This is a genomic window from Parasedimentitalea huanghaiensis, assembly GCF_009753675.1.
GTDB lineage: Bacteria > Pseudomonadota > Alphaproteobacteria > Rhodobacterales > Rhodobacteraceae > Parasedimentitalea > Parasedimentitalea huanghaiensis.
In genome coordinates this window covers 1-54,352 of sequence record NZ_WQLV01000013.1, presented here as the reverse complement: position 1 = coordinate 54,352, position 54,352 = coordinate 1, and the positions used below count along the sequence as shown (strand labels likewise).

64 protein-coding genes (1 of these 64 cut by a window edge) are annotated in these 54,352 nt (G+C 55.5%); 39 read left to right on the top strand and 25 right to left on the bottom strand.

Going from position 1 to position 54,352, the window contains the following annotated elements; translation table 11 throughout:
* Positions 1–605, bottom strand: partial view of a FadR/GntR family transcriptional regulator gene (locus tag GO984_RS17970; RefSeq protein ID WP_157023979.1) — the 5' portion only. The gene continues 166 nt to the left of window position 1, outside the view; 605 of the gene's 771 nt are visible here — the first part of the coding sequence; it begins with the start codon at positions 603–605; the stop codon falls past the left edge of the window.
* A gap of 167 nt (positions 606–772) precedes the next feature.
* Between GO984_RS17970 and GO984_RS17965 the strand changes: the two genes are divergently transcribed.
* The 4 genes from GO984_RS17965 to GO984_RS17950 all read left to right on the top strand — a co-directional run bounded on the left by GO984_RS17965 (position 773) and on the right by GO984_RS17950 (position 6,566).
* Positions 773–1,981, top strand: coding sequence for an aminotransferase-like domain-containing protein (locus tag GO984_RS17965; RefSeq protein ID WP_157023978.1), 1,209 nt, complete (start codon positions 773–775; stop codon positions 1,979–1,981).
* Positions 1,982–2,046: 65 nt separating this feature from the next.
* Positions 2,047–2,454, top strand: a complete 408-nt coding sequence (locus GO984_RS17960; protein ID WP_245231166.1) for a hypothetical protein — start codon at positions 2,047–2,049, stop codon at positions 2,452–2,454.
* A 117-nt stretch (positions 2,455–2,571) separates the two neighbouring features.
* Positions 2,572–6,027, top strand: a complete 3,456-nt coding sequence (locus GO984_RS17955) for a chromosome segregation SMC family protein (protein ID WP_157023977.1) — start codon at positions 2,572–2,574, stop codon at positions 6,025–6,027.
* A 71-nt stretch (positions 6,028–6,098) separates the two neighbouring features.
* Positions 6,099–6,566, top strand: a complete 468-nt coding sequence (locus GO984_RS17950; RefSeq protein ID WP_157023976.1) for a YbjN domain-containing protein — start codon at positions 6,099–6,101, stop codon at positions 6,564–6,566.
* Between the two features lie 41 nt (positions 6,567–6,607).
* On the opposite strand, the gene GO984_RS17945 is transcribed toward GO984_RS17950, so the two are convergent.
* From GO984_RS17945 to GO984_RS17935, 3 genes are read right to left on the bottom strand one after another with little or no spacing between them, the layout of a single operon-like run.
* Positions 6,608–7,777 carry a lytic murein transglycosylase gene (locus GO984_RS17945; protein WP_157023975.1) on the bottom strand — a complete coding sequence of 390 codons (1,170 nt, stop codon included), beginning with the start codon at positions 7,775–7,777 and terminating at the stop codon, positions 6,608–6,610.
* Between the two features lie 39 nt (positions 7,778–7,816).
* Positions 7,817–8,728: an adenosylcobinamide-phosphate synthase CbiB gene (gene cbiB / locus GO984_RS17940; protein WP_167740406.1), complete on the bottom strand. Its 912-nt coding sequence runs from the start codon at positions 8,726–8,728 to the stop codon at positions 7,817–7,819.
* Positions 8,725–9,687 carry a threonine-phosphate decarboxylase gene (locus tag GO984_RS17935; RefSeq protein ID WP_157023974.1) on the bottom strand — a complete coding sequence of 321 codons (963 nt, stop codon included), beginning with the start codon at positions 9,685–9,687 and terminating at the stop codon, positions 8,725–8,727. The genes cbiB and GO984_RS17935 overlap by 4 nt, the downstream gene beginning before the upstream one ends.
* Before the next feature lie 181 nt (positions 9,688–9,868).
* Here GO984_RS17935 and GO984_RS17930 point away from each other — a divergent pair, with 181 nt between their 5' ends.
* Positions 9,869–10,231 (top strand): response regulator transcription factor, encoded by a 363-nt coding sequence (locus GO984_RS17930; RefSeq protein ID WP_138163846.1) that lies wholly within the window; start codon positions 9,869–9,871, stop codon positions 10,229–10,231.
* Positions 10,232–10,246: 15 nt separating this feature from the next.
* On the opposite strand, the gene GO984_RS17925 is transcribed toward GO984_RS17930, so the two are convergent.
* Positions 10,247–11,221, bottom strand: a complete 975-nt coding sequence (locus tag GO984_RS17925) for a glutathione S-transferase family protein (protein WP_157023973.1) — start codon at positions 11,219–11,221, stop codon at positions 10,247–10,249.
* A 220-nt stretch (positions 11,222–11,441) separates the two neighbouring features.
* Here GO984_RS17925 and GO984_RS17920 point away from each other — a divergent pair, with 220 nt between their 5' ends.
* A complete protein-coding gene (locus GO984_RS17920) occupies positions 11,442–11,798 on the top strand; it encodes a hypothetical protein (RefSeq protein WP_138163848.1) in 357 nt (118 codons plus the stop codon).
* 71 nt (positions 11,799–11,869) lie between these two features.
* Here GO984_RS17920 and GO984_RS17915 read toward each other — a convergent pair whose 3' ends face one another.
* Entirely contained in the window at positions 11,870–13,042 is a 1,173-nt protein-coding gene (locus tag GO984_RS17915) for a MalY/PatB family protein (RefSeq protein WP_157023972.1), read from the bottom strand.
* A gap of 96 nt (positions 13,043–13,138) precedes the next feature.
* Between GO984_RS17915 and def (GO984_RS17910) the strand changes: the two genes are divergently transcribed.
* From def (GO984_RS17910) to GO984_RS17885, 6 genes are read left to right on the top strand one after another with little or no spacing between them, the layout of a single operon-like run.
* Entirely contained in the window at positions 13,139–13,657 is a 519-nt protein-coding gene (gene def, locus GO984_RS17910; RefSeq protein WP_157023971.1) for a peptide deformylase, read from the top strand.
* Positions 13,654–14,151, top strand: coding sequence for a peptide deformylase (def, locus tag GO984_RS17905; protein WP_167740405.1), 498 nt, complete (start codon positions 13,654–13,656; stop codon positions 14,149–14,151). The genes def (GO984_RS17910) and def (GO984_RS17905) overlap by 4 nt, the downstream gene beginning before the upstream one ends.
* Positions 14,148–14,645, top strand: coding sequence for a peptide deformylase (def, locus tag GO984_RS17900; RefSeq protein WP_157023970.1), 498 nt, complete (start codon positions 14,148–14,150; stop codon positions 14,643–14,645). Before def (GO984_RS17905) ends, def (GO984_RS17900) begins: the two co-directional genes overlap by 4 nt.
* Positions 14,646–14,699: 54 nt before the next feature.
* Positions 14,700–15,605: a methionyl-tRNA formyltransferase gene (fmt, locus tag GO984_RS17895; protein ID WP_157023969.1), complete on the top strand. Its 906-nt coding sequence runs from the start codon at positions 14,700–14,702 to the stop codon at positions 15,603–15,605.
* A gap of 13 nt (positions 15,606–15,618) precedes the next feature.
* On the top strand, positions 15,619–15,855 hold the full coding sequence (locus GO984_RS17890) for a hypothetical protein (protein ID WP_138163854.1): 237 nt from the start codon (positions 15,619–15,621) through the stop codon (positions 15,853–15,855).
* A gap of 5 nt (positions 15,856–15,860) precedes the next feature.
* Positions 15,861–16,100: a GlsB/YeaQ/YmgE family stress response membrane protein gene (locus GO984_RS17885; RefSeq protein WP_157023968.1), complete on the top strand. Its 240-nt coding sequence runs from the start codon at positions 15,861–15,863 to the stop codon at positions 16,098–16,100.
* A gap of 51 nt (positions 16,101–16,151) precedes the next feature.
* Here GO984_RS17885 and GO984_RS17880 read toward each other — a convergent pair whose 3' ends face one another.
* From GO984_RS17880 to ispH, 5 genes are all read right to left on the bottom strand, one after another.
* Positions 16,152–16,778, bottom strand: coding sequence for a trimeric intracellular cation channel family protein (locus GO984_RS17880; RefSeq protein WP_157023967.1), 627 nt, complete (start codon positions 16,776–16,778; stop codon positions 16,152–16,154).
* Between the two features lie 29 nt (positions 16,779–16,807).
* Complete coding sequence (rnhA, locus tag GO984_RS17875; protein WP_138163857.1) at positions 16,808–17,278, bottom strand: ribonuclease HI; 471 nt, start codon at positions 17,276–17,278, stop codon at positions 16,808–16,810.
* Entirely contained in the window at positions 17,271–17,870 is a 600-nt protein-coding gene (locus GO984_RS17870) for a class I SAM-dependent DNA methyltransferase (protein WP_157023966.1), read from the bottom strand. Before GO984_RS17870 ends, rnhA begins: the two co-directional genes overlap by 8 nt.
* A 23-nt stretch (positions 17,871–17,893) precedes the next feature.
* Positions 17,894–18,508 (bottom strand): LysE family translocator, encoded by a 615-nt coding sequence (locus tag GO984_RS17865; protein WP_157023965.1) that lies wholly within the window; start codon positions 18,506–18,508, stop codon positions 17,894–17,896.
* 90 nt (positions 18,509–18,598) lie between these two features.
* Complete coding sequence (ispH, locus tag GO984_RS17860) at positions 18,599–19,549, bottom strand: 4-hydroxy-3-methylbut-2-enyl diphosphate reductase (RefSeq protein WP_157023964.1); 951 nt, start codon at positions 19,547–19,549, stop codon at positions 18,599–18,601.
* A gap of 117 nt (positions 19,550–19,666) precedes the next feature.
* Here ispH and GO984_RS17855 point away from each other — a divergent pair, with 117 nt between their 5' ends.
* Positions 19,667–20,146: a c-type cytochrome gene (locus tag GO984_RS17855; RefSeq protein WP_342448106.1), complete on the top strand. Its 480-nt coding sequence runs from the start codon at positions 19,667–19,669 to the stop codon at positions 20,144–20,146.
* A gap of 132 nt (positions 20,147–20,278) precedes the next feature.
* Here GO984_RS17855 and GO984_RS17850 read toward each other — a convergent pair whose 3' ends face one another.
* Entirely contained in the window at positions 20,279–20,851 is a 573-nt protein-coding gene (locus GO984_RS17850; protein ID WP_157023963.1) for a LabA-like NYN domain-containing protein, read from the bottom strand.
* Between the two features lie 137 nt (positions 20,852–20,988).
* Between GO984_RS17850 and folK the strand changes: the two genes are divergently transcribed.
* The 11 genes from folK to GO984_RS17795 all read left to right on the top strand — a co-directional run bounded on the left by folK (position 20,989) and on the right by GO984_RS17795 (position 29,647).
* Positions 20,989–21,558, top strand: coding sequence for a 2-amino-4-hydroxy-6-hydroxymethyldihydropteridine diphosphokinase (gene folK / locus GO984_RS17845; RefSeq protein ID WP_157023962.1), 570 nt, complete (start codon positions 20,989–20,991; stop codon positions 21,556–21,558).
* 93 nt (positions 21,559–21,651) lie between these two features.
* Positions 21,652–22,005, top strand: coding sequence for a DNA-directed RNA polymerase subunit omega (gene rpoZ, locus GO984_RS17840; protein WP_138163864.1), 354 nt, complete (start codon positions 21,652–21,654; stop codon positions 22,003–22,005).
* 32 nt (positions 22,006–22,037) lie between these two features.
* The gene (locus GO984_RS17835) at positions 22,038–24,170 is read left to right on the top strand and encodes a RelA/SpoT family protein (RefSeq protein ID WP_157023961.1); all 2,133 of its coding nucleotides are present in this window, start codon (positions 22,038–22,040) and stop codon (positions 24,168–24,170) included.
* Between the two features lie 52 nt (positions 24,171–24,222).
* Positions 24,223–24,909 (top strand): DUF2062 domain-containing protein, encoded by a 687-nt coding sequence (locus GO984_RS17830; protein WP_157023960.1) that lies wholly within the window; start codon positions 24,223–24,225, stop codon positions 24,907–24,909.
* Positions 24,910–24,980: 71 nt separating this feature from the next.
* Positions 24,981–25,727 carry a pyridoxine 5'-phosphate synthase gene (locus tag GO984_RS17825; RefSeq protein WP_157023959.1) on the top strand — a complete coding sequence of 249 codons (747 nt, stop codon included), beginning with the start codon at positions 24,981–24,983 and terminating at the stop codon, positions 25,725–25,727.
* Positions 25,728–25,850: 123 nt separating this feature from the next.
* Positions 25,851–26,315: an ABZJ_00895 family protein gene (locus GO984_RS17820; protein WP_157023958.1), complete on the top strand. Its 465-nt coding sequence runs from the start codon at positions 25,851–25,853 to the stop codon at positions 26,313–26,315.
* A gap of 9 nt (positions 26,316–26,324) precedes the next feature.
* Positions 26,325–26,741, top strand: a complete 417-nt coding sequence (acpS, locus tag GO984_RS17815; RefSeq protein WP_138163869.1) for a holo-ACP synthase — start codon at positions 26,325–26,327, stop codon at positions 26,739–26,741.
* Between the two features lie 72 nt (positions 26,742–26,813).
* Entirely contained in the window at positions 26,814–27,653 is an 840-nt protein-coding gene (gene lepB, locus GO984_RS17810) for a signal peptidase I (RefSeq protein WP_157023957.1), read from the top strand.
* Positions 27,650–28,336, top strand: a complete 687-nt coding sequence (rnc, locus tag GO984_RS17805; protein WP_167740404.1) for a ribonuclease III — start codon at positions 27,650–27,652, stop codon at positions 28,334–28,336. The genes lepB and rnc overlap by 4 nt, the downstream gene beginning before the upstream one ends.
* Positions 28,333–29,241, top strand: coding sequence for a GTPase Era (gene era / locus GO984_RS17800; RefSeq protein WP_157023956.1), 909 nt, complete (start codon positions 28,333–28,335; stop codon positions 29,239–29,241). Before rnc ends, era begins: the two co-directional genes overlap by 4 nt.
* A 76-nt stretch (positions 29,242–29,317) precedes the next feature.
* The gene (locus tag GO984_RS17795) at positions 29,318–29,647 is read left to right on the top strand and encodes a DUF1491 family protein (protein ID WP_157023955.1); all 330 of its coding nucleotides are present in this window, start codon (positions 29,318–29,320) and stop codon (positions 29,645–29,647) included.
* On the opposite strand, the gene GO984_RS17790 is transcribed toward GO984_RS17795, so the two are convergent.
* Positions 29,648–29,953 carry a putative quinol monooxygenase gene (locus GO984_RS17790; protein WP_157023954.1) on the bottom strand — a complete coding sequence of 102 codons (306 nt, stop codon included), beginning with the start codon at positions 29,951–29,953 and terminating at the stop codon, positions 29,648–29,650. It lies immediately after the preceding gene.
* Between the two features lie 135 nt (positions 29,954–30,088).
* On the opposite strand from GO984_RS17790, the gene recO reads away from it, so the two are divergent.
* Positions 30,089–30,814 (top strand): DNA repair protein RecO, encoded by a 726-nt coding sequence (recO, locus tag GO984_RS17785; protein ID WP_167740403.1) that lies wholly within the window; start codon positions 30,089–30,091, stop codon positions 30,812–30,814.
* Here the strand turns inward: recO and GO984_RS17780 are convergent.
* Positions 30,798–31,202, bottom strand: a complete 405-nt coding sequence (locus GO984_RS17780) for an META domain-containing protein (RefSeq protein ID WP_157023953.1) — start codon at positions 31,200–31,202, stop codon at positions 30,798–30,800. The two genes, recO and GO984_RS17780, sit on opposite strands and share 17 nt — an antisense overlap.
* Positions 31,203–31,232: 30 nt before the next feature.
* Entirely contained in the window at positions 31,233–31,793 is a 561-nt protein-coding gene (locus GO984_RS17775; RefSeq protein ID WP_157023952.1) for a TetR/AcrR family transcriptional regulator, read from the bottom strand.
* 80 nt (positions 31,794–31,873) lie between these two features.
* Here GO984_RS17775 and GO984_RS17770 point away from each other — a divergent pair, with 80 nt between their 5' ends.
* A complete protein-coding gene (locus GO984_RS17770) occupies positions 31,874–32,260 on the top strand; it encodes a hypothetical protein (protein WP_157023951.1) in 387 nt (128 codons plus the stop codon).
* Positions 32,261–32,270: 10 nt separating this feature from the next.
* On the opposite strand, the gene GO984_RS17765 is transcribed toward GO984_RS17770, so the two are convergent.
* Positions 32,271–32,966 carry an SGNH/GDSL hydrolase family protein gene (locus tag GO984_RS17765; protein ID WP_157023950.1) on the bottom strand — a complete coding sequence of 232 codons (696 nt, stop codon included), beginning with the start codon at positions 32,964–32,966 and terminating at the stop codon, positions 32,271–32,273.
* A gap of 147 nt (positions 32,967–33,113) precedes the next feature.
* Positions 33,114–34,799, bottom strand: coding sequence for an acyl-CoA dehydrogenase family protein (locus tag GO984_RS17760; protein WP_167740411.1), 1,686 nt, complete (start codon positions 34,797–34,799; stop codon positions 33,114–33,116).
* A 144-nt stretch (positions 34,800–34,943) separates the two neighbouring features.
* Here GO984_RS17760 and GO984_RS17755 point away from each other — a divergent pair, with 144 nt between their 5' ends.
* The 3 genes from GO984_RS17755 (at position 34,944) to GO984_RS17745 (ending at position 37,132) form a co-directional block, all read left to right on the top strand.
* A complete protein-coding gene (locus GO984_RS17755; protein ID WP_157023948.1) occupies positions 34,944–35,711 on the top strand; it encodes a sulfite exporter TauE/SafE family protein in 768 nt (255 codons plus the stop codon).
* 10 nt (positions 35,712–35,721) lie between these two features.
* Positions 35,722–36,618: a cation diffusion facilitator family transporter gene (locus GO984_RS17750; protein ID WP_157024048.1), complete on the top strand. Its 897-nt coding sequence runs from the start codon at positions 35,722–35,724 to the stop codon at positions 36,616–36,618.
* Between the two features lie 85 nt (positions 36,619–36,703).
* Positions 36,704–37,132 carry a GFA family protein gene (locus GO984_RS17745; protein ID WP_157023947.1) on the top strand — a complete coding sequence of 143 codons (429 nt, stop codon included), beginning with the start codon at positions 36,704–36,706 and terminating at the stop codon, positions 37,130–37,132.
* 63 nt (positions 37,133–37,195) lie between these two features.
* On the opposite strand, the gene GO984_RS17740 is transcribed toward GO984_RS17745, so the two are convergent.
* Positions 37,196–38,794 (bottom strand): phosphoenolpyruvate carboxykinase, encoded by a 1,599-nt coding sequence (locus tag GO984_RS17740; RefSeq protein WP_138163882.1) that lies wholly within the window; start codon positions 38,792–38,794, stop codon positions 37,196–37,198.
* Between the two features lie 336 nt (positions 38,795–39,130).
* On the opposite strand from GO984_RS17740, the gene GO984_RS17735 reads away from it, so the two are divergent.
* Genes GO984_RS17735 through GO984_RS17705 form a run of 7 tightly spaced genes read left to right on the top strand, consistent with a single transcriptional unit; the run spans position 39,131 to position 44,520 of the window.
* The gene (locus GO984_RS17735) at positions 39,131–39,838 is read left to right on the top strand and encodes a response regulator transcription factor (RefSeq protein WP_138163883.1); all 708 of its coding nucleotides are present in this window, start codon (positions 39,131–39,133) and stop codon (positions 39,836–39,838) included.
* 33 nt (positions 39,839–39,871) lie between these two features.
* Positions 39,872–41,584, top strand: a complete 1,713-nt coding sequence (locus tag GO984_RS17730; protein ID WP_157023946.1) for a sensor histidine kinase — start codon at positions 39,872–39,874, stop codon at positions 41,582–41,584.
* A gap of 9 nt (positions 41,585–41,593) precedes the next feature.
* On the top strand, positions 41,594–42,037 hold the full coding sequence (locus GO984_RS17725; RefSeq protein WP_167740402.1) for an HPr kinase/phosphatase C-terminal domain-containing protein: 444 nt from the start codon (positions 41,594–41,596) through the stop codon (positions 42,035–42,037).
* Between the two features lie 10 nt (positions 42,038–42,047).
* On the top strand, positions 42,048–42,896 hold the full coding sequence (gene rapZ, locus GO984_RS17720) for an RNase adapter RapZ (protein ID WP_425339661.1): 849 nt from the start codon (positions 42,048–42,050) through the stop codon (positions 42,894–42,896).
* A gap of 15 nt (positions 42,897–42,911) precedes the next feature.
* Positions 42,912–43,319, top strand: coding sequence for a PTS sugar transporter subunit IIA (locus GO984_RS17715; RefSeq protein ID WP_138163887.1), 408 nt, complete (start codon positions 42,912–42,914; stop codon positions 43,317–43,319).
* Positions 43,320–43,589 (top strand): HPr family phosphocarrier protein, encoded by a 270-nt coding sequence (locus tag GO984_RS17710; RefSeq protein ID WP_138163888.1) that lies wholly within the window; start codon positions 43,320–43,322, stop codon positions 43,587–43,589.
* Positions 43,590–43,608: 19 nt separating this feature from the next.
* On the top strand, positions 43,609–44,520 hold the full coding sequence (locus GO984_RS17705) for a lysophospholipid acyltransferase family protein (protein WP_157023944.1): 912 nt from the start codon (positions 43,609–43,611) through the stop codon (positions 44,518–44,520).
* Positions 44,521–44,634: 114 nt separating this feature from the next.
* Here the strand turns inward: GO984_RS17705 and GO984_RS17700 are convergent, their stop codons facing one another.
* On the bottom strand, positions 44,635–45,510 hold the full coding sequence (locus GO984_RS17700; RefSeq protein WP_157023943.1) for a 3-hydroxybutyryl-CoA dehydrogenase: 876 nt from the start codon (positions 45,508–45,510) through the stop codon (positions 44,635–44,637).
* Between the two features lie 156 nt (positions 45,511–45,666).
* Between GO984_RS17700 and GO984_RS17695 the strand changes: the two genes are divergently transcribed.
* Entirely contained in the window at positions 45,667–46,503 is an 837-nt protein-coding gene (locus GO984_RS17695; RefSeq protein WP_157023942.1) for a DUF6473 family protein, read from the top strand.
* A gap of 101 nt (positions 46,504–46,604) precedes the next feature.
* Here the strand turns inward: GO984_RS17695 and GO984_RS17690 are convergent, their stop codons facing one another.
* The 6 genes from GO984_RS17690 to GO984_RS17665 all read right to left on the bottom strand — a co-directional run bounded on the left by GO984_RS17690 (position 46,605) and on the right by GO984_RS17665 (position 50,863).
* Positions 46,605–47,534: an electron transfer flavoprotein subunit alpha/FixB family protein gene (locus GO984_RS17690; protein ID WP_138163892.1), complete on the bottom strand. Its 930-nt coding sequence runs from the start codon at positions 47,532–47,534 to the stop codon at positions 46,605–46,607.
* Complete coding sequence (locus GO984_RS17685) at positions 47,534–48,292, bottom strand: electron transfer flavoprotein subunit beta/FixA family protein (protein ID WP_157023941.1); 759 nt, start codon at positions 48,290–48,292, stop codon at positions 47,534–47,536. The genes GO984_RS17690 and GO984_RS17685 overlap by 1 nt, the downstream gene beginning before the upstream one ends.
* Before the next feature lie 197 nt (positions 48,293–48,489).
* Positions 48,490–49,062: a cob(I)yrinic acid a,c-diamide adenosyltransferase gene (locus tag GO984_RS17680; RefSeq protein WP_157023940.1), complete on the bottom strand. Its 573-nt coding sequence runs from the start codon at positions 49,060–49,062 to the stop codon at positions 48,490–48,492.
* Positions 49,063–49,064: 2 nt separating this feature from the next.
* Positions 49,065–49,271 (bottom strand): twin transmembrane helix small protein, encoded by a 207-nt coding sequence (locus GO984_RS17675; RefSeq protein ID WP_138163895.1) that lies wholly within the window; start codon positions 49,269–49,271, stop codon positions 49,065–49,067.
* Between the two features lie 71 nt (positions 49,272–49,342).
* The gene (locus GO984_RS17670; RefSeq protein ID WP_157023939.1) at positions 49,343–50,176 is read right to left on the bottom strand and encodes an SDR family NAD(P)-dependent oxidoreductase; all 834 of its coding nucleotides are present in this window, start codon (positions 50,174–50,176) and stop codon (positions 49,343–49,345) included.
* Between the two features lie 51 nt (positions 50,177–50,227).
* Positions 50,228–50,863 carry an SH3 domain-containing protein gene (locus tag GO984_RS17665; RefSeq protein WP_157023938.1) on the bottom strand — a complete coding sequence of 212 codons (636 nt, stop codon included), beginning with the start codon at positions 50,861–50,863 and terminating at the stop codon, positions 50,228–50,230.
* 236 nt (positions 50,864–51,099) lie between these two features.
* Here GO984_RS17665 and parC point away from each other — a divergent pair, with 236 nt between their 5' ends.
* Together parC and GO984_RS17655 are read left to right on the top strand one after the other, a co-directional pair.
* Positions 51,100–53,448, top strand: coding sequence for a DNA topoisomerase IV subunit A (parC, locus tag GO984_RS17660; RefSeq protein ID WP_157023937.1), 2,349 nt, complete (start codon positions 51,100–51,102; stop codon positions 53,446–53,448).
* Positions 53,449–53,568: 120 nt separating this feature from the next.
* Positions 53,569–54,144 (top strand): hypothetical protein, encoded by a 576-nt coding sequence (locus GO984_RS17655; protein ID WP_157023936.1) that lies wholly within the window; start codon positions 53,569–53,571, stop codon positions 54,142–54,144.
* Positions 54,145–54,352 lie beyond the last annotated feature (208 nt).

Below are 54,352 nucleotides of genomic sequence, written 5' to 3'. Positions count from 1 at the left end.
TGTTGCCCCAGCAGGGCGTCATAGGTGATGTGTTGGCTGAACATGATGCGGCGGTTGTAGAACACGCCTTGGTGCAACAGGTCGAACATCGACCGCATCATATGTAGCATGATCACGTTGTGGCTGGCGTCCATGATGGCGGAATGGAACTGGGCGTCCAGACTTGCCGCCTCGTCTGACAGGGATGGATCACCTGCCGCCACCATCTTGTCGAATATGGTCTGAATAAGCACCAGATCCGCATCCGAGCCAAAGCGCGCGGCCCTCTCAGCGGCCAGGCCTTCCATATCACGGCGAAAGGACAGGTAGTCGAACACGGCCTCGTCATGGGTGGCAAACAGTTCAACCAGTGCTGGGGAAAAAGCCGAACCAAGGACGTCGGCAACAAAGATGCCGGACCCGGCCTTGGCGGCCAGCAGTCCTTTGTTTTGAAGATCCGCAATGGCGTCGCGTAGTGAGGGACGGGAAACACCCAGGCGTTCGGCCAATTCGCGTTCCGAGGGCAGCCGTTCACCTGGTGTCAGGATGCCGCGCAGGATCAGCTTTTCAATCTGACGCACAACGGATGCAGAGAGCTTTTCGGGTTGGACTTTTTGGAACGGCATTTTGACTCTCGGGTAAATTGGTTAGATCATTTGACCACGCCCGGTGAGTTGCCGCAAGTGGCGGGAAAATTCGTTTTGATCACGATCATTGAAACATTAGGTCAGCATTGTTGACTCTATTTGCAAGATCCTTAGCTTCAACTCAAATCTTGCCTATAGGAGCCAGCATGACCTTGTCTCAGATCTTTGCCAGCCGTGCGTCGCGCATGCAGGCGTCGGAAATTCGTGAGTTGTTGAAACTGCTGGACCGGCCCGGGCTAATTTCTTTTGCCGGAGGTATTCCAGATCCGGCACTTTTTCCTGCTTCAGAGTTCGCAACCGCCTTTGCCAACGGGCTTAGCCCTGACACCCAAGCGCAGGCGCTGCAGTACTCGGTCAGCGAGGGATATCTGCCGCTGCGGCAGTGGATTGTGGGCGAAATGGCGAAAATTGGAGTACCTTGTTCAGCGGACAACATCCTCATCACCTCTGGTTCGCAACAAGCGCTGGACTATCTGGGTAAAGTGTTTCTTTCCCCCGGTGACACCGCACTGGTGGGGTGGCCAACTTACCTCGGGGCGCTGGCCGCGTTCAATGCCTATGAGCCACGATATGACCAGCTAACGGCGAATGGGAATCGAAAAGCCGAGAGCTATGCCGAGGAAGCCGAAAATGCGGGTGGCCAGGTGAAGTTCGCCTATCTGTCGGCCGATTTCGCAAACCCAACAGGTGAGACATTGGATCAGCGTGGACGTGAATCGCTGCTGGATCTGACTGAAAGTCTGGGCTGTGCTTTGATTGAGGATGCTGCCTATCAATCACTGCGCTATGACGGCGAGCAGGTGCCGCCGTTGTTGTCGCTTGAGATCGCCCGCAAGGGCGACATCGAAGCATGCCGGACGATTTATTGCGGGACGTTCTCTAAAACCTTGTCACCGGGATTGCGTGTTGGTTGGGTTGTGGCGGCAAAGCCGGTGATATCTAAACTGGTGTTGTTGAAGCAGGCTGCGGATCTGCACTCACCGACGCTGAACCAGATGGCGATGCATGAGGTGGCCGAGGAGATCTTTGACGGTCACGTTGAAACGCTTCGTGATGCCTATCGACAGCGAAGGGATGCCATGTTGGCGGCGCTTGATCAGTATATGCCAGCAAATGTCAGCTGGACACGTCCCGAAGGTGGCATGTTTATTTGGGTGACGCTGCCAACTGAAATGGATGGGGCAGAGTTGCTAGCGCAGTCTCTGGAAAGTATTGGGGTTGCCTTTGTTCCGGGGCGGGCGTTTTTTGCCGATGGATCGGGCGGTAATACGATCCGGCTTAGTTTTTCTTGCTCTGACGAGAGCGAAATCAGAACAGGGATTGAGAAGCTGGGCGGTTTGTTGCGCGAGGTATGAGACCTGTTGCGCAGCAAGGTTTTATTAACCGTATTGCGCAACCCTAAAGCGACAGGAGGGCGATCATGCGGGCAACTGTAATAGTGTCGATCTTGTTGCTGCAGGCGTGCTCGACGGAAACCCGCCACTTTCGCGGTGTGGAACCGGTTCAAATACATGTCGACGGAAGTGTGTTTGACGTGCGGGTCAGGGGAAACCTGGCGGAGGCGATCCGCACAAACCCGCAGTATGCACCACGACTGGGGCCCTTGCGGGCACAGGCTGGTTTTGCAATGGCGCGGGTTAGTGGATGCGTGGTTACCGGTGTGTTGGGCGATCAGGCCGTGCTGACAGGAGTGCTGGATTGTGAGGTCCGGGCCAAGGCGCCAGTTTCCAAAAATTATGCATGTGTAGAGGTGTCCGAATGGGTGCGGGCGCAAACTGTGATTGCATATCCAAGATATGATTGCCCAAAAACTGCGACTTTGCAGTGATATCCGCAACATACGGCGAAGAAGCCGGGACGCATTGGCCGATTTTGGGCTGCGGCGTTGACTTGGTCGCCCGGAACCGTTCAGGTTTGGTTCTAACTGAATCGAACAGGGGCAAATTTGCGTTTTTCCAAGCTCAGACTGACCGGCTTTAAAAGTTTTGTAGACCCGACCGATCTGGTTATCTCGGATGGTCTAACTGGCGTTGTCGGTCCAAATGGCTGTGGGAAATCGAACTTGCTGGAAGCACTGCGTTGGGTGATGGGGGAGAACCGCCCCAAATCAATGCGTGGCGGCGGTATGGAAGACGTCATTTTCGCTGGTGCAAATTCCCGTGGCGCCCGAAACTTTGCCGAAGTCAGCCTGCAGATTGATAACACTGAACGCTTAGCTCCTTCGGGGTTTAACGAAAGTGACAATCTAGAGATTGTCCGCCGTATCACCCGCGATGTTGGCAGTGCCTATAAAGCCAATACCAAAGATGTTCGGGCCCGCGATGTTCAGATGCTGTTTGCGGATGCCTCGACCGGGGCGCATAGTCCTGCTCTGGTCAGTCAGGGACAGATCGCGGTTTTGATCAGCGCCAAGCCCAAGGCAAGGCGCCGGATCCTGGAGGAGGCGGCAGGGATCTCGGGATTGTATCAGCGCCGCCATGAGGCCGAGCTGAAGCTGAAAGGCACCGAGGCAAATTTACTGCGGGTTGATGATGTGATCGAGCAGCTGGCTGCTCAGCTGGCGCAATTGGCGCGTCAGGCGCGCCAAGCTCAGAGATATCGCACAATCGGCGAGCAGTTGCGTCGCGCCGAAGGCATGTTGTTGTACCGCCGTTGGCGTGAGGCCGACGATGCACGTTTGGCCTCCGAAGAAGTAGAGCGTTTGCGCGTCAGTGAAGCCGCCAAGGGGGAGGCGATGGCGCGTCTCTCGTCCGAACAGCGCGGCAAGGCTGAGGAACAGCTGCCGCCACTGCGCGAAGAAGAGGCCGTGGCGGCAGCGATCCTGCAGCGGTTGGTTGTGCAACGCGATGCATTGGGCGCGCAAGAAGCGCAGGCCCGGCAGGCGATTGAGACCCTGACCAACAGAGTTCTGCAGCTAGGCCGTGATATCGACCGGGAAAGCGGTTTGAACCGGGATGCTGGTGAAACGATTGAGCAGCTCGAGTGGGAAGCCCGGGAGTTGTCAAAAGCGGGCGAAGGCCACGATGATCGGCTGAGTAAGGCCGCCGACCTGTCACGAGATGCGGCAGGTATTTTGCAGGGGCACGAGGACCATCTTGCCCAGCTGACAGAAGATGTCGCGCGACTGGCTGCGCGGCATCAATCCGCACAGCGCTTGGTCGAAGATCACAACCGTACACTGATGCGGGCCATGGGGGAGGGCGATCAGGCACGTAGTGCTGTGAACGAGGCAAAAGTGGCTCTAACACAGGCGGAAACGGTGTTTGAGAGTGCCATTGAGGCCGAAGAAGAAACACGGGAGGCAGCAGAGCTCGCCGAAGAAGCACTGGCTGTTGCGGATGAGATGCGCAACGACACGCAGGCCCGCGAATCCGATGCCAGGGCAGGGCGGTCAGAGGCCGAAGGGGAGTTGGGCGCGCTAAGGGCTGAGGTCACAGCGTTGGCCAAGCTGGTCGAACGGGACACTGCTGAGGGTGGTCAGGTCCTGGACGAGTTGCAGGTAGAACCGGGGTATGAAAAGGCGCTGGGTGCGGCCTTGGCAGACGACCTGCGGGTGCCACGGGTTGCGGCGGACGGGCCATCGGGCTGGGTGGATTTGCCGGCTTACGAGCGTGACGTTCCGATGCCCGAAGGAGCAATGCCTTTGGCGCGGCATGTCTCTGGACCTGACGCACTGGGTCGGCGGATTGCACAGATTGGACTGGTGGACGGTGATACCGGACCACGGCTGCAGGGGCAGTTGCAGCCCGGACAACGGTTGGTGTCATTGGAAGGCGACCTGTGGCGGTGGGATGGATTCCGGGCCTGGGCTGAGGATGCCCCAAGCGCAGCAGCGCTGCGGTTGGAGCAATTGAACCGGCTGGAGGCGCTGAAGCAAGAGATGGAACGGGTTGGCGCCCGGGCCGAGGGCGCGCGAGCGGCACATGAGGTGTTGATGCGCAAGCTGGAACAGGTGACCCAGGCTGATCAGGATGCCCGTCAGGCCCGCCGCGCGGCTGACCAGCGGGTTGCAGATAGTGCAAGGCTGCTTAGCCGGGCAGAGGCCAACCGAAATCTGGCTGAAGGTAAGTTGGAAACCCTGGGGATCGCAGTCACACGCCACGACGAGGATGCCACCACCGCGCAGGCACAATTGTCGGAAGCCGAGACAGCCTTGGCTGCGCTGGGTGATCTGGAAACCGCGCGGAGTGGTGTTGAGGATATCAAACAATCGGTTGAAGCGGCGCGCGTCACCATGCTGTCGCATCGCTCAACCCATGATGAGCTGCGCCGAGAGGGTGAAGCGCGCACCAAACGGGCGCAACAGGTGACCAAAGAGGTCAGCGGCTGGAAACATCGGTTGGACAGTGCAGAACGGCGGATCACAGAATTGGCCGAACGTCGGGAGGCCTCTCAGGAAGAGCTGGAAGAGGCCAACGCGGTCCCGTTTGAAATTGCCGAGACGCGTGAAGAGTTGAACGAGTCGATCGAAGAGGCGGAGGTCCGTAAAAGCGACGCGAGCGATGCATTGATTGCTGCAGAGGCTGTGTTGCGCGAGGCGGTGCACACGGAACGTGAGGCCGAGAGACTGGCGTCAGAAGCGCGTGAGGCTCGTGCCCGTGCAGAGGCCTTGTGTGAGGCCGCCCGTGAAACTGTTGCCCACGCGAGTGAGCGCATTGCAGAAGATCAACAGCTGACACCCCATCAATTGCTGAACCAGCTGGAAGCAGACCCCGAGACGATGCCAGAAGCCGAAGTTCTGGAGGTTGAGGTAAACCGCCACAAACGCCAGCGCGATGCACTTGGCGCGGTTAACCTGCGTGCCGAAGAAGATGCCCGCGACGTAGAAGAAGAGCATAACACGCTTGTCAGCGAAAAATCGGATCTGGAAGAGGCGGTAAAGACTCTACGCAACGGGATTGCCAGCCTGAACCGCGAAGGTCGCGAACGGCTGCTGACCGCCTTTGAGCAAGTCAACGGTAGCTTCTCATCATTGTTCAGGCACCTGTTTGGTGGGGGAGAGGCCAGTCTGGTCATGGTCGAAAGTGACGATCCGCTGGACGCGGGGCTAGAGATCATGTGTCAGCCCCCAGGCAAGAAATTGTCGACCCTGTCACTGCTGTCTGGTGGCGAGCAGACCCTCACGGCACTGGCGCTGATCTTTGCTGTGTTTCTGGCCAACCCGGCGCCTATTTGCGTGCTGGACGAAGTTGATGCGCCATTGGATGACGCCAACGTCACGCGATTCTGTGATCTTCTGGATGAGATGTGTCGCCAGACCGACACCCGGTTTTTGATCATCACCCACCACGCGGTGACAATGGCCCGTATGGACCGGCTGTTTGGTGTCACGATGCAGGAACAAGGCGTCAGCCAGCTGGTCTCGGTTGATTTGAAAAAGGCCGAGGCTATGGTGGCCTGAGCTGCATCGGCTCTTGTGGTGCAGGCGCCAACTATTTTAATATGAATGTCTAAGGAAAAAAGGGAATACCAATGAATTTTATTGCCAAGATTACGGCCGCAGCCGTTCTATCGCTGCCGTCATTGGCATCAGCACAGATGCTGGTGGCGTCAGATCCTGACAGCCTGGTGCAGTTTTTTGTTGAAGAAGGTGCAGACGTTGAAAGCACGGTGGATAACACTGGCGATCCGATGCTGGAAGTCGATTACTACGGTACCGACTTCACATTGTACTTTTACGGATGCAGCAACAATTCCGATTGCAAATCGATCCAGTTCTTTTCGGGTTACCAAACCGAAGGCAGCGTACGCAAAGCCAAGATCAACGAGTGGAACGCCAATAACCGTTTTGCCCGTGGTTATATTTCCGAAGGTGGGTCGGCCCGGATTGAGCATGATCTCTACTTAGGAAACACCGGTGTGACTGCAGATGATTTTGCGGCATTGACCAGCAAATGGTCAAAAGCCCAGGGTGAATTTGAAGAGTTCATCGACTGGTGATCAATGTGAGCGGGGGGGAGCCCCCCCGCCGCACTTTCGTTCTAAAGCTTGCCCAAGAGCGCCGGGGTTGGCCAGGCGTCAGCAGGCAGCCCAAGACGGAGCTGTTCTGCTTGCACGGCAATGCGTGTTTTAGAGCCTAATATTCCGTCAACTTTCCCCACATCATGCCCACGCGCCTGCAGCTTCTGTTGAAGCTGTTTCATCTGCTTGCCACTGAGTCCCTGATCTGCGTTGCCCGCGTTATAGACATTGGCACCTTCCAGTCGGGTGGCGAAATAGGCGGCTGTCAGCACGTAGGTGAAGCTTTGGTTCCATTCGAAATAGACGTCGAAGTTTGGGTAGGCCAAAAAGGCGGGTCCTTTGTGCCCTTGAGGCAATAACAAAGAGGCCTGCATCGACCCGCTTGCAAGAGATCCAGAACGGGGTTTGACGCCCATATTGGCCCAATTAGAGACTGAATACTTCTGTGACGGGCCCGTTTTCGAAAGATCCAGCCCTTTGGGAATTGTAACTTCCTGTAGCCATGGCTGACCCGGCTTCCAGCCTAGGTTTGACAGCATTTTTGCGCCTGACATTAGCGCATCCTGAGGCGATGTTTTCAGGCTGACCTTGCCATCGCCGTCTCCGTCTACACCGTTTTCAAGGATGTCGCGTGGCAACATCTGCACCATGCCAATCTCACCTGCCCAGGCACCAGTGGTGCGTTTGGGATCGAAATTGCCCGTTTCGTACAGTTCAAGCGCGGCAAAGATCTGCGGGCGGAACAACTCGGGCCGCCGACAGTCATGGGCCAGTGTCACCAGCGAGTTCAGGGTGTTAAAATCGCCCTGAAAGGAACCGTAATCCGTTTCAAAGGCCCAGAATGCCAGCAGCACGCCGCGGTTGATACCATAGGTGGCCTCGATACGATCAAAAGTGGCGTCGTGCTTCTTGGCCATAGAGCGGCCGCGATCAACACGGTTCTGCGAAATTAAATGACGGGTGAATTCGATAAAGGGCTTTTGAAATACACCCTGAGCACGGTCGGCCCGCAGCACCTTGGGATCGTGCTTCACACCGTTAAAGAATGCCTTGGCGGTGGCACTGCTGTGGCCCGCTGCAACGGCCTCTCTTTTTAGGTCTTTGACAAACCCGGAAAAACTGCCGCCACATTGTGCAAAGACTGTGGCGGGTAAAAGGCTGGCAACAAGGGCAAGGGGTAATAAGCGCATGATAGGACAATCCACAATGAAACTGATGGCCCTTGTTAGCTAGAACATAAGGGCAAGGGCAACCGTCATGGCCAGTGCAAGCCCCCAAACCTGCCAGAGTTTGCCGGTGCAGGCGTCGATATCATGAGAACCAATACCCTTTTGCGCTGTGCCATTCACCCAGGGGAAGTCCTGCATCTGCCCATCGTAAGAACGCGGACCAGCCAGCGACAAACCCAGAGCGCGGGACATGGCTGCTTCGGGCCAACCTGCATTGGGGGAGCGGTGCCGCCCGGCGTCGGTCACGATGGGGCGCCAATTGCGCAGCTGGCCACTGCACAGGGCGATCAGCAGACATGTCAGTCGGGCGGGGATCAGGTTGAGCAGATCATCAAGCCGCGCGGCAGCCTTGCCGAACTCTTCGTAGCGGTCGTTGCGATAGCCAATCATGCTGTCGGCAGTGTTGACCGTCTTGTAGACCAGCAATCCCGGCAGCCCAGCAATCAGAAACCAAAATGCGGGGGCGATGACACCGTCCGAGAAATTTTCAGCACCACTTTCGATGGCAGAGCGCGCCACCTGAGGGCCCGTCATGCCTGCGGTATCGCGGCTGACAATCATTGCTACAGCAGTGCGACCACCGTCTAGGGATTGACGCAGGCCCGTCGCAACAGCCCCTACGTGTTCCACCAAGGATCGCTGAGCAATCAAAATGGCGGCAATGACAATCTCAACAATGGGGCCAAATTGCGAAAGCACGGAACCTAGGGCGAGGGCTAGTGTGAGCAGTAGCAAAACTGCCACAACACCTTTCACACGACGGTGATTGCCCTTATTTAGGCTCTGATCAAGGGCTTTTACCAGTTTTCCCATCAAAACCGCGGGGTGAGGCACACGCGACCAAAGCCACTTTGGCTCACCAAGCACCGCATCCAGCAGCAGGGCTGCGACAAGCAGAGTTGCAGTATTCACAACGCGGCCTCAACCCGGTCCCAGCCACCTGCTGGCGGCAGACCAAGACGTAGGAAGGTTTTCGAATAGGGGAAGATGCGGCTAAGGATATGAGCGCGACCAAGCTTTGCATGCCAGGCGATGGCATCATCGACCTCGTATAGCCGGAACAGGGAGGTGCCGCCGACCAGATGGCCACCACGGGCCAAGACCAGCGCATCCAGCCGGGCGCTATCCCGTGCCAGCCGGGCGCGGGTTGCAGTGGCCCAGTCCTGATCCTGTAAGGCCTGGGCACCAATTTCCAAGGCGGGTCCCGAGACGGCCCAGGGGCCCAGCCAAGTCGACAAGCGAGAGATCAGATCAGGGTGACCAATTGCAAATCCAAGTCGTAAGCCGGCCAATCCCCAAAACTTGCCAAAGCTTTTCAGCACCACAACGCCAGGACGGTCCGCTAGCGATATTAGGCTCTGTTCCGGGCAAATATCGCAAAAACTCTCGTCGATAACTGTCAGTGGCGCGGTGACGTCCTGCTCTGTCCAGAGACGACCATCGGGATTGTTGGGGTGGACCAACACCCGAGCTTGGGCCGAACCTTGGTCCGCAACCTGCCATCCATGCGCGCGAAATCCGGCCGCATGTTCGTTATATGTTGGGGGGGTGATCTGAACGGTCTGTGGCGCTGCCAGCGCTGGCGCTGTTGCGATCAGGGCGGATGCTCCGGGGGCGGGAAGGATTGCTGCGTTTTTGGGAACCTTCCAGAAAGATCGCGCTGATTCGATCAGTTTCTGGTTGGCGTTGTGATCAGGCAGGCAGGCCCAAGCCTCGGGTTGCAAAGCAGCTATGGGGAAAATTTCGGGATTGATCCCCGTAGATAGATCCAACCAGTCAGAACGGCTACCACCGAACTGCGTCATAGCAGCATCTAACCCCCCGCCGTGATCGCGTTGTGAGGAAGATATTTCATTAAGAGTGAGGGGCATTCAGCACCTATTGAATAAGGATGTAGGTCCAGACATCACAAGAATGGCTAGATGCATATGAAGTAAGACTATTGTCTAAGCAACAGTGCTTGGTGATACGCGAGAAATTTGCTAAGGAGTTCCGGGAAATTCAGTGGCGTTGGGGAGTGGCACCGTTTTTGTAAGAGTGCCCGGTTTGTGTATGAATGTTTTGATTGTTGAAAGCAGCCCAGACTTGGGGTTGCTCTGGAAGAAGCATCTGGAAAGACAAGGGGCCGAGGTTGCTTTGGTAGACAGCCAGGAGGCGGCCATTCTGGCGCTTTATGCTGGTGGTTTTGATATCATTGTGCTGGATCTTGTCATCGAAGAAGGTAGTGCTTTGGCCATTGCGGATTTTGCCAGCTACCGCCGCCCGGATGCGAAGGTGATTTTTGTCACCAACACCAGTTTTTTCTCAGATGGCTCCATTTTTGCCCATAGCCCCAACGCCTGTGCTTACGTGCAAAGTGAGACGCCGCCAGAAGATCTGGCGGCGATGGTCGAGCATTATGCGGCCATGCGATAGCTCGCAGGCCGTATACTAGCCTCTCCTGTGTGGTGCGTACCAATCCAGAACAGGATTGGTGGGAATGATCCGGGACGGATTGATGCTGTCGTGACTGTAGTGGTAGTGGCGGACGATGTGCTGCATACCCACCGTCTCTGCTACGCCGGGCCATTGGTATAGCTCGCGGGTATAGGCCCAGAGGTTCGGGTAATCGATCAAACGTTTCCGGTTACATTTGAAGTGCAGGTGATAGACGGAATCGAACCGCGCCAAGGTGGTGAACAGCCGCCAGTCTGCCTCGGTCACTTTTTCCCCGAGCAGATATCGATGTTGCGATAAAAGATCCTCTAGCCACTCTAACGTGTCAAAAAGTGGCTCTATTGCGGCGTCATAGGCTTCTTGCGTGGTGGCAAACCCACATTTGTAAACGCCGTTGTTCAGGCTGCTGTAGATCCGTGCATTCACCGCCTCGATGGGTTCACGCATTTCCTGTGGCCAATAGTCATCGGTATTGCCGGTTAGGTCATTAAAGGCCGAGTTGAACATACGGATGATTTCAGAGCTTTCGTTCGACACAATAGTCTTGCGCTGTTTATCCCACAGGATTGGAACGGTGACGCGGCCGGTGAAATCTGGAACGGCTTGAGTGTAGATCTGGTGGGCGTGGGTCAGACCGAATAGATCGTCACCGGTCGCGCCATGTTCGTCCGTTTCAAACGTCCAGCCTTCGTTCAACATATCAGGGTGGACCACCGAAACACTGATGTGATCCTGCAGTGATTTGAGTGCGCGAAAAATTAGGGTTCGGTGGGCCCAGGGGCAGGCCAGAGAGACATAAAGATGGTACCGGCCGCTTTCGGCTTTGAACCCATCCTGGCCGGATATGCCGGCGCTGCCGTCAGCGGTGATCCAATTGCGGAACTTTGCGTCGGCACGTTTGAATGCTCCGCCGGTGGAATCTGTATCATACCATTGGTCGTGCCATTTTCCGTCAATCAACAGGCCCATTTGGCTGCTCCTAAAAAGTTTCTGTAGCAAAGATAGGGGGTATTTTTCAGCTCGCCTATTGGCAGCCACGCGCAACTCCTCTGCGCCGGTGCACAGGCGCTGTTGCATTGTTGGGCCAGCTTTTGGATTCGGATCTGGCAAGCGGTATTTCAAAAAAAGTTCACTTGATTTTATCTTTTGTAGAGGCACCCTTAGAGTCAACAAAGCAGAGGTTAGCCAGATGTCGACATACCTACCCAAAGAAGTTCAGGATGGATTGGATGCGGCGCGATTGGCCGCTTTGAAAAAGTCGAGCCGCCTACGGGTTTTGGTCGATGATGAGGTCTATCGCGTGTTACGCATGTGGAAGGACGGGTTTGCCGTCGAGGAGGGAATCACGCCCAAGCTGCGCGGGCTCGTTGATCTATATGATGGTACAAATCACCTGTATCAATGCCTGATTATCGCAGCTGAGGCCGAGGCGGGTGAGATGTGTTATGAGTTCAAGCGCTCAACCGTCGCAGCGGATAAGGCTCCGCTGGATTTCTACCGTGCGCCAGACGCGCCGGTGGCGCTGTTGGCAAGCGACGCGATGTAGTCAGATCGCTGTCTTGCACAAAAAAAGGCCCCAAGTGAGGGGCCTTTTCTATTTGTGGGGGGCTCTGCGAATTATTGCAGATCCGAAAATGCGTGGCGCATACGCTCGCAGGCTTCGACCACGCGGCTGCGTTGGGTGGCCAGATTGAAGCGTTGGAAGGTTTCGCCACCCGTGCCAAAGCTGGGGCCTTGGGACACGGCGATCTTGGCGACGTCGCGGATGCGGGCTGCAACTTCGTCGTGGGTCATGCCGGTACCGGAAAAATCTACCCAAGCCAGATAGGTGGATTGCAGAGGCAGCGATTTCAGGCCGGGAATGGCATTGATGGCCTGATCAAAGATCTGTCGGTTGCCTTCGAGATGGGCAAGCTGCTCATCCACCCATTCCGCACCTTCCGGAGAATATGCGGCGGTGATCATGTTGATCGCCAGGCTGCCAGCACCATAGTCCAGCGTATTCAATCGGTGTTTCATCGCGGCGCGCAGGGTATCATCGGGAATGATCATGTTGCCTGTGCGCTGGCCTGCAATGTTGAACGTCTTGGAGGATGCGGTGAGGGTGACGGTGCGGTCGCGGGCCTCTGGTGCGGCGATATCCATCGGCACGAAGGTGTTGCCAGCGTAAACCAGATCGTGGTGGATTTCGTCAGCAACCAGAATCAGATCATTGCGTTTTGCAAAGTCGGCAACCGAGCGCAGTTCTTCGGGTGTCCAGACACGACCCGAAGGGTTCTGCGGTGAACACCACAGCAACAGTTTTTCATTGCCCGTCAAACGGCTTTGCGCATCGTCGAGATCCAGGAAATAGGTATCACCCTCGCGTTTGAGAGGACACTCTGTCAGCTTACGTCCGGTCTTGGCGATCTTGTGCGCAAACTCATGGTAGACGGGTGTAAATGTCACCACGCCATCATCTGGTTCGCTCCAGACATCCAGGCTCAGGGCAATGGCGTTGCCCAGTCCTTGCGAAGTGAGGATCCAGTCTTGCTCGATCTCCCAGTTGTGGCGGTTTTTCATCCACCACTGCACGGCGGCCAGATAATCAGGGTGATCCCAGGAATAACCAAAGACCCCGTGATCTGCGGCTTTGTGGATCGCCTCGATCACGCAGGGGGCGGTGGCGTAGTCCGAATCTGCCGTCCACATGGCCAGACCGTCGTCAGGGGAAACACCATATAGCATTTCCATCTTGTCCCATTTGGTGCTGTTGGTGCCGCGGCGGTCGATAGGGTCGTCAAAACTCATTCAGGTCACTCCTTTGCTTGGCGTGAAGCTACTGCTAATTTCGATAGGTGCAAGGGGGGCGTTGCGGTGGCTGGGGCAATGGCCTAAATCGGGGGCATGAAACGTAACATTCTGATCCATCCCGACCCTCGCCTGAAGAAGGTTTGTGCCCCAGTGAGTGATATCACTGATGATCTGCGCAAGCTGGCTGATGACATGCTGGAAACCATGTATGACGCGCCGGGCATTGGTCTGGCGGCGCCGCAGATCGGTATCATGGACCGGATAATCGCTCTGGATTGTGTCAAAGAAGAGGGTGAAACACCGCGTCCGCTGGTGATGTTCAACCCGGTTATCGTGGCTTCGTCGGATGAAACCAATGTGTACGAGGAGGGCTGCCTGTCGATTCCCGAGCAATACGGTGAGGTGACCCGACCCAAGTTGGTGGATGTCGAATGGATGGACCGCGATGGCAACGCGCAGCGCGAGACGTTTGATGATCTGTGGGCGACCTGTGTGCAGCACGAGATAGATCACCTTCAGGGCAAACTGTTCATTGATTATCTAAAGCCTCTGCGCCGCCAGATGATCACCCGAAAAATGCAAAAGCTGAAACGCGAGCTGGCCCGCAAGTGAGCGTATTGCCGATTCTGATCTGGCCGGACGCCCGCCTGTCGCAGCGCTGTGAGACTGTGCAGGGTGAGGATCTGGATGATCTGATTGCTGACATGTTCGAGACCATGTATGCGGCGCAGGGGCGTGGGCTGGCCGCACCTCAAATCGGGGTGATGAAGCGGCTGTTTGTGATGGACTGCACCTGGAAAGAAGGCACGAAGTCCCCCATGGCGATGATCAACCCGACAATCATGGCCGCCGAACGTATTCCTGTCGTGATGGAAGAGGGCTGCCTGTCTATTCCTGGTATTTTGGTGTCTGTTGAGCGCCCCAAGGCCGTAACAGTGCAGTGGACTGCGCCCGAGGGGGATATTCACATGGCCGACTTTGACGGATTCGAAGCTCGCTGCATTCAGCATGAATTTGATCACCTGAATGGCATGGTAACATTTGACCATTTGACGGCGGCAGAGCGGACCAAGGCCGAGACCGACTTTCTGGAGAGACACATATGACAACCCGTACCTGCCTGCCGTGGCCAGACAAGCGCCTGCGCACTGTTGCGGACGAAGTGACTGAAATTACCGATGAGATCCGCGCGATCTGGGTGGACATGGTGGATACCATGGAAGCGATGCCCGGGGTCGGGCTGGGAGCGCCTCAGATCGGTGTGATGCTGCGGCTGGCGGTGGTTGATGGCTCACGCGAGCGGGGCAAGGCGGTGAAGATGGCCAATCCCGAAGTGTTGCATGCGTCGATTGAATTGCGTGAGCACGACGAGGCCAGCCCCAACCTGCCGGGGGTGTCAGCCAAGATCAAACGCCCGCGTGCGGTGACGGTGCGATTTATGAATGAAGCCGGGCAGATAGATCGGCGCGATTTTGTCGGTGTCGAGGCAACCAGCGTGCAGCATCAAATCGATCATCTGAACGGCAAGATGTATTTTGATCATCTGAGCAAGGTCAAACGTGACATGTTGTTGCGCAAGGCCAAGAAACTGAACGGCTGAGTGCTGGCAAAGCATGGTGCGTGCCAGCACGCACCCTACACAAGGGGCAAAACGATGCGCGTCATATTCATGGGTACGCCTGATTTTTCGGTTCCGGTGCTGGAGGCTCTGGTGGATGCTGGGCACGAGATTGCAGCCGTCTATTGCCAGCCGCCGCGTCCGGCGGGACGGGGCAAGAAGGACCGGCCAACGCCAGTGCATGCCCGTGCGGTTAAGTTGGGGCTAGAGGTACGTCACCCTGTATCCTTGAAAACGCCCGAGGCGCAGGAAGAGTTTGCGGCGCTGGGCGCTGATGTCGCGGTGGTTGTGGCCTATGGGCTGATCCTGCCGCAGGTCATTCTGGATGCACCTGCCAAGGGGTGCCTGAACATTCACGCCAGCCTGTTGCCACGTTGGCGTGGTGCTGCACCTATCCACCGGGCGATCATGGCCGGGGATGAAGAAACCGGGATTTGCATCATGCAGATGGAGGCCGGGCTCGACACTGGGCCCGTGCTGCTGCGTGAAGGCACTGCCATTGGCGAAGAGGAAACCACCGCGCAGCTGCATGACCGGTTGTCAGAGATGGGGGCGTCGTTGATCGTGACTGCGTTACGGCATCTCGATGGCCTCTCTCCGGATGTGCAGCCTGATGAGGGCGTCACCTATGCCAGTAAGATCGACAAGGCTGAGGCGCGCATTGACTGGAGCCGCCCAGCGGTTGAAGTGGATCGGCAGATCCGTGGGCTGTCACCATTTCCCGGTGCCTGGAGTGAGCTGAACGGTCAGCGGGTCAAACTGCTGGCGTCAAGGCTGGCCGAAGGGCAGGGTGAACCCGGTGAAGTGTTGGCAGAAAACCTCACCATTGCCTGTGGTTCGGGGGCAGTTGAACTGCTGCGCTTGCAACGGGCGGGCAAGGGCGCGCAGGATCGCGAGATATTCCTGCGCGGTTTTGCAATGAAGCCGGGCGATAGTTTCTAAGCGGAGAGCCTGCATGTATTTGACCTTGATGGGCACCGTGGTGATTGCCGGGATCGTTGGCTATGTTGCCGAACGATCTGGGTTCACCAGCAACGGGTATATCCCGTCGATCATCATCTGTGTTGGCGGCGCGTTCTTGTTTTACTTCGTACGACTGATGTTTGGCATTGGTTTTCATGCGGCAGGCTGGAATGCCATTGTGTCGTCTATTGGGGCGCTGATTATCGTGCCCTTTCACTGGAAGAGGTGACGGATATGCCCATTATTGCCCTGATTATCATTGGAGCCGCTGCCGGATTTCTGGCAACGCGGTTGATGCGGATTGACGCAAATATAGTGACAACCGTGGCGATCGGCATGGCTGGCGCACTGATTGGTGGTTTGGTTCTGCGGTTTCTATTGACGGTTATGGGGATGATGGCCGGGTTTGTCGGTGCGGTTCTGGGGGCGTTACTGCTGATCTGGCTGTGGCAGACCTATCTTCAGAAAAAGTAATTTAGGGCACGCCTTCCCGCCGGGAAATAGGTGGTTGTTTTAGAGTTTATCCTAGCTGCGGGGTGGGCGGCTTTTATAGGCTGTGAGATGCCAGCCAAATAGAATGGAGCCCGCCCTGAGTGTCCAGCAGACTACAGCACAGGCTACCAGAGCGCTGAAGTCGGGCCAGCCAAAAAATTCAGAAAAGCCGATGGCGGTAATGGCGCCAGCCATTGTGCAGGTCACGTAAAGCTCACCCTGCTTCAACACCAGGGGGACTTCGTTGCAGACCACATCACGCATCAAGCCGCCTAGCGACCCTGTTGCCATTCCCATCATCACTACTATCACCGGCGACTTGTCGAGCGAAATTGCTGCGCCAGTACCTGCGGAAACTGCGATAGCAAGTGCAAAACTATCCAGCCAGATCAACCATTTTTGTCGGCTTTCCATCCGGTGGGCGGTGAAAAACACAATCACTGCCGCCCCAACAGCCAAGAGGATGTAGGTTGGTTCTTCTACCCAAAACACAGGGTGTCGGTCCAACAACAGATCCCGGATGGTGCCGCCGCCGACGGCCGTCAGGCAGGCGACAAAGGCAAAGCCGACGATATCCAGCTGGGCGCGACTGGCGACCAGTGCCCCTGTCAGGGCAAAGACCAGAACCGAGGCGTAATCCAATAGGGTCAGGAAACTCATATGTTACCCCTATCAGAACCGGGTGACTGTCACGACCGGGATTTCTTGGGTTTGAACGGCTCCATGCCAGCGCGGGCCAGCTCATCCGCGCGTTCGTTTTCTTCGTGACCGGCGTGACCCTTGATCCACTTCCATGTCACCTGATGGCGTACCTGCGCCTCGTCAATGCGCTGCCAGAGGTCGACGTTTTTAACGGGCTTTCTGGCCGAGGTTTTCCAGCCGTTCTTTTTCCAGCCAAAAATCCACTGGGTGACGCCATTTTTTACGTAGGCAGAGTCGGTTACCACGGTCAGGGTCGAGGGGCGGCTGAGGCTTTCCAGCGCGTTGATTGCCGCCAGAAGTTCCATCCGGTTGTTGGTGGTGTCAGACTCGCCGCCTTTCAGCTCTCGCTCTTTGACAATCTTGCCGTCATCATCAAGGGCGCGCAACAGAACGCCCCAGCCTCCGGGACCGGGATTACCGGAGCAGGCTCCGTCGGTATATGCATATAGTTCAGACATGTGCGGTCATTACTACGAAGGTATCGTCACTGCCAGCCAATCCTTTGCCATTTCCAATGCGAGAGCGGGTAACATTGAAACCGGCCTCTGTAAGGAGTGCGCGCAACTCATCCTCGCTGTAATAGGCATAAAATCGACCAAGGTGATCGCGGTTCTCACCGGAGCCAATTTTCATACCGATAGACAGGCAGCCGCCGGGGCGCAAAGCACGTTGGATGCGTTTTAAATGGCGCGGAAAATCAGCGCGAGGCGCGTGCAACAGGCTGAAGTTGGCCCATACTCCATCGTAGTGAACTTCGTCAGCCAGGTCCTCGAAGGTGGCGAGTTTTGCATCTAATCCGTAATTGGCCTTGGCGAGGTCTACCATTTCAGGTGAGGCGTCAGTGGCTTCTACTGTCAGGCCCTCGTCGCGTAGGCGGGCGGCCCATTGACCGGGGCCACATCCAAGGTCAAGGACATGACCGCCATTGGGAACATCAGACAGAAAGGCGAACAGGTCTGCATCCTGATCCGCATTTTTGGTCAGAGCGAAGCGGTCTGCATATTCATCTGCCGCTTCGGCATAGACCGCCATAGTTTCCTGATCGGTCATGTCTACTCCAGTTAGAGGGGGTCTCAGGCGCGTTCAACGGCAAGGCGTGCGGCCAGACCGGCAAAGATGGCGGCAAAGCCACGGTTGAGCCAGGTCAGCACCCGTTCCGACCCAAGCACATAATCGCGGGCGGTGGCGGCGAAAAGACCGTAGAGTACGAAGACTACAAACGTCAGCCCCATGAAGACCGAACCTAGCAGGGTCATCTCCAGAGTGGCGGATGTGGGGTTTCCACTAAGAAAGGGCGGCAGCAGGGCCAGGAAGAAAATCGACAGTTTGGGGTTCAGGATATTGATCAGGGCGCCGCGCTGGGCGATTTTCAGGCCGGGTTGGGTGGTGGTCTTTGATGTGATCGCCAGTGCACCACCGGATTTCATCGCCTGCCAGGCAAGATAGAGCAGGTAAAGCACGCCTGCAATTTTGACGATCTGAAACATCAGAGCCGAACTGTGCAAGACGGCTGCAAGACCAAGAGTGGCAGCGGCCAGATGCGGAAGGATACCAACCGTACAGCCCAATGCGGCCCAGAATGCGGCTTGGCGCCCCTGACCCAGCCCAAGTGCAAGAGTGTAAATCACGCCGGTTCCGGGGGCGAGTACAACAACAAAAGCAGTTAGTAGGAAATGTAGAGAAATCATCAAGCGGCTCCGGGTATCAGAAATGGGTGAGCCAAGGCCTAGCACGGCATTGGCATTCTGTCACAGGCTTGAAAGTGGGCGGGGGTGAACCTACGCTGGCTGGCGCAACACGCGAGGGACTTTGAATTCGATATCCTCGACAGCCGTTTCCACCACTTCGACTGTCACGTCATAGCGACTGCGGAAAGCGTCGATAACTTCGTTCACCAGCAGTTCCGGGGCTGACGCGCCGGCGGTGATGGCGACACTGCGGATGCCCTCGAGGGCGCGCCAGTCGATATTTGTGGCACGTTGCACCAGCTGCGCGTATTTGCAGCCAGCCTTCGCGCCAACCTCGACCAGACGGCGCGAGTTCGAGGAATTGGGCGCGCCAACAACCAGCAGGGCGTCGCTTTTAGGAGCCACCGATTTTACCGCGTGCTGGCGGTTGGTGGTGGCATAACAGATGTCTTCTTTGTGGGGGCCGATGATGGCTGGAAACCGGTCGTGTAAGGCAGCCACGATGTCCTTGGTGTCGTCGACCGACAGGGTGGTCTGGGTGACATAGGCCAATTGGGCCGGATCGCGTACGGCAACTGTGGCCACGTCTTCGACGGTTTCCACCAAGAGTACCTCGCCGTTGGGCAGTTGCCCCATGGTTCCAATGGTTTCGGGATGGCCCTTGTGACCGATCATGATCATTTGCAAACCGGCATCTGCGTGGCGCTGGGCTTCGATGTGAACCTTGGAAACCAACGGGCAGGTGGCATCGACATAGACCATCTGACGGCGGCTGGCTTCGGCGGGAACCGACTTGGGTACACCATGAGCCGAAAAGATCACGGGCCGGTCATCTGGGCAGTCTTCTAGCTCTTCGACAAATACCGCGCCTTTTTCACGCAGCCCATCAACAACAAATTTGTTGTGAACGATTTCGTGACGCACATAGACGGGCGCCCCCCATTTCTGGATCGCCATTTCAACGATCTTGATCGCACGGTCGACCCCGGCGCAGAAACCGCGCGGTGCGGCCAGATACAAAGTTAGTGGGGGCATTGTCATTGGCGTCTCCTTGCTGTGCAGAGGTAAGGCTTTCGTGCGCTCAGGTCCATAGGGGCTGATGCTCACGGTGATGTGACTAGAGCTTCCTGTGGGGGAAGGCTGCAAAGGAGGTGAAAAGTGACCGGAGGATCGTCGATGAAGTTTTTTGGTAGCAGTGTGGCCCTAGGCGTGGCCGTGCTGGGAACAGTGTTGTGGAGCCAGGGCACCGCAGGCAATGCTGCGGGGGTGTTTCCGTATCAGGATGATGCGGCCGTAGCGCAAGGAAAGGTGATTTATCAGGACAATTGCGCCAGTTGCCATGGTGATCAGTTGCAGGGAGAGGCCAATTGGCGCGAGCGAGATGAAGAGGGATACCTACCGGCCCCTCCACATAACGCCAGCGGTCACACATGGCACCATGCGGACCAGCAGCTGCTGACCATTACCAGAAAAGGCACGGCTGCCCTGGTTGGAAATGGGTATCGCAGCCGGATGGAAGGGTACGAGGATGTGTTGAGCGAGTCGGATTTGCTGGCCGTTTTTGCCTATATCAAGAGCACCTGGCCTGCTGAGGTTATCGCTCGTCACAATGAGATCAACGAGCAGGCGGAAAACTGAGTTTTAGCGGCGCCCATAAGGTGCATAGAATGGCATCCATTTAACGTTGTCTGCCTACCCCAAACAAAAAAACAGGCGCCGGATAAATGTCCGGCGCCTGTCGAAATCTTAAATCGGGTTAATAGGCCCGTATCATTTGCCTGCGAAGGCCACGTTGCGCGCTTCATCCGGGTCTTCACGCGGCGGGCGACCAATTACATCTTTGAGCTCTTCGAGTTCAATGAAGTTGTCGGCCTGGCGGCGCAAGTCGTCCGAAATCATTGGTGGCTGGCTACGGATAGTCGAGACAACTGATACGCGGACACCCTGTCGCTGCAAGCTGGCAACCAGCGGCCGGAAATCCCCATCCCCGGAAAACAGCACAATGTGATCCACGCGCGGTGCCAGTTCCATAGCGTCTACAGCGAGTTCGATATCCATGTTGCCCTTAACCTTACGGCGGCCCATGCTATCGGTGTATTCCTTGGCGGGTTTTGTCACCATGGTAAAGCCATTGTAGTGGAGCCAGTCCACCAGAGGCCGAATGGGCGAGTATTCATCGTTCTCAAGCAGCGCCGTATAGTAGAACGCACGCAGCATTTTTCCGCGGCGCATGAATTCCTGACGCAATAACTTATAGTCGATATCAAACCCCAGCGCCTTGGCAGCAGCATAAAGATTTGAACCATCGATGAACAGCGCAAGCCGTTCGTCCTTATAAAACATAATATGTCCTTCCGGTATATTCTGCCCGCGCGGTGTGTTCCGTGAGTGAATGCTAAAATTGCGCGAAACAGGTAGATCTAATGTAAGTTATTTGTCATGTCCTGCAAGTGTATCAAATATATGAAATGGGGTCAAAAATGACCGAATTCCGGTCAAATGCGCTTATTGCTTTAGGGGGGAACCTTCCAACCTGCGCTGGAATGCCGCATCAGACATTGGTCGCAGCTGTTTGCGCGCTTTCAAAGTACGACCTGAGGTTGCGAGCGGTGTCACGATTCTTTCACACGCCGTGTTTTCCGGCGGGGGCGGGGCCTGATTATGTCAACGCACTGATAGAGATCAGCAGCGAGCTGTCTGCCGAAGGGTTGTTAGCCGTTTTGCATGAGGTGGAGGCGCAATTCGCACGCGTGCGAGATCAGCGTTGGGGCATGCGAACGCTGGATTTGGATCTTATTGCCTTTGCTGGCCAGATTATGCCGGACCGTGAAACCTACGCACGGTGGCTGGAGCTGCCGTTAGCCGAGCAGATGCGTGAATCTCCTGATCAACTGATACTGCCGCACCCGAGGCTCCAAGACAGAGGCTTTGTGCTGGTCCCCCTGTGCGATATCGCCCCGGATTGGGTGCATCCGGTGCTTGGTCTGTCAGCGCGCGAAATGCTCGCGGATCTACCCGACGAGGCAGTTGTAGAGGTACAGCCACTCTGATGTGGCAAAAGAGACGCATTCAGCGCTTGTCAAGACAAAGATTCGGGCTTACACACCATCGTTCTGGATCCTTACTCATTTGGAGAGTTGCTGATGGCCCGCGTAACGGTTGAAGACTGTGTTGATAAAGTTCCCAACCGCTTTGAGCTGGTGATGCTGGCAGCCCACCGCGCCCGCGAGATCGCGGCAGGTGCGCCGATCACTGTTGAGCGTGACAATGACAAAAATCCTGTCGTGTCGCTGCGTGAAATCGCAGATGAAACACAAAGCGCTGATTCGCTGCGTGAACGTCTGATTGAGAGCAACCAGACCCAGATCGAAGTCGATGAGCCCGAAGAAGATTCGATGGCTCTGCTGATGGGCGGCGAGGCTGACAAGCCGGCTGACGATGACATGTCCGAAGAAAAACTTCTTCGTGCGCTGATGGAAGCCCAAGGACAGGGCTGAGCCGCACAATTAACTGAGGCTGCGGACCGGAAATGATATCACCTGAAGATCTGATTGCGCTGGTCCGCAACTACAATCCCAAGACCAACGAAGAGCGGCTCGCCGAAGCATATACCTATGGCGAAGAGATGCACACGGGGCAATTCCGGCATTCGGGTGAACCTTATTTCACCCATCCAGTTGCCGTTGCTGCAATCCTGACCGAACAGCGCCTGGATGATGCCACCATCATCACCGCGCTGCTGCATGACACCATCGAAGATACCAAGGCCAACTACGAAGAGGTCTCGGAGCGGTTTGGAAACGAAGTTGCTGAGCTGGTCGATGGTGTGACCAAGCTGACCAATCTGCAGCTGTCCAGCCGGGAAACCAAACAAGCTGAGAATTTTCGCAAACTGTTCATGGCGATGTCCAAGGATTTGCGGGTTATCTTGGTCAAGCTGGCAGACCGCTTGCACAACATGCGCACGATCAAGGCGATGCGTCCGGACAAGCAGGCCCAAAAAGCCCGCGAGACCATGGATATCTATGCGCCCTTGGCGGGTCGCATGGGGATGCAGTGGATGCGCGAAGAGCTGGAGGATCTGGCGTTTCGCGTTCTGAATCCCGAAGGCCGACAGTCGATCATCCGTCGCTTTATCACCCTGCAACGTGAAACCGGCGATGTGATTCACCGGATCACCGGCGACATGCGCAGTGAACTAGAGAAGGCGGGTATCGAGGCCGAAGTGTTTGGTCGCGCGAAGAAACCCTATTCAATCTGGCGCAAAATGCAGGAAAAGGATCAGGGGTTTTCGCGGCTGTCCGATATCTATGGGTTCCGCATTATTACCGCCACCGAGGAAGACAGCTATCGCACGTTGGGTGCTATTCACCAACGGTGGCGGGCGGTGCCGGGACGGTTCAAAGATTATATCAGCCAGCCTAAATCCAACGGCTACCGGTCAATCCACACCACAGTGTCGGGGCGCGACGGCAAGCGGGTTGAGGTGCAGATTCGCACCCGGCAGATGCACGACGTTGCTGAAACCGGCGTAGCGGCACACTGGTCATACCGCGACGGTGTGCGCACCCAAAACCCGTTTGCGGTAGATCCGGCTAAGTGGATCGCTTCACTCACCGAACAGTTCGACGCTGAAGAAGACCACGACGAGTTTCTCGAAGCGGTCAAGCTAGAGATGTATTCGGATCAGGTGTTCTGCTTTACGCCCAAGGGCGATGTGATCAAGCTGCCCAAAGGGGCGACACCGATTGACTACGCCTATGCGATCCACACTCGGATCGGCCATGCCTGTGTTGGGGCCAAGGTGGATGCCATTCGAGTGCCGCTGTGGACCCGGTTGCGCAATGGTCAGTCGGTCGACATCATCACCGCCGAAGGACAGACGCCGCAGATCAGCTGGTTGGAGATTGCCACAACAGGTAAAGCCCGCACGGCCATCCGCCGTGCCTTGCGGGACGCAGACCGCGAACGGTTTGTGAAGCTGGGGCGCGAACTTGCGCGATCTGCGTTTGAGCATGTAGGTCGTAAATCCACAGACAAAGCGCTGGAAACGGCTGCGCGTGTATTGCGATTGGGGAATGCCCATGAGTTGCTGGCACGTCTTGGGGCTGCCGAAATCACCGGGCACGATGTTGTGCAGGCGGTCTATCCGGATCTGATTCCAGACAGGAGCGACGAAATCTCGCCGCGTCGTGCGGTGATCGGCCTTGAGCCTGGGCAAAGTTTTGAACGCGCGACCTGCTGTCAGCCGTTGCCAGGTGAACGCATCATCGGGATTACTTACCGCGGGCGCGGTGTTGTGGTCCACGCTGCGGATTGTGACCATCTGAGCAATTATGAAGACCAGCCAGAGCGCTGGGTCGACGTCCATTGGCATGATGGGACACACCCTGCGGTGTATGGCGTCACTCTGGGACTGACCATTGGCAATGATGCCGGGGTGCTGGGACGAATTTGCACATTGATTGGTGAGAAAAAGGCCAATATTTCAGACCTTGAATTTGTAGATCGGAAACCAGACTTTTACCGTCTGGTGATAAACGTCGAATTGCGGGATGTGGAGCAGCTGCACTCGTTGATATTAATGCTGGAAGCTGAAAGTGATGTTGCAGCCGTTGAGCGCATCCGCGATCAAGTGGTGACGCATAGCGCCAAGCTGTAAGGCCGCGGAAAATGTGGCCTTGCACTGGCCGAATTTGGGAAGGACGCAATCGTTGGTATTCAGGCGCCGGGACCGACGTTCGCCGTTACGTGCGATTGTGGATTTCATCTGGCCGCGTGGCGGCTGGGGGCGGGCGTTTCTGTATGTCAAACACCGGGTGCGCCGTTTGCCTGATTCGCCTGAGCGGATCGCCCGAGGCATTGCTGCCGGTGTATTCACCTCGTTTACCCCGTTCTATGGATTGCATTTTATTGTCGCAGCCCTGGTTGCGCGGTTGTTCAACGGCAATATCCTCGCCGCTCTTAGCGGTACCTTTTTTGGCAACCCACTGACCTATGTGCCTATTGGGGTTGCGTCGTTGCAAACTGGCCATTGGCTGTTGGGCACTGAGTTCGACACAGAAGTGGACCACTCGCTGATTGGCAAGTTTTTTGGTGTCAGCAAAGATGTCTGGGATAACTTGCTGGCGCTGATCTCAGACCGCGAGGCGGACTGGCATGGATTACAGCTGTTCTATAACGAGGTGTTTCTGCCCTATATGATTGGCAGCGTGATTCCGGGCGTGATTGTGGCGGTGATTTGCTACTACCTCAGTGTGCCACTGATCCGTGTTTATCAGCAGCGTCGCCGTTCAAAAATCAAAGCAAAGTTCCAGGCGATCAAGGCCCGCGCGCATCTGAAAAATGATACCTCTGTGTCCTCTAGCATGGCCAAAGCCCCCCTGCGCAAGGCGCAGTAAAATTTAGCAGTTTGCTCTTTTAGCTCTGATGTCTAATGTCGGGGAAAATGGGCTTATTAGGACTTGCAATTATGGCTGAAACTTCTTTGCGACTGGGTCTCAACATTGATCATGTAGCAACGCTGCGCAACGCACGCGGTGGTACGAATCCTGATCCCGTGCGGGCCGCGAAACTTGCAGAAGAAGCTGGTGTCGACGGCATCACAGCGCATCTGCGTGAAGACCGCCGCCATATGGTTGATGCAGACATTGAAAACCTGATGCAGTCACTTACGGTGCCTTTGAATTTTGAAATGGCTGCCACCGATGAGATGCAGAGGATTGCGCTGCGCCACAAGCCTCACGCGGTCTGCATCGTTCCTGAAAAACGCGAAGAGCGCACCACCGAGGGTGGGTTGGAAGTGGCGCGTGAGCAGAACAAATTGAGCGACTTTATCGCGCCGCTACGTGAGGCTGGCAGTCGTATCTCGCTGTTTGTTGCCGCTGATATGAAACAGGTCGAAGCCGCGCACCGGGTTGGTGCTGATATCATCGAGTTGCATGTCGGGGCTTACTGCGATGCCCATGCTGAGGGTGATTTCAAATTACGTGACGCTGAATTTGAGAGCCTGCGTGACATGTCTACCTACGCGCATTCTCTTGGGCTGGAGGTGCATGCTGGCCACGGGCTGACCTATGACTGTGTTAAGCCGATTGCGGCCTTTCCCGAGGTGCGAGAGTTGAACATTGGTCACTTCCTGATTGGTGAAGCGGTGTTTCGTGGTTTGCCCCCTGCGGTTCAGGAAATGCGCCGCCTGATGGATGAGGCAAGGCACTGATCTTGCTCGGTTAGCAGAGACTAATATTTGGTATCACGTATATCCCGCAGCTTTAGCGGTCGTCGGCGCATCCACTTCTCTTCTGAATGCGCTGATTGGAGCGATGGACTTAGGAATATCTAGATGAAGAAAATTAGCTTACTTCGCTATTCGATGTGGCTCCTCGGGTGGCGGATGTTTTTGCCGGCTGTATTTATTGCGATTCTGATGGCCATAAACGTGGACCTGTCCTCTTCGGTAACGTCCATTTTGCCGACGATGATGGCCGCGATGTTCTCGGGGCAACGATTTGCAAGAGATAATGGGCAAACTGTTCCGGCCAATGATGTTCGTCGTTTTGCATTCAGGGCCACACTGATTGGTGTCGTGGTCGAGGTTGTTGCATCGGCATTCTGGGGGGTACTGTTGGTCGGGCCTGAGTTTTTTCATGCTATCGCCTCTGTGTACTTGGGGGGCAGCATGGTTCCGATGATCGGCATTACCGTCTTCTTGGTTGCCGTCATGTACTTTGGGAATAGGTTCTTTGTTTCTATGGGAGCAAAAAACGAACTGAAAGCTGCTGCTAAACGTGCGCAGGTGCAACGGTAAACGGATTACATGATCCTTGGTATCGGAACAGATCTAGCAAACATTGAACGGATCCAGCGGACGCTGGATCGGTTTGGCGACCGGTTTAAGAATCGGGTGTTCACCACCATCGAGCAACAAAAAGCCGAGCGTCGCATGGATGTGGCGGGAACCTATGCAAAACGCTGGGCCGCCAAAGAGGCCTGTTCCAAAGCACTGGGCACTGGCCTGCGTATGGGAATTGCCTGGAAGGACATGGCGGTCAGCAATCTGCGAACAGGGCAGCCGGTAATGCATGTTACTGGTTGGGCTGCCAAGCGGTTGCAGGAGATGACGCCGCCGGGTCACGAGGCTGTGATCCATGTGACTTTGACCGACGATCACCCCTGGGCACAGGCTTTTGTGGTGATTGAAGCGCGGGCGATTGCCAGTACCATCGCGGAATAGGCCAGCCATGCTTGACTTACCCCGTGTCGGGCCGCATGTAGCCTCGGACCTTTTTCAGAACCGGAGAGCCTGATGGCGACCAAAGCCCAAGCCGGAAATTCGATCATTGAGACGATCAAAACCATTGTTTACGCGCTGTTGATCGCCGGTGTTTTCCGCACCCTGTTTTTCCAGCCGTTCTGGATCCCATCGGGGTCGATGAAGGAAACCCTGTTGATCGGGGATTTTCTGTTCGTCAACAAGATGGCCTATGGCTACTCCTACGCCTCTTGCCCAAGTGTGAAACTTGGTGTTGTTGGTATTGATATCGATGCCGAGGATATCTGTGGGTTCATGGATGGTGACAACACCCGCTTGTTTGGCGGCACGCCCGAGCGCGGAGACGTGGCAGTGTTTCGCCACCCTGTGAACAATACCGACTTTATCAAACGGCTGATTGGCCTGCCCGGCGACAAAATTCAGGTCAAAGATGGCGTGTTGCTCATCAACGATCAGGCTGTTGCCCTAAAGGACGCCGGAGATTTTGAGGAAGTGATGGAGCGTCAAGGACCACAGGGCCGCTTCCCAAGATGTGAAAACAATTCGGCAGTGGGCGAGGGGGCGATCTGCAAAAAATCGCGCCAGATCGCAACGCTGCCTAATGGTGTTGAACACGCGATTATCAACATCGGCGATCAGTCAACGGACCACACTGGTGTTTATCTGGTTCCCGAAGGGCACTATTTCTTTATGGGTGACAACCGTGACAACTCTACCGACAGCCGGGTTCCGCAGAATGCGGGTGGTGTAGGTTTTGTTCCCTACGAAAACCTGATCGGCCGAGCAGACCGCATTATGTTCTCATCTGCCGGACGGTCTATGTTGTTCTTCTGGACTTGGCGCAGTGATCGTTTCTTCAAGGGGATCACGTGAAACTGTCCAAAGAAATGCGCGCTTTCCAAGAGCGGATCGGGCATCAGTTTGCCCGGCCTGAACTGCTGGTGCGCGCGCTGACACACGCGTCAATTTCATCCCCCACGCGTAGCGACAATCAGCGGCTTGAATTTCTGGGTGACCGGGTGCTGGGGCTGGTGATGGCAACGGCATTGCTGGAAGACGACAAATCCGCATCCGAGGGCCAACTGGCGCCGCGTTTCAATGCCATGGTGCGCAAAGAGGCCTGTGCGGATGTGGCGCGTGAAATCGAGCTTGGCGAAGTGTTGAAGCTGGGCCGATCCGAAATGATGTCGGGTGGGCGACGCAAACTGGCGCTGTTGGGTGACGCGATGGAAGCGGTGATTGCCGCTGTCTACAAAGACGCCGGGTTTGAAGCGGCTCAGGCGATGATTCTGCGGTTGTGGGCCAGCCGCATCAACGCTGTTGAGGTAGACGCACGCGACTCCAAGACGTCCCTACAGGAGATGGTACAGGCAAAAGGCCAAAAACCGCCCTCATATGTGTTAGTATCCCGCACCGGACCAGATCATCAGCCGGTGTTTACAATTTCAGTCCGGTTGGATGACGGCGCCGAGGCGCAGGCCACCGCAGGATCAAAACGACAGGCCGAACAGGCTGCAGCCACAGCGCTGCTAAGCAAACTGGAGCAAAAACAATGACAACTCGTGCCGGATTCGTGGCCCTGATCGGTGAACCGAACGCGGGCAAGTCGACCCTGCTGAACCGTATGGTCGGGGCCAAGGTCTCGATTGTGACCCACAAGGTGCAGACCACCCGTGCCCGTATTCGTGGTGTGGCGATGGATGGGCAGAACCAGATCGTGTTTGTAGACACTCCAGGCCTGTTTGCGCCGCGCCGCCGATTGGACCGCGCAATGGTTGCGGCTGCCTGGGGTGGCGCTGCGGATGCTGATGTGATTGTGCTGATGGTTGAAGCCCACCGGGGTATCACCGAGGGCGTTGAGAAGATCCTGGACGGTTTGGCCGAGATTGGCGAGGGTCGCACCGTGACGCTTGCCATCAACAAGATCGACAAGGTTCCAACTGAGAAACTGCTCGGTTTGTCGCAGGATCTGAACGAACGTTACGGCTTTGCTGAAACCTTTATGATTTCGGCCGAACGTGGACATGGGGTCGAGGATCTGCGGAGTTGGCTGGGTGCGAAGCTGCCTGAAGGTCCGTGGCTGTATCCCGAAGATCAGATTGCCGATTTGCCACTGCGGATGATCGCTGCTGAAATGACCCGTGAAAAGTTGACACTGCGGCTGCATCAGGAATTGCCCTACCAGATGACGGTTGAAACCGAAGGCTGGGAAGATCGCAAGGATGGCTCGGTCAAAATTGATCAGGTGGTCTATGTCGTTCGTGATGGGCACAAAGGCATCGTGTTGGGCAAAAATGGCGAGACAATCAAATCCATTGGTCAGGCCTCCCGAACCGAATTGACTGAGTTTCTGGACCGCAAAGTGCACTTGTTCCTACAGGTCAAAGTGCGGCCCAATTGGCAGGACGAGTCCGAGCGCTATTCTGAAATGGGGCTGGACTTCAAAGACGGCAACCAGTGACAGACAAAGGGCGTTCTTGCGTTGGATCTGCCGGGTCGACAGGCCGGGTGCGCCGGAGCAAGAAACGTAATGGGCTATGACGCGTCTTACCGCTGAATTCTGGGTGCACGCCTATCTGGCGCGGCTTCGGTTTCAGGAAATCCCAGCCTTTGTGGTCTCCCATGGTGACGACACGGCGGGTGCTGTTCTGGTTAAGCTGAACACGCTGGACGGTCAGGCAATTGCATTTCAACGTTCATTTGATTTGATGAGCGGCGAACGCAAATGGGTTGAACTGGTCAAAGGTGACGAGCGCGATGTGGATGCTTCGGTGCAGAAGCAACAAGAATTCGACCCCGATCTATGGGTGATCGAGGTCGAAGACCGGCTAGGGCGTCATCTATTGGATGAACCGGGCCTGGAGTGATTACCAGCCGTTGGATTTGAGAGAGATGTCATGGCCTGTGGCGGAGGGGGTTCCACCCGCAAATTCGCTGACCTTGCCCGCAAAGGTTTTGAAATAGCCTTGTGATTGTACGTGAGCCAGTGTTTCAGCACTGTCCCAGCGCCCCCAGTGAAAGCGGGTTTCCTTGTCGTCAGCAACAGCAACCTGATAGTTGAACTTGCCTACTGCAGCTGGATCATTGTTGATGGCATCGATGAAGTCGTTCATGGCTGCTTGCCAAGCATCTTCTTCGCCGCTGTATTTGTAAGTGATGGTGATACCACGCATGTTGGACCCTTTATTTAACAAAAACGTTAAATAGAGATAGGCAGGAAAAAGCAGCCTTCAAGAGGTATCTTGCGAATTGTTGATGCTTGCGATCTTTTGGCGAAGTAACGTTGACCAATCTGCGGAGGACAGCCAGTGGAATGGCGTGATCATGGTATATTACTAAGCCTGCGACGCCATGGTGAAAGCTCGGCAATTATTGATGTATTTACCGAAGAACACGGCCGTCACGCAGGGGTGGTGCGTGGTGGTACCAGTCGCAAACAGGCACCAGTTCTACAGCCCGGTGCTCAGTTGGATGTGACTTGGCGGGCGCGGTTAGAGGATCATTTGGGGCACTATCAGGCGGAACCCTTGCGCAGCCGCGCGGCCGCTGCGCTATCGGGCCGATTGGCGCTGGCGGGGTTGAATGCTGTAACCGGGCTGTTGTCGTTCTGCCTCCCTGAGCGCGAACCCCACGGCAACCTTTATACCAGATCGGAGCAGTTGCTGGATCTGCTGGATCAGGAAGAGCTATGGCCGCTGGCCTATCTGCGCTGGGAGTTAGCACTGTTAGAGGACATGGGATTTGGGCTGGACTTGTCCGCCTGCGCGGTGACAGGGGTCACCCGAGGTTTGATTTATGTTTCTCCGAAGTCTGGGCGGGCGGTATCAGCCAAGGGCGCAGGCGACTGGGCAGACCGGTTGTTGCCCCTGCCGCCTGTTCTGCTGGGGCAGGGAGCGGCGACGGACGCAGAAATTGCGCAGGGGTTGCAGACCACTGGCTTCTTCCTTGAGGCCCGCCTTGCGCCTTCGTTGGGGCGGCACCCACTGCCTGAGGTGCGCGGGCGGTTTGTGGACGCGTTTACTCGGCGGCTCTGAACACCAGCTCGCGGCCTGCGTCGTTGCTAAGGATCAGCGTCCCGCCAGACACCTCGGACAAAGTCATGGTTTGAAGGGCTTGAAGAAAGCGACCTTCTGCGGCCAGATCGCCACAGCTCATACGGGTCACGCTTAGTTTTTGAGCGTCAAACCAGGGATAAGGCGCATCTTGCACGGCGCTGTAGCTGTTGCACGGGGCGGACCCGCTGATAACGCCCGATTCAGGAAACTGCAGGCTCGCCGCTGCGTTGAACGGCAGGCCATCCATTTCAGCAAGATACCAGGTTATATCAGCAGCCCCATAGGCGGCTATGGTTTCATCGCCCCGACAGGCCGCAAGTCCAAGCCCAATCAGGCTGATGAGTCCAAGGGGGATGGGGATACGCATGGGCGTAGATTAGGCAAGATTAGTCTGCATTCAAGCCGGGTCGGGAAATTGAGTTAGAATTAGGTTGACCAATTGGACCAGAGCATTGGAAGGCTGGCCCTGAACACTTGGCAGATCATCCAGCCCAATCAGCGTGGCGTATATGAGACGGGCGTAGGGCCTTGGCGGAACGCCAGCTTCTGCAAGCAGGGCTTCGAGATACTCCAACCGTCGGGAATCTACCCGGTCAACAGTGTCGCGCACCAATTGGGCCGCGCGTGCCCAGGCCCGGATGGCGCTTTCTGCGGGTTGGTTTGGGTCAAGCTCTGTCGGTTTTTCTTGGGCGAGGCGTGCCAGCATCCGTAACCGATCTCGCGGATCGGGAAGGGGGGCCAGAGCATCTATGACGTCAGTGACTGCGCGTTGCTCCCACAGCGCCATCATTGCCGCGTGGAAGCTGGGAACATCTGTGAAGTGCCAATAAAACGAGCCTTTCGAGCTGCCAATCCGGCGGGCCAAGACTTCGGCCTTAAGGGCCACGGGACCCAGTTCGGCCAGCGCATTGAAGCCAGCGAAGATCCAGTCAGATTGAGAGAGGCGTGGTTTGGACATGGCGAAACCATACGCTTGCGTATGGACTCTGGCAAGGCGATATGCAATCCATACGCAAGCGTATGGAATCGGAGAACGCAATGCAGATTAATCGTAGTTATGCCGTCGCCGCCACTTTGATGGGTCTTACCGTTGGGCTTCATGTCTTTGGTGGAGGACCGGAAATTCATGATCCGATCCGCGCCAGCGCCATGCCAGACTTGGTGCGGGCAGTTGGCTCGGTGTTATGGCACGCGGTGACCTGGATTTTAATCTTGATGGCTGTAGCGCTCGCCTGGATCAGCTACCGTCAAAATTCAGCGCTGTTTGCGATGGTCATCGCCATTCAAATTGGTTTTGCAGCTTTGTTTCTGTTCTACGGTTGGACGCTACTGGGAACAGTATGGGAGATGGGGCAGTGGACTATCTTTAGTGTCATTCCTGCCGTGATGCTTTTGGGGCACTGGCAAGAGAGGCGCAGCGCATAGACTGGCATCACTAGTGTGTTGTCTTTTCCACTGAACGGATGAGATCGGCGACTCTGTTGCCGATCGCGGTGCTGGCTTTGATAGAAGGGTGGATCATGTCCAGCGCGTGGTAGGATCGATCGCCATGTGGAACCAGATCATCCAACGACAGGAAGTGTATTCCACTGTCCAGTTCGGCGGCGCGAGAGATGCGTTGTTCCAGAATATTGCCTTCGTCACGGCAATGTTCGATCGGTGAGCCTACTCCGGGGCTTCGAAGGTAGCCGATATATATCACCTGTGCGCCGGTTTTGCGCAGATCCGTCAACATGCTGGGAATGGCACCTTGGCTCCCATCCTTTGAAACCAGTTTGTCCAATCTGCGGTCACAGGCAAAGCAGCCACAGCCGAGCCAGAGATCATTGCCGCCGCCGGTGACAAGAATCCAATCCCAATTCCCGGCGCGGTATTGCTTGTGAATGTTGAGGCCTGCACTGCCGGACACCGGTAGCTTGTAAATGATATGTGCCGCCGACACTGAGCGATCCATAACAGGTTCGTCCAGCGCCTTGGCCACCGAGTCTGGGATCGATTGTGCGCTGATATTGTTCCATGCCATCAGCGAATCGCCAATTGCCAGAATGCGTGGGGCCTGATCACCTGGCGCAGATGCGGCACAGCCGGTCAGCAACGCAAGAACGGCAAAGAGGCGGATAATAAAAGTCATGAGGTCTTTTAGCGGGAATGAGGCGTTGTGAGAACAGGTTTGAGTAGAAACAGTCTCTTTCCTGGCCAGAAAATTATGAGGCAACAAAAAAACGCCCGGCGCAAAGGCCGGGCAGATTGGGGAGATCCCCGGGGAGTGTCTTGGGAGCTAGGCGAGAAGACGGCGCGCGATAACCTGTGCCTGAATTTCGGCGGCCCCTTCAAAGATGTTGAGAATTCGGGCGTCACAGAGCACCCGAGAAATTTTGTATTCCAGCGCAAACCCGTTGCCGCCGTGGATCTGCAAGCCGTTGTCAGCGGCGGCCCATGCAACGCGGGCACCAAGTAATTTGGCCATGCCTGCCTCTAGATCACAACGATGGCCGTGGTCCTTTTCCCAAGCAGAAAAATAGGTCAACTGGCGGGCGACCATGATTTCAACGGCCATCATCGCCAGTTTTCCGGATACGCGGGGGAAGTTGATCAATGACTTACCAAACTGTTTGCGGTCCACAGCATATTGCATGCTGATATCCAGCGCCGATTGGGCCACACCGATGGCACGGGCAGCAGTCTGGATGCGGGCGGATTCAAAGGTTTCCATCAGCTGTTTAAAGCCTTTGCCTTCTTCGCCACCCAGCAGGTTTTCACCTTTGACCTGAAACCCGTCAAAGCCCAGTTCGTATTCCTTCATGCCGCGATAGCCCAAGACCTCAATTTCGCCACCGGTCATGCCTTCGGTTGGGAAGGGGGTCTCTTCGGATCCTGGGGTCTTTTCCGCCAAGAACATCGAAAGTCCGCGGTGGTCAGTGCTGTCCGGGTTTGTACGGGCCAGCAGGGTCATCACATGGGTGCGGGCGGCATGGGTGATCCATGTCTTGTTGCCGGTAATGGTATAGTCCCCAGCCTCACCCTTGATTGCGCGGGTGCGCAACGATCCTAGGTCAGACCCAGTGTTTGGTTCAGTGAACACAGCCGTGGGCAGGATTTCTCCGCTTGAGATCTTAGGCAGCCAATTGGCTTTTTGCTCGTCGGTGCCGCCGCAAATGATCAGCTCAGCCGCGATTTCGCTACGGGTGCCAAGACTGCCAACACCGATATAGCCGCGCGAGAGTTCTTCGGAGACCACCACCATTGATGCTTTAGACAGGCCAAGCCCGCCGTATTCTTCTGGGATGGTCAAACCAAAGACGCCCATCTCGGCCAGCTCTTCGATGATTTCCATCGGGATCAGTTCATCCTTGAGGTGCCAATCATGGGCATGTGGCTCGACCCGTTCGCTGGCAAAGCGGCGGAACTGCTCGCGGATCATTTCCAATTCGTCGTCGAGACCGGTGGCACCAGTTGTCAGGTTGGCAGCCTGTTCCTGCATCAGCTCGACGAGCCGGGTCCGGGCTGCTTGGGTGTTGCCACCCTGCGTTAGCGTCATGATCGCGGGCTCCATCAACGCACGCATGTCGTCTTGGCTCAGCCCCATATCCTGCAGGCGCACCACTTCGCCCTGATTCATCTGAATGCCGCCGTAGATCTGCCAGAGGTATTCACCAAAGGCGATTTGGTGGAGCAGTTGTTCGACTTCGCCAAATTTACCTTCGCCCTGAAGCCTCTCTGCCCATTTTTGCATTTGCTGCAGGCTCTGGTGATAGGTCGCTAGCCAGGACAATCCATGCGCTGCGGTCTGGTTCTCTTCGATCAACCGCCCGGACACACGCCCGTTTTCGCTGACCATGTTGCGTACTGCGATCCGGGCGGCTTCGAACACTTTTTCAACAGGGGGAAGTGCCGCGGCGGTTTGCGTAAGCAGGTCGGAAATAAGGGTCGAGGTCATGTGCAGGTCCTGTCCGTACTGGGCGATCAAACGCAAATTGGGTGTTGTCGTTGGTGGTAATTACTTTGCAGTTGCAGCGCAACAAAAATGCGCTGCACTGCGGCATTTTGGAGTAATATTGCGTTTCAAATTTGAGGATGCGGCTTTTTCCAGATGTGATAGAGGAAGTCTATGGAGACATTATTTCTGCTGATTTCCCCCCTTCAACTGGTTGCCGCCGTTGGTGTTGCTTTGCTTGCAGGCGTGATCAAGGGCATGGTTGGCTTTGGTATGCCGATGATCTTGATCTCAGGGCTTAGTATGTTCCTTAGCCCTGAACTGGCGCTGGCAGGGCTGATCCTTGCGACAGTCGCTAGCAATGGAATTCAGGCACTCCGTCAGGGCTGGATTGCTGCATGGCACTCGGTTCAGCGGTTTCAGGTGTTCTTGCTGGTTGGGCTGGTGTTTCTGGTGTCCAGTGCGCAGTTGGTCCGGCTGTTGCCAGCACAGGTTCTGCTGTTGGTTCTGGGGGTGCCCATTACGGTTTTTGCTTTCCTGCAACTATCTGGGTTTCGGTTTCACTTGCAAAAGCCATCAACTAGAATCGAGGCAGCGGTGGGCGCATTTGCCGGTTTTATCGGTGGGTTGTCCGGCGTTTGGGGGCCGCCGACTGTGGCCTACCTGACAGCATTGGATACGCCCAAGGGGGAACACATTCGGGTTCAGGGTGTGATCTATGGTCTGGGTGCAGTGGCCTTGCTCGTGGCGCATACTGGATCCGGCGTTTTGCGTGCGGAAACCCTGCCGCTGTCGTTGGCGTTGTTACCTCCGGCGATGTTGGGCATGTGGGTAGGCGTGCGTTGGCATGACAGCATTGATCAGGCAACTTTCCGCAAGGCGACGCTGGTTGTACTGGCCGTCGCAGGGTTGAACCTGGTACGGCGCGGAGTGTTTGGATGAAGCTTTCGGGATGTTGAAATCGGTTTCAGCTGAACGTTTGGCAATTGGTTCAATTGCCGTCTCGCTGTTGGTGCTGGGGCTCAAACTCTTGGCCTGGTGGGTGACCGGGTCTGTGGCCCTGTATTCGGACGCACTGGAATCGCTGGTCAATGTCGGCGGTGCTGCTCTGGCATTGGTTGCGGTGTGGTACGCCCAGTTGCCGGCCGACAGTGGCCACCCCTATGGGCATCACAAGGCCGAGTATTTTTCTGCTGTGGCAGAGGGTATCATGATTGTGGTAGCCGCGCTGTTGATCGTCCATCAGGCGCTGGAAGTCCTGTGGGCGCCGGACCTAAGTGATCTTGGTCCGCTCGGCCTTTTGGTGAATGGCGCCGCGATGCTGATCAATCTGGGCTGGGCGAGGGTTTTGATTGTCTGGGCAGGCAGACATCATTCTCCAGCGCTGGCGGCAAGCGGCCGCCATCTTATGAGTGATGTCTGGACCTCGGTTGGGGTGCTTGGCGGGCTGATTGTGGCCTTGCTGACCGGTTGGGCCGTTTTGGATCCCGTTCTGGCAATTATTGTGGCACTGAATATACTGAGAGAGGGCGTCATCGTCATTAGCTCATCCGTGGGTGGGTTAATGGATTCAGCCGCTGAACCAGGCGAGCAGTTGCAAATCGAAAAGGTCATACACAGGGCGGCCAATGGTGCGCTTCAGATCCATGACATTCGCACCCGACGTGCGGGGCAGGCGCTGTTTGTGGAGTTCCACATGGTGGTGTCCGGCGCGATGACTGTAGCGGCATCACATGAGATCTGCGATCGGATCGAGGCAGCGCTACAGGCGGAGATTTCTGGAATTCACGCAACGATCCATGTCGAACCAGACAACAAACTGGAACCAGTTGGCATAAACCCTAGTTAATAGACCTTCCCATGTGTTTTCATCTTGGCCGTGGATGCCGCGGCCAGAGTGGATTGTAAAAGGTTCTGTGCTCTGGGGGAGAGAAATGGATAAAGTTCAAAAGGGACAATGTTTTTGTGGCGCCGTTGCGATTGAAGTAACGGGAGACCCCGAAGCAATGGGGTATTGTCACTGTGCGTCGTGCCGGTCGTGGTCTGCAGGTCCGGTTAATGCGTTTACTTTGTGGAAGCCAGATGCTGTCGCTGTGACCCACGGGGAACAACACCTGACCACATTTGAGAAAACAGAAAGCAGTCAACGCCAGTTCTGCCGTCTATGCGGGGGGCATGTGATGACCGGTCACAAGGGCTTTGGCTTGGTTGACGTCTATGCGGCGACGATACCAACGCAAAAGTTTGAGCCGGGCGTACATGTAAATTATGCTGAAACGGTTTTACCCATCAAAGACGGATTGCCCAAGATGCGCGATTTTCCTGCTGAGCTGGGCGGTAGCGGAGACTTGATGCCAGAATAGATACTGGTCCCGAAACGCAAAAGGCCCCGGATTTCCGGGGCCTTTTGACGTGCTTCAGCGATATCAGCTGATTGCGGCAGCTTTTACGTCGTCGTCGATGTAGGGCAGGTACTGGGTGAAATTGTCCGAGAACATTTGTACCAGCTTGGCGGCCTGCGTGTCATAGGCCGCCTGATCGTCCCAGGTCCGGCGCGGGTCCAGCAGAACCTCGGCCACACCGGGTACAGAGACAGGGACGTCAAAACCAAAGTTGCTGTCCTTGCGGAATTCCACCTCAGCCAGTGATCCGTCCAGCGCAGCGCTCAGCAGGGCGCGGGTAGCGCGGATTGGCATACGCGAACCGATGCCATAAGCGCCGCCAGTCCAGCCGGTGTTGACCAGCCAGCATGTAGCGCCATGCTGGGCGATCTTTTCGCGCAGCAGGTTGCCATAGGCTTCGGGGCGGCGCGGCATGAAGGGGGCACCAAAGCAGGTAGAGAATGTCGGCTCTGGCTCGGTCACTCCGCGTTCGGTGCCAGCCACCTTGGAGGTAAAGCCGGACAGAAAGTGATACATGGCCTGCGCTGGTGTCAGACGGGCAATCGGGGGCAGAACACCAAAGGCATCACAGGTTAGCATGATGATATTCTTGGGGTGACCGCCCATCGCGGTTTTCGACGCGTTGGCGATATACTCCAACGGGTACGCGCAGCGCATGTTGGCTGTCAGGCTGTCGTCCTCAAAATCCAGTTCCTTGGTTTCCTCGTCGAACACCATGTTTTCAATCACGGTGCCAAACTTGGACGTGGTGGCGTAGATTTCGGGCTCAGCTTCAGGGTTCAGGCTGATGGTCTTGGCATAGCAGCCCCCTTCGAAGTTGAAGGTGCCGTTGTCGGACCAGCCGTGTTCGTCATCCCCGATCAGGGTGCGTTCTGGATCTGCTGACAGGGTGGTCTTGCCGGTGCCGGACAGGCCAAAGAACACGGCGGAATCAACCGGGTTGCCAGTGGCGTGGTTGGCCGAGCAGTGCATCGGCATGATGCCTTTTTCGGGCAGCAGGTAGTTCAGCAGGGTGAAAACGGACTTTTTGTTTTCTCCAGCATATTCGGTGCCGCCGATCAGGATCAACTTGCGATCGAAATTCATCGCAATCACAGTTTCACTGCGACAGTTGTGTTTGGCCGGGTCCGCCTGAAAACTTGGGCAGTTGATAACGGTGAAGTCCGACACAAATTCATTCAGGTCTTCGCGGTCGGGGCGACGCAGTAGATGGCGGATAAACAGGTTGTGCCAGGCCAACTCGGTCACCATGCGGACATTGATCGAATGGGCTGGGTCTGCGCCACCAACCAGATCCTGTACGAAATAGTCGCGACCCTTCATGTGTTCCAGCATGTCGGCATATAGCGCGTCAAAGCCTTCGGGCGACATTGCGGCGTTGTTGTCCCACCAAATGGTGTCTTCGACACTTGCGGTTTTCACCACATGCTTATCCTTGGGCGAGCGACCGGTAAACTTACCTGTGGTGACCAAAAAGGCGCCACCTTTGCCCAGGGTGCCTTCGCCGCGCTTTAGCGCAGCCTCGACCAATGCAGGCTCCATGAAGTTGTAATAGACATGTCCCAGACCCTCGATGCCCTGATCTTCGAGGCGGAATTGCGGGTTAACCCGTCCTAATGTCATATGTTCTTTCTCCTATGGCGGCGCGGGCGTCACTGGAGAACGCATCGTGCCGTGGGGCAATGGAAACGGCTAAGGGCCGATGGCCGTGTCCTTAACATGTTGGTTTGGGGCGTGAACAGGACGGTTTGGCGCAGTTAGCGCCATCAAGCCAATGTTTACGCAACCATTGCTTTTTAGGCAGGTGGCTGGGCGTTGTTCAGAGGATCCTAAGATATTTTTGTCTCAATTAAGACGCAAGATTGCCTCGATTCGTTAATGGGGATTGATTCGGACAGGCAGAACAGCGATGAATAGGGCAAAAAAACAGGCAGTTCAGAGCAGATTAGGGGCACACAGATGTCAAAGATTGCATTGGTTGACGATGACAGGAATATCCTGACTTCCGTCTCGATGACCCTCGAAGCCGAAGGTTTTGAGGTTGAAACATACAACGATGGACAGGCCGCGCTAGACGCGTTCAATAAGAAACTGCCGGATATGGCGGTGTTGGATATCAAAATGCCCCGTATGGACGGTATGGATCTGCTACAGCGGCTGCGGCAAAAATCACAGATGCCTGTAATCTTCCTCACCTCCAAGGACGATGAAATCGACGAGGTTCTTGGCCTGCGAATGGGAGCTGACGATTACGTCAAAAAGCCATTCTCGCAACGCTTGCTGGTCGAGCGCATTCGTGCGCTGTTGCGGCGCCAAGAGGCGATCAAAGGGGATGCCGAAGGCGACACTCCTGTAGCTGAGACCAAGGTGATGGAGCGTGGCGAACTGCGCATGGACCCATTGCGCCACTCGGTCAGCTGGAAGGGCAAGGATGTTTCGCTGACTGTAACCGAATTTTTGTTGCTGCAGGCTCTGGCGCAACGTCCCGGGTTCGTCAAAAGTCGTGACCAGCTGATGGATGTCGCCTATGATGACCAAGTCTATGTGGACGATCGGACTATTGATAGCCATATCAAACGGTTGCGCAAAAAGATGCGAAGTGCTGATGCAGATTTTTCGGCAATTGAGACGCTGTATGGTATCGGATACCGGTATAACGAAGACTAAGCGACCTCTTATGGTCTTGGTGGAAGGGCGCTAATGCGCGACACGGGTATGACACAGAACCAGCACGATGGTGATGTTGTTCTGGGCGACGATTGGGTCGCTCCGGAACACACTGTTGCGCAGGAAATGCAGGCCAAGCGGGCCCGCCGTAGGCTGTTTTCCTTAAAGGGATCACCGCTTACGCGCAAAATTATTACCTTTAATCTGGTTGCGCTGTTCATCCTGGTATTGGGTGTTCTCTACCTGGATTCTTCACGTCAAAGCCTGGTTTTGCAACGTGCCGGTGCCCTAGTTGGTGAAGCCCGTTTGATCGCTGATGTGTTTGAGGCTCAACTCTCGGCGAGTGATACCGAAAGCCTGTCCGCAGGCGATGGCATTGATACGGACAATACTCTGGCAGGGTTAAGCCTGCGCTCTGGGGTTGAAGTCTATGTTTTTGATGCTGCTGAAAATTTGATTGGCCAAACCAAGGGTGACTCGGTCAACGAAGCGCTGGAAGATCACTTGATTGGCGGTCAAACAGGAACGACATTGATCAGTGACGGGCTGTTGGCGCTGTGGTCCGTCTTGGAGCGTATTTTGCCGTCTGGTCCTGCGGCCGAACATGACACCCTGGTAAATCAGCTGAGCAGCATGGTTCCCCGCACTTTGTCAGATGGGACCAAAATCGAATCCATTGTTGATACTGCCGGTGGCACAGTATTCACGGCTGTGACGCCCATTTTGCGGCAGGGTCAGCCGATTGGGGTGGTTGCAGTGGCGTCCCCGACTGGCGAAATCGATGCTTTTGTTCGCAACGAGCGAGAGCGTGTTTTTCAGATGTTTGTTGTTGCATTGCTGGTTTCCGTTGGCCTGTCGCTGGTGCTGGCGTCAACCATAGCCAACCCACTAGCCGATCTGGCTGAAGCCGCCGAGCTTGGCCGTGACCGTGATTCTCGCAAAGTCCAGCCGGGTCGCATCCGTATTCCGGATCTGTCTGCCCGCCCGGATGAAATCGGTCGCCTTAGCCGTGCCCTTCGCGGCATGGTCAAAGCCCTATATAGCCGCATCGACAGCAACGAGCAGTTTGCAGCCGATGTTGCGCATGAAATCAAGAACCCCCTTGCCAGCTTGCAATCGGCGGTTGGCACAATGCGGATTGTCAAGCGTGACGATCAACGCGAAAAACTACTGGAAGTGATCGAACATGACGTGCGGCGTTTGGATCGGCTGGTCAGTGATATTTCCAATGCCTCTCGACTGGATGCCGAGCTGGTGAAGGAAGAAGAAGAGTACTTTGACCTGCTGGTTATGCTGGGCAATCTGAACCAATACTTGGGTGAAGATGCGCGCGGCAAAGGTATCGACTATATTACCGATCTGGCCGAAGGCCCGATCATGATCACCGGGCTAGAAGCACGGTTGGCGCAGGTGTTTGTCAACCTGATCACCAATGCGATTTCCTTTTGTGACGAAGGGGATGCAATTCGGGTCTGGGCACGACGGCGGGCAAATCGTGTGCTTGTCGTAGTTGAAGACACTGGTCCGGGCATCCCGGATCAGGCGCTTAGCAAGATTTTCAAGCGGTTCTACTCCCAACGACCAGAAGAACATTTCGGCAATAACTCAGGTCTTGGCTTGGCGATTTCCAAACAAATTGTCGAAGCCCATGGCGGCGTGGTCTGGGCCGAAAATATTCGCCCAACTGAAATGGACCTCACGTCGGAACCCCTGGGTGCTCGGTTTGTTGTTGGATTGCCGGTCTAGGATGTGAATGTGGGCGACGGACAAGATCTGTGCCTGCATGCGTCCTGTGTCACGCTGAATGGCCGTGGCTTGCTGATTCGCGGTGGATCTGGCAGCGGAAAATCGACACTTTCGTTGGAGCTGATGGCGTTGGGTGCAACTCTGGTTGCGGATGATAAAGTGTTGCTGTCGGTGGAAGATGAAAAGCTCGTTGCTCGGGCGCCCTCTGTGCTTGTCGGATTGATAGAGGCGCGCGGACTGGGGCTTTTGCAAGCTGAGTATTGTCAGCGGTCTGTTGTTTGCGCGGTGATTGATATGGACAGGGTTGAGAAAGATCGATTGCCTGTCTCTCTCAATACCGAAATCCTAGGTCAGGAAGTGACATTGTTGCGCAGGTTTGATGCTGCGCATATGGCACCGGCTCTGCTACAATATCTCAAGCGTGGACGGCGGAATCCAGATGCAGGAACATAATGAAACTTTGATGCCATTGGTATTGGTGACAGGCCCATCCGGTGCAGGGCGGTCCAGTGCTATCAATGTGCTTGAGGATCTGGGCTTTGAGGCAATTGACAATCTACCGCTGAGGTTATTGCCGCGTCTTGTGATCAGTGAAGAAATAAAGTCGCCAATTGCACTGGGGTTGGATAGTCGGAATCGAGATTTTTCAACTGAAGCGCTGTTGGATCTGATCGCTGTGTTGGAAGGGTATCAACACGCGCAACTCACTGTTTTGTATTTGGATGCACGGCCGGAAGTGCTGTTGCGTCGGTATTCCGAAACCCGACGTCGCCACCCTCTCGCTCCCGCTGAAACGCCCGAGATCGGTGTGAAACGGGAGCTCGACCTGATGCGGCCAATCCGCGAGCGAGCGGACTTGTTGCTCGATACTTCAGATCTAAATGTGCATCAGTTGAAGGCTGAGATCGAACATTGGTTTGCCCCTGGCGGACGGTCGCTTGCGCTCTCGGTGCAAAGTTTTTCATACAAACGGGGCATCCCACACAGTGTCGATATGGTATTTGATTGCCGATTCCTGACGAACCCCTATTGGCAGGAGAAACTACGCAGTCTGAATGGGCGCGATTCGGCTGTGCAGGCACATGTGATGAATGATCCGCGGTATGGTGAATTCTTCGATCGGGTGCTGGGGCTGACAAGAATGTTGTTGCCTGCGTATCGCGAAGAAGGCAAATCCCACCTGTCGATTGCCTTTGGTTGTACCGGAGGACAACATCGATCAGTGACTTTGGCAGAAACACTGGCCAAAGCCCTTGCAGAAGATGGCCAGCAGGTGTCAATTAGACATCGCGAGCTGCAAGGCCAGCAGTAGAACGGAGAGGCCGGATTGATCGGGATTGTGATAGTTGCGCATGGCGGGTTGGCTAGGGAGTACCTGGCCGCTGTGGAGCATGTTGTCGGTGAACAACCGTCTTTGAAAGCTATTTCCATAGGTCCCGATGATGATCGGGATGCCAAACAGCAAGAGATCTGTACGGCGGCAAATACGGTGGACAGCGGCGCTGGAGTGGTCGTGGTCACTGACTTGTTTGGCGGTTCGCCCTCGAACCTTAGCTTGCGGGCCTGTGCCCCGAACAATCGTAGGATTCTGTACGGCGCAAATTTGCCGTTGCTGATTAAGCTTGCGAAATCCCGGCATTTGCCCGTAGCGGATGCCGTGCGCCAGGCAATGGAAGCTGGCAAAAAGTATATTAATTCGCAAAACATCAGCCCCGAAGGGGAGCAATCGATTTAGATGACGCAAAAAACACTTAAAATTGTGAACGAAAAAGGGCTGCATGCCCGCGCTTCGGCCAGACTGGTTGAAGTGGTTGAAGGGTTCGATGCCAGTGCTGAGGTGTCGCGTGATGGATTGTCAGCTTCTGGTGACAGCATCATGGGGCTTTTGATGTTGGCAGCCTCAAAAGGAACGACTATTGACGTCGAGACTTCAGGGCCAGACAGCGATGCATTGGCACATGCCCTGGAGACTTTGGTGGCTGACAAGTTTGGCGAAGGTTTCTGAGGCCCAGGCCGAGTTATAGATGAACAGGAATACGATAGTGGCGGACACCGCTCAGGATAGGGACAGCGACCGCACTACGGAAGCGGAGCAACAGGTCGGCGAGGTCTATGACCGTCGCGCATTGACCTATGCCAACTCCTTTGATGACCGCTGGACGTCGCTGGCAATCCGATGCATCGAATGGCTGACTGGCAAATTGACCATACTCCGTATGGTCAAAAAGTTTGAGAAACAAAACGCAGAGTTTCGTGGGCAGAAATTCTGGCGCGGTGCACTGAACATTATGGGGATTGAGTTAGAGACCCCTGCAGAACAGCTGCGCAACATTCCAACGGATGGTCCTGTGGTGGTAGTTGCCAATCATCCGCACGGCATGGTCGATGGAATGATTTTTGCTGATCTGGTTGGGCGGGTACGCCAAGACTATCGCATCCTGACCCGTTCGGTTTTGACCGGGCTGGATGAAGCCGCGACCTCATTCATGATTCCAGTCCCGTTTCCACATGACCCGGATGTGCAGAGCAAGATGGTCGAAATGCGCGCAAAAGCGATGGCACATTTGAAAGAGGGCGGCGTCGTGGCGTTGTTTCCCTCTGGCGTGGTGATGTCATCCGAGAGCTGGTTTGGTCCCGCGCAAGAAGCTGAGTGGAATGTGTTCACTGCTCAGCTGATCCGCCGATCAGGCGCGCGCGTTGTTCCTATATTTTTTCCCGGCAGCAATTCCCGTGCCTATCAGATTGCCAACAGAATTTCGGCAATACTGCGTCAAGGGCTCTTGCTGCATGAGATTGTTCGATCCTGCCACAAACCGCAGGCCCCCGTGGTCGGTGAGCTGCTAAGCGACGAGCAAATGGAGCGCCTAAGCAGCGATCCTCGCGGCTTTATGGCATGGTTACGGCAGCATACCTTGTCTTTGGGTGATAAAGACTGAAGTTGTCTTGATCGTGATTTGGGTCAAGACAACGTGTAGGTTGCTAGATCTCTGTGCAGCGAAACTCTAGAGCGTTGCAGCTCCAGAGTAGTTTTTGAATTGAGTTCTAAAAGCCTAGCGGGTGGGGACGGGTGTCTCGCCGCGGTAGTCATAAAACCCACGCTGGGTCTTGCGCCCAAGCCAGCCGGCCTCAACATATTTTGTAAGCAGCGGACAGGGGCGGTACTTGGTATCTGCCAGCCCGTCGTGCAAAACGTTCATAATTGCCAGGCAGGTGTCCAGGCCAATAAAGTCAGCCAGCTCCAGTGGTCCCATCGGATGATTGGCGCCAAGCTTCATGGACAGATCAATTGACTGGACCGAACCAACGCCTTCGTAGAGGGTATAGACCGCCTCGTTAATCATCGGCATTAAAATGCGATTGACGATGAAGGCAGGGAAATCTTCGGCACTTGCGGCGGTTTTGCCAAGCCGTTCAACTACAGCATGACAGGCGGCATAAGTGTCCTGATCGGTGGCGATACCGCGAATCAGCTCTACAAGCTGCATCACTGGAACCGGGTTCATGAAGTGAAAGCCCATAAACCGTTCGGGCCGGTCAGTCCGAGACGCAAGCCGGGTGATCGAAATCGACGAAGTATTTGAGGTCAAGATCGTATGCGGCTGCAGATGTGGTAGCAATTCGTCAAAAATTGCTTGCTTGACCGCTTCACGCTCGGTGGCCGCTTCGATTACCAAATCGGTCTTGCCAACATCGGCCAGCGTTAGCGTAGATGTGATCCGAGCCATTGCTGTGCTCATTGCATCGGAGGTTATTTTTTCCTTGCTCACCTGACGTGTCAGGTTCTTTTCGATCGCAACAATCGCGCTGTCCAGGGCTTCTTGGCTAACATCGTTTAGCACAACATCATAGCCAGCCAGAGCCATCACATGCGCAATTCCATTGCCCATCTGTCCTGCACCGATGATGCCGATTTTTTGAATGATCATGGCTTTGGCCTTTCGGGTTGCCTGCGGCCAGACCATACCGATGGGGCCGTGCCGGTTACAAGTCAGATCGCACCGAATTTAAGCAAATTTTCACATTAGCTTTTTGGAAAGGGACTCGGTTCAAAGTGATCCACGGGTGAAAATTTGGTGGGTAGTATGAGCTACGAACAGACAGGCGCAATGGCGCTTTTGGATGAGCCGTGCCGCTATGGCACGTCGAAATTATTGGTAAGAGGGCCGCGTCGGGATCTGGATTCGCCATATTTGGCGTTTATGGGTGGAACCGAAGTTTATGGCCGATATGTTAAACAACCTTTTGTTGCCCAGCTGGAAAATACGCTAGGGCAAACCTGTGTTAATCTGGGCAGCGTGAACGCAGGTCTTGATAGTTTCGTGCAGGACGAGGCGCTGATGTCGTTGGCGCGTGACGCGGACATAACTGTGTTGCAGGTCTTGGGGGCGCAAAACCTTTCTAACAGGTTGTACAGGGTCCACCCCAGACGCAATGACCGGTTTCTGCAGGCGAGCGAAACGCTAAGCAAGCTGTACAGCGAGGTGGATTTTACCGACTACCATTTCAACAAACACTTGTTGACAGGATTGGAAGCCTGTTCGGCTGAGCGTTTTGAGGCGGTACGCGCAGAATTACAGACTGCGTGGGTTAAGCGGATGAGCAGTATGATTGAAACGCTGGAAGGCCGCGTTGTACTACTCTGGTTGCGCTATGACCTAGGGCAGGGTGTTGATGGCGGCGTTGCGTTGGGACAAGAACCGGCGTTGGTTGACCGCCCAATGGTTGATGCGCTGCGCTCAATGGTAAAGGCCGTGATTGAAGTACCGGTTCAAACCGCGGGTGGGGCTGATGATATCGATGGAATGGTGCTTGGCCAAATGGATCTTCCGACAGCGGGGCATATGATTGGCCCGATGGAGCATATGCGCATCGCCAATGCCGCGTCCGATGGGCTGCGCCGGGTTTTGACGGCGGAATAATGCGGCCAAAACATTGACCAAAACAACAATGGCCCGCTGTTCAATCAGCGGGCCATTGCTTTTGTAGGTAGGGTGCGTGCTGGCACGCACCTTTGGGGCAGTTAGCCCAGTTTTTCAGTCAATTCCGGAACCGCCTGGAACAGGTCAGCCACCAGACCAAAATCAGCGACCTGGAAAATAGGTGCTTCTTCGTCTTTGTTGATGGCGACGATGATCTTGGAGTCTTTCATGCCGGCCAGGTGCTGGATCGCACCCGAGATGCCAACTGCGACATAGAGGTCCGGTGCGACCACCTTACCTGTCTGACCCACTTGCCAGTCATTTGGTGCATAACCAGAATCAACCGCAGCACGCGAGGCACCAACCGCGGCGCCTAGCTTGTCGGCCAGAGCTTCGATCAGTTTGAAGTCATCCTCTGACCCAACACCACGACCACCGGATACAACCACACCAGCCGAGGTCAGCTCGGGGCGGTCGCTTGCGGCAACCTTGTCTTCAACCCATTCGGACAGGCCAGGGTTTTCAGCGGCACCAATGGTTTCAACCGAGGCAGAACCGCCATCGCCAGCTGCGTCAAAGGTTGATGTCCGGAAGGAAATAACCTTTTTGGCATCAGATGATTTGACGGTCTGAATGGCGTTGCCCGCATAGATCGGGCGCTCGAATGTGTTGCCATCGACAACACCTGAAACATCCGACAGCACCATCACATCCAGCAGGGCCGCGACGCGCGGCAGCACGTTTTTGGCATCAGTCGTGGCCGGAGCAACGATGTGCTCGTAGTCGCCAGCCAAACCGGCGATCAGCGCCGCAGTGGGTTCCGCCAGGCGGTGGCCCAGAGATGCATCTTCGGCAACCAGAACTTTGGCCACACCAGCGATTTTTGCAGCTTCGTCGCCAGCAGCAGCGGCGGCAGCACCGGCGCAGAGCACGGTAATATCACCGAGTGAACCGGCTGCGGTCACAGCTTTGGCGGTGGCATCCAGCGCCAACGCGCCGTCGGTCACTTCAGCAAGGAGAAGAACAGCCATTACACAGCCCCCGCTTCTTTGAGTTTCTCAACCAGTTCGTCAACCGAACCTACGATGATACCAGCGGCGCGGGCGTCTGGTTCGGTGGTCGAAACAATTTCCAGACGCGGGGTGACATCAACGCCGTAATCTTCGGCGGTTTTGGCATCTAGCGGCTTTTTCTTGGCCTTCATGATGTTTGGAAGGCTCGCGTAACGCGGCTCGTTCAGGCGCAGGTCAACGGTGACAATGGCGGGCATCGCAACTTTGATGGTCTGCAAGCCGCCGTCTACTTCGCGGGTCACAACAGCGCTATCACCGTCGATGTCCAGCTCAGAGGCAAAAGTACCCTGCGACCAGCCCAGCAGAGCCGACAGCATCTGACCAGTGGCGTTCATGTCGTTGTCGATCGCCTGCTTACCGGCCAAAACCAGTCCGGGCTGCTCTTCCTGGACCACTTTAGCCAGGATCTTGGCAACGGCCAGAGGCTCGATGTCGGTTTGCACGTCGTCTGCAGCAACAACCAGAATGGCGCGATCTGCACCCATGGCTAGTGCAGTGCGCAGGGTCTCCTGAGCCTGTTTAACACCGATCGAGACCGCAATAATCTCGTCTGCCTTCCCAGCCTCTTTTAGGCGGATGGCCTCTTCGACGGCAATCTCGTCAAATGGGTTCATCGACATTTTAACATTGGCGAGATCGACACCGCTTCCGTCCGCTTTCACACGAACCTTCACGTTGTAATCAATCACGCGTTTGACAGGCACAAGTACCTTCATTTGGCGTCTCTCCTTAACAAACGGCAAGTCGGCGGGCGACTCCCCTTCATGCTTATGCGGTGTTGATACCGGCTGTATTGCCAGCATAACAGGGCAAAATCGTCACGTTTTCTATCACCGACGTCGCGTTTGGTGGTTTGGATCAACATCTTTGCAAGAATGTTGCGCATCGGAAATCTTTGATCGGCGGTCTCTGGCTACCGGTTCGCTCCTGGAACCCACAGCACATCGTCTGCTCCGTTGTCGTTTGCCACGCGCGCAGCAACAAAAAACCAATCGGATAAACGGTTCAGATACTTCACTGCAGCTGGGTTGATCTCTTCACTGCTGGCCAAGTCGGTGGCCAGACGTTCGGCACGTCTTGCCACTGTGCGACAGACATGGAGATGTGCAGAGAGGGCGGACCCACCGGGCAGCACAAAGCTGCGCAAGGGACTCAGGTCCTTGTTCATCGCATCGATTTCGGATTCTAACCGGTCAATCTGTGCGGTCACCATGCGAAGTGGCGGGTACTCTGCTTTGGCATCCTGGTCCATTTCCGGGCGACATAAATCAGCACCCAGATCGAACAGATCATTCTGGATGCGCATCAAAGCGGCATCCATTTCATTGTCGGCCTGCAAACGTGCAACCCCGACAAATGCGTTCAGCTCGTCTGATGTACCATAGGCGTTTACGCGGGCGGCATGTTTGGCGACGCGCTCTCCGTTGCCAAGCGCTGTATCCCCTTTGTCGCCAGTGCGGGTGTAAATCTTGTTCAGAACCACCATGGTTATTGGCCTCCCTGGCCTTTCAAATAGGCATAGGCAAGGATCAAAAGCACCGCAATGAACTGAAGCAGAATGCGCAGTCGCATCATCTTGTTGCTGTACTTGGCGTTGAACTCGCCACCTTTGCCGTATCCGGCAATTCCGATGATTAACACCAAAACGACCGAAATGATTGCTGCAACAACCAGATAAAAGAGTGGATCAGCCATTATACCCTCGTAGTCCGTTAATCTCCTAATCTTGGTCTAGCCTGCGTGTAGATGGAAAGCGACCGGGTTTTTTAGCGCAGCCGCGCCAGAATGCGATCGGTGGCACGGGTGGTGAGGATACGTCTTAGAAAGCCGCCAATATGAGTTGGAGTTGTGACGTAATACCGCGGGCGCGGGCGGCGCGATTCGCAGGCATGAATCAGTTTTGCCGTCACGGCGGAAGCAGGCAATTCAAAGGTGTCGGGCCCATCGCTGTGATACAGGCGCTTTAACAGGCTGCTTTCGTATTGCGTACGCAGAGCTGAATTTTTCCAATCAACAAAGCGCTCAAAATGTGGGATGGAATTCACCCGAATTTTTGAAGTCACCGGGCCGGGCTCGATCAATACCACTTTGATGCCGCTGTCACGCAGCTCAAGCCGCAGGGTGTCGGCCATACCTTCAATGGCGTATTTGGTTGCGACATAGGCGCCTCGCCAAGGAAACGCGACAAGCCCCAGAATCGACGAGTTTTGCACGATACGGCCGTGTCCTTGTTGCCGCATCACGGGAATCACTTGTCGGGTCAATTCGTGCCAACCAAAGAAGTTGGCCTCGAAAATGGCCCTCAGACCGTCCGTTGGCAGATCTTCAACCGCGCCGGGCAAACCGTGCGCTCCGTTGTTAAACAGCGCGTCCAGTGTGCCACCAGTGGAGGTCAGAACGTTTTGTAAGCCAGCTGTGATGGTTTCTGGCTGGGTATAATCGATCAAAGGGCTGTCAAAGCCTTCGGCTCGCATTCGGTCGCAGTCACGCTGTTGGCGGCAGGATGCAAATACGGTCCAGCCGCGATCCCGCATGCCACGTGCGGCATCCAGGCCAATCCCAGAGGAACAGCCAGTAATCAGAATGGTTTTTTGCGTCATGTCTCGCTGCTCAAAGTCGCCGGGGTCCTTGTTTTGCCCCGTTTATGGACGCTACTTGCTGATCAAGGAAGCTGCAATCCATCCGACTTGTTCGCTGTCGACGACGCGCAGCTTTAACCAGCCAGTGCCGTTATCATCGATGACCGCTACAGATGCGTTGCGGTTGAGTTGCGTGACGACGGGGTAAACGGTGCCAGGCCCGTCCCGCATATTGACACGTGTTGCAGTTACAATGCGCAGATCTTCCGTGGTTTCAACGGGAGGCTCAAGTGGGATAAAAGCGGTTGGCTCAACCTCGTCGGAGGTTAGCGGCATCAACCCACCATCAAGCGACGCCAGTTGCAAACCGGGAGTCGTAGGCTGAAGTCCGTTGGTACCCAGCTCTATCTTAAACGCGTCGCCAACAGCCGCAATTTGAGCCAGGGCGACCTCGGATCGTAAGTTGGGGTTCGCAGTAGGGCGATCGGGAAAGGTGCGGGCTTCGCGATTTGTGCGAGTTTGCAGCACAGGGCGACGCACGGGTGTTGTGACCAGAGAAGCTGCCGTCACCTGAGGTTTGGCAACGGGCTCGATCTTAGCAACCTCGATGGGTTCTGGCTTTATTGGCGGCACAAAGTCGCGGCCACCGCTCAACTCGTAGAACGACCAACCCATGAACAAAAACGATACCATTACAAAGCGCGACATGGCGCCATCCCCCGACAATTGTGGACATGAGAAAATTGCTAAATGAATGCTATGTACAAAGCTCTGACTGCAGAATGTCAGGGTTCTAATACTAGTGCAGATCAGCGGTAAGAAAATAGGGGAGATACTGCGTGTTTCTCCCCCAATTGTTGCCAGTTGATCCACAAAGGTCCGATAAAGCAGGAATTTCACGCCAGCCGCTTTACCAACTTGGGTCGGGCAAGTATCACCAATGTATGACCGATTTGGTAGACCACACCGATGTGCCGTCCTCTCCTGAAGGGGGCGAGATCCTGGAACCGCTGCGCCGAGCGATTGGCGAGCGCTATCTGACCTATGCGCTAAGCACTATCATGCACCGTGCGTTGCCGGATGCGCGCGACGGGCTAAAGCCTGTGCATCGACGAATCCTCTATGCGATGAGTCGACTCCGGTTGACCTCATCCGGCGGGTTCCTGAAGTCTGCCAAGATTTCAGGCGATACCATGGGGGATTTCCACCCGCATGGGGATGCGGCGATCTATGACGCGATGGCGCGTTTGGCGCAGGACTTCAATGTCCGCTATCCGCTGGTTGATGGCCAAGGTAACTTTGGCAATATCGACGGCGATAACCCGGCCGCATCGCGTTACACCGAGGCACGGATGACCTTTATCGCCGAGGCGATGTTGGAAGGTCTATCTGAAAATGCGGTGGATTTTCGCGATAACTATGATGGTCGACTGACCGAACCGGCTGTTTTGCCGGCAACTTTCCCTAATATTCTTGCCAACGGATCGTCAGGCATTGCTGTGGGCATGGCGACCAATATCCCGCCGCATAACATTGCCGAACTGATCGACGCCTGCCTGCACCTGATTAAAACTCCGGATGCGCGCGACGACACCCTGCTGAACCATGTGCCTGGGCCGGATTTTCCAACTGGCGGTATCATCGTCGAGCCACCAGAAAATATTGCCCAGGCCTATCGCACTGGCCGTGGGTCGTTCCGGTTGCGCTGTAAATACGAAGTTGAGGATCTGGGGCGTGGTCAATGGCAGATCGTGGTCACCGAGATCCCGTATCAGGTGCAGAAATCCAAGCTGATCGAAAAAATCGCTGAGCTTATCCAAACCAAGAAAGTGCCGATTCTTGGCGATATCCGCGACGAATCAGCCGAAGACATCCGGGTGGTGCTGGAACCGCGGTCCAAGAACGTCGATCCCGAAGTGCTGATGAACATGATGTACCGCAGCTCAGATCTTGAGGTGCGGTTCTCACTCAACATGAACGTGTTGATCGATGGGGTCACCCCCAAGGTTTGTTCTATGAAAGAGGTGCTGCGCGCCTTTTTGGATCATCGGCGTGATGTGTTGCAACGTCGGTCACGACACCGAATGGACAAGATCGATCACCGGTTGGAGGTCTTGGCAGGCTTTATCATCGCCTTCCTCAATCTTGATCGGGTCATCGAAATCATCCGTTATGATGATGATCCCAAAGCAGCGCTGATGCGCGAAAATTGGGACCTGGATCACCCGCGTGCGCTGACCGAAGCAGAATATGTCTCGCCAGTGTACGGTAAGGGGGAGCTGACCGAGGTGCAGGCCGAGGCAATTTTGAACATGCGGTTGCGTTCGTTGCGTCGCTTGGAAGAGATCGAATTGGTTCGCGAACGCGATGCACTACGTGAAGAACGCGCTGAACTGGTAGAATTGCTGGGGTCAGAAGAGCTGCAGTGGTCTCGTATTTCTGCGCAACTGAAAGAGACCAAGAAACAGTTCGGGAAAAATTATGAAGGTGGCGCCCGCCGCACGATGTTTGCCGAAGCTGGCGAGGTTGAAGAAGTCCCGCTAGAGGCAATGATCGACCGTGAACCTATAACGGTGGTGTGCAGTCAAATGGGCTGGATCCGGGCAATGACCGGCCATATCGATCTGAATCGTGAACTCAAATTCAAAGACGGTGATGGCCCGCGGTTCGTCTTTCATGCTGAAACCACCGACCGGTTACTGGCCTTTGGCAGCAATGGCCGTTTCTACACGATCAGTGCCGCCAACCTGCCAGGTGGGCGGGGCATGGGGGAACCGCTGCGACTAATTGTTGACCTGCCCAACGAAGTTGAACTTGTTGAGCTGTTCATTCACCAGCCCGAGGGCAAGCTGCTGGTTGCCTCGTCTGTCGGCAATGGCTTCATCTGTGCCGAAAAAGAAATTGTGGCCCAGACGCGCAGTGGCAAACAGGTGCTGAATGTCAAAGGTGATGATCGCGCCAAGATCTGTGTGCCGGTGATCGGTGATCACGTTGCCGTGGTGTCCGAAAACGGAAAATTCTTGGTGTTCTCTGTTGAAGAAATGCCTGATTTGAACCGTGGCAAAGGCGTGCGCCTGCAAAAGTACAATATGGCGCGCGGCAAACAGGGGTCTCTGGAGTTGGACGGTGGGTTGAGTGATGTCACCACGTTTAATTGGGACAGCGGCCTGACCTGGGAAATGGGTGGGGGTAAAACTCGTCATGAGCAGGACCTTAGCCAGTGGCTGGGGAAACGTGCCGGAGTAGGCAAGCGTCCGCCTTATGGCTTTCCGCGGTCGTACAAATTCGACTGAAATCAGGCTGAAACCTGTGACCCCAGTGCCACCTGTGCTGGGGGAGATGCCTCTTATGCTTTACCAGACACATAGTAGCAGTCTATCTGGTCAGAACTTTTTCTGAAAAGAGACCCAATTATGATCCGACTTATTGCTTTTCTGGCGTCCCTTTCGCTGCTGACAGCCTGTGGTGAAACCTTAATGGATGAGGCGCAGGAGGATCTGGGCGCGTTCAAAATGCGTGTCGGCTATATCTATACCGACAAGGCATTACAGTGGCCACTGTCACGCAACGCGGAAGGATCTGATTGGAATGCTGATTTGCAGAATGCTCTTGATACGCGGTTGCGGCGCTACGAGGGCACGCAGGAATACGATGTAGCGATCACTCTAGAAGGTTTCATGTTGGCTCCTGCTGGGGTTCCCATTGTCTTGTCTCCCAAGAGTGTCGCGGTGGTGAACGTTTTTGTTTATGATGTTGCGGGGCAGGAATACTTGGCCAAGAAGCACCAGATGGAGATCTTCGAAAGTACCACCGGTGAAAGTGCACTCCTAGGATCGGGACACAGCCGTACCAAAGAAGAACAGATTGCGGGTCTCTCTCTGAACATCGTTGATGCTGTCGAAGAGTGGATAGCTGAGCAACATCTGGAAAGTGGCTGGTTCGATGAACGCGTAGAGAACGTTGAAGAAGACCCCGCAGCCCCCAGCTAAGCACCGGTCAAACAACTGTCATCAAAGTTTCAATTACGATCTGCTTGATTTCTGTGCGCAAAGGCAATATGTCGCGCGCGATAATGATCCGGGTCGGTTGTCGATCCTCCTACTAAAAGGGCGCCTAGATTATGGCTAAGGAAAAGTTCGAACGTACCAAACCACACGTCAACATCGGCACCATCGGCCACGTTGACCACGGCAAAAC

Excerpts from the sequence above, each read along its gene's own strand:
- GO984_RS17965 (WP_157023978.1), top strand. The coding sequence starts at position 773 with ATGACCTTGTCTCAGATCTTTGCCAGCCGTGCGTCGCGCATGCAGGCG.
- GO984_RS17960 (WP_245231166.1), top strand. The coding sequence starts at position 2,047 with ATGCGGGCAACTGTAATAGTGTCGATCTTGTTGCTGCAGGCGTGCTCG.
- GO984_RS17950 (WP_157023976.1), top strand. The coding sequence starts at position 6,099 with ATGAATTTTATTGCCAAGATTACGGCCGCAGCCGTTCTATCGCTGCCG.
- GO984_RS17945 (WP_157023975.1), bottom strand. The coding sequence starts at position 7,777 with ATGCGCTTATTACCCCTTGCCCTTGTTGCCAGCCTTTTACCCGCCACA.
- GO984_RS17935 (WP_157023974.1), bottom strand. The coding sequence starts at position 9,687 with ATGCCCCTCACTCTTAATGAAATATCTTCCTCACAACGCGATCACGGC.
- GO984_RS17930 (WP_138163846.1), top strand. The coding sequence starts at position 9,869 with ATGAATGTTTTGATTGTTGAAAGCAGCCCAGACTTGGGGTTGCTCTGG.
- GO984_RS17925 (WP_157023973.1), bottom strand. The coding sequence starts at position 11,221 with ATGGGCCTGTTGATTGACGGAAAATGGCACGACCAATGGTATGATACA.
- GO984_RS17920 (WP_138163848.1), top strand. The coding sequence starts at position 11,442 with ATGTCGACATACCTACCCAAAGAAGTTCAGGATGGATTGGATGCGGCG.
- GO984_RS17915 (WP_157023972.1), bottom strand. The coding sequence starts at position 13,042 with ATGAGTTTTGACGACCCTATCGACCGCCGCGGCACCAACAGCACCAAA.
- def (WP_157023971.1), top strand. The coding sequence starts at position 13,139 with ATGAAACGTAACATTCTGATCCATCCCGACCCTCGCCTGAAGAAGGTT.
- def (WP_157023970.1), top strand. The coding sequence starts at position 14,148 with ATGACAACCCGTACCTGCCTGCCGTGGCCAGACAAGCGCCTGCGCACT.
- fmt (WP_157023969.1), top strand. The coding sequence starts at position 14,700 with ATGCGCGTCATATTCATGGGTACGCCTGATTTTTCGGTTCCGGTGCTG.
- GO984_RS17890 (WP_138163854.1), top strand. The coding sequence starts at position 15,619 with ATGTATTTGACCTTGATGGGCACCGTGGTGATTGCCGGGATCGTTGGC.
- GO984_RS17885 (WP_157023968.1), top strand. The coding sequence starts at position 15,861 with ATGCCCATTATTGCCCTGATTATCATTGGAGCCGCTGCCGGATTTCTG.
- GO984_RS17880 (WP_157023967.1), bottom strand. The coding sequence starts at position 16,778 with ATGAGTTTCCTGACCCTATTGGATTACGCCTCGGTTCTGGTCTTTGCC.
- rnhA (WP_138163857.1), bottom strand. The coding sequence starts at position 17,278 with ATGTCTGAACTATATGCATATACCGACGGAGCCTGCTCCGGTAATCCC.
- GO984_RS17870 (WP_157023966.1), bottom strand. The coding sequence starts at position 17,870 with ATGACCGATCAGGAAACTATGGCGGTCTATGCCGAAGCGGCAGATGAA.
- GO984_RS17865 (WP_157023965.1), bottom strand. The coding sequence starts at position 18,508 with ATGATTTCTCTACATTTCCTACTAACTGCTTTTGTTGTTGTACTCGCC.
- ispH (WP_157023964.1), bottom strand. The coding sequence starts at position 19,549 with ATGACAATGCCCCCACTAACTTTGTATCTGGCCGCACCGCGCGGTTTC.
- GO984_RS17850 (WP_157023963.1), bottom strand. The coding sequence starts at position 20,851 with ATGTTTTATAAGGACGAACGGCTTGCGCTGTTCATCGATGGTTCAAAT.
- folK (WP_157023962.1), top strand. The coding sequence starts at position 20,989 with ATGACCGAATTCCGGTCAAATGCGCTTATTGCTTTAGGGGGGAACCTT.
- rpoZ (WP_138163864.1), top strand. The coding sequence starts at position 21,652 with ATGGCCCGCGTAACGGTTGAAGACTGTGTTGATAAAGTTCCCAACCGC.
- GO984_RS17835 (WP_157023961.1), top strand. The coding sequence starts at position 22,038 with ATGATATCACCTGAAGATCTGATTGCGCTGGTCCGCAACTACAATCCC.
- GO984_RS17825 (WP_157023959.1), top strand. The coding sequence starts at position 24,981 with ATGGCTGAAACTTCTTTGCGACTGGGTCTCAACATTGATCATGTAGCA.
- GO984_RS17820 (WP_157023958.1), top strand. The coding sequence starts at position 25,851 with ATGAAGAAAATTAGCTTACTTCGCTATTCGATGTGGCTCCTCGGGTGG.
- acpS (WP_138163869.1), top strand. The coding sequence starts at position 26,325 with ATGATCCTTGGTATCGGAACAGATCTAGCAAACATTGAACGGATCCAG.
- lepB (WP_157023957.1), top strand. The coding sequence starts at position 26,814 with ATGGCGACCAAAGCCCAAGCCGGAAATTCGATCATTGAGACGATCAAA.
- era (WP_157023956.1), top strand. The coding sequence starts at position 28,333 with ATGACAACTCGTGCCGGATTCGTGGCCCTGATCGGTGAACCGAACGCG.
- GO984_RS17795 (WP_157023955.1), top strand. The coding sequence starts at position 29,318 with ATGACGCGTCTTACCGCTGAATTCTGGGTGCACGCCTATCTGGCGCGG.
- GO984_RS17790 (WP_157023954.1), bottom strand. The coding sequence starts at position 29,953 with ATGCGTGGTATCACCATCACTTACAAATACAGCGGCGAAGAAGATGCT.
- GO984_RS17780 (WP_157023953.1), bottom strand. The coding sequence starts at position 31,202 with ATGCGTATCCCCATCCCCCTTGGACTCATCAGCCTGATTGGGCTTGGA.
- GO984_RS17775 (WP_157023952.1), bottom strand. The coding sequence starts at position 31,793 with ATGTCCAAACCACGCCTCTCTCAATCTGACTGGATCTTCGCTGGCTTC.
- GO984_RS17770 (WP_157023951.1), top strand. The coding sequence starts at position 31,874 with ATGCAGATTAATCGTAGTTATGCCGTCGCCGCCACTTTGATGGGTCTT.
- GO984_RS17765 (WP_157023950.1), bottom strand. The coding sequence starts at position 32,966 with ATGACTTTTATTATCCGCCTCTTTGCCGTTCTTGCGTTGCTGACCGGC.
- GO984_RS17755 (WP_157023948.1), top strand. The coding sequence starts at position 34,944 with ATGGAGACATTATTTCTGCTGATTTCCCCCCTTCAACTGGTTGCCGCC.
- GO984_RS17750 (WP_157024048.1), top strand. The coding sequence starts at position 35,722 with ATGTTGAAATCGGTTTCAGCTGAACGTTTGGCAATTGGTTCAATTGCC.
- GO984_RS17745 (WP_157023947.1), top strand. The coding sequence starts at position 36,704 with ATGGATAAAGTTCAAAAGGGACAATGTTTTTGTGGCGCCGTTGCGATT.
- GO984_RS17740 (WP_138163882.1), bottom strand. The coding sequence starts at position 38,794 with ATGACATTAGGACGGGTTAACCCGCAATTCCGCCTCGAAGATCAGGGC.
- GO984_RS17735 (WP_138163883.1), top strand. The coding sequence starts at position 39,131 with ATGTCAAAGATTGCATTGGTTGACGATGACAGGAATATCCTGACTTCC.
- GO984_RS17730 (WP_157023946.1), top strand. The coding sequence starts at position 39,872 with ATGCGCGACACGGGTATGACACAGAACCAGCACGATGGTGATGTTGTT.
- rapZ (WP_425339661.1), top strand. The coding sequence starts at position 42,048 with ATGCCATTGGTATTGGTGACAGGCCCATCCGGTGCAGGGCGGTCCAGT.
- GO984_RS17710 (WP_138163888.1), top strand. The coding sequence starts at position 43,320 with ATGACGCAAAAAACACTTAAAATTGTGAACGAAAAAGGGCTGCATGCC.
- GO984_RS17705 (WP_157023944.1), top strand. The coding sequence starts at position 43,609 with ATGAACAGGAATACGATAGTGGCGGACACCGCTCAGGATAGGGACAGC.
- GO984_RS17700 (WP_157023943.1), bottom strand. The coding sequence starts at position 45,510 with ATGATCATTCAAAAAATCGGCATCATCGGTGCAGGACAGATGGGCAAT.
- GO984_RS17695 (WP_157023942.1), top strand. The coding sequence starts at position 45,667 with ATGAGCTACGAACAGACAGGCGCAATGGCGCTTTTGGATGAGCCGTGC.
- GO984_RS17690 (WP_138163892.1), bottom strand. The coding sequence starts at position 47,534 with ATGGCTGTTCTTCTCCTTGCTGAAGTGACCGACGGCGCGTTGGCGCTG.
- GO984_RS17685 (WP_157023941.1), bottom strand. The coding sequence starts at position 48,292 with ATGAAGGTACTTGTGCCTGTCAAACGCGTGATTGATTACAACGTGAAG.
- GO984_RS17680 (WP_157023940.1), bottom strand. The coding sequence starts at position 49,062 with ATGGTGGTTCTGAACAAGATTTACACCCGCACTGGCGACAAAGGGGAT.
- GO984_RS17675 (WP_138163895.1), bottom strand. The coding sequence starts at position 49,271 with ATGGCTGATCCACTCTTTTATCTGGTTGTTGCAGCAATCATTTCGGTC.
- GO984_RS17670 (WP_157023939.1), bottom strand. The coding sequence starts at position 50,176 with ATGACGCAAAAAACCATTCTGATTACTGGCTGTTCCTCTGGGATTGGC.
- GO984_RS17665 (WP_157023938.1), bottom strand. The coding sequence starts at position 50,863 with ATGTCGCGCTTTGTAATGGTATCGTTTTTGTTCATGGGTTGGTCGTTC.
- parC (WP_157023937.1), top strand. The coding sequence starts at position 51,100 with ATGACCGATTTGGTAGACCACACCGATGTGCCGTCCTCTCCTGAAGGG.
- GO984_RS17655 (WP_157023936.1), top strand. The coding sequence starts at position 53,569 with ATGATCCGACTTATTGCTTTTCTGGCGTCCCTTTCGCTGCTGACAGCC.